The organism is Corynebacterium sp. HMSC074C05, from assembly GCF_001838325.1.
Taxonomy (GTDB): Bacteria; Actinomycetota; Actinomycetes; order Mycobacteriales; family Mycobacteriaceae; genus Corynebacterium; species Corynebacterium amycolatum.
In genome coordinates this window covers 1-41,900 of record NZ_KV836277.1, presented here as the reverse complement: position 1 = coordinate 41,900, position 41,900 = coordinate 1, and the positions used below count along the sequence as shown (strand labels likewise).

General features: G+C 56.4%; 34 protein-coding genes and 1 pseudogene. 8 read left to right on the top strand and 27 right to left on the bottom strand.

Annotated features, from left to right (window positions below):
- Positions 1–125: 125 nt before the first annotated feature.
- The 7 genes from HMPREF3042_RS00180 to HMPREF3042_RS00150 form a co-directional block, all read right to left on the bottom strand.
- Complete coding sequence (locus HMPREF3042_RS00180) at positions 126–1,259, bottom strand: PDDEXK family nuclease (RefSeq protein WP_070855746.1); 1,134 nt, start codon at positions 1,257–1,259, stop codon at positions 126–128.
- A gap of 434 nt (positions 1,260–1,693) precedes the next feature.
- The gene (gene scpB, locus HMPREF3042_RS00175) at positions 1,694–2,308 is read right to left on the bottom strand and encodes an SMC-Scp complex subunit ScpB (RefSeq protein WP_070767213.1); all 615 of its coding nucleotides are present in this window, start codon (positions 2,306–2,308) and stop codon (positions 1,694–1,696) included.
- A gap of 157 nt (positions 2,309–2,465) precedes the next feature.
- A complete protein-coding gene (locus tag HMPREF3042_RS00170) occupies positions 2,466–3,308 on the bottom strand; it encodes a segregation and condensation protein A (protein ID WP_210403418.1) in 843 nt (280 codons plus the stop codon).
- Positions 3,309–3,311: 3 nt separating this feature from the next.
- Positions 3,312–4,187 (bottom strand): ParA family protein, encoded by an 876-nt coding sequence (locus HMPREF3042_RS00165; RefSeq protein ID WP_048758465.1) that lies wholly within the window; start codon positions 4,185–4,187, stop codon positions 3,312–3,314.
- A 113-nt stretch (positions 4,188–4,300) separates the two neighbouring features.
- Entirely contained in the window at positions 4,301–5,239 is a 939-nt protein-coding gene (locus HMPREF3042_RS00160; RefSeq protein ID WP_070855744.1) for a site-specific tyrosine recombinase XerD, read from the bottom strand.
- Positions 5,236–5,889, bottom strand: coding sequence for an NUDIX domain-containing protein (locus tag HMPREF3042_RS00155; RefSeq protein WP_070855743.1), 654 nt, complete (start codon positions 5,887–5,889; stop codon positions 5,236–5,238). The genes HMPREF3042_RS00160 and HMPREF3042_RS00155 overlap by 4 nt, the downstream gene beginning before the upstream one ends.
- A 48-nt stretch (positions 5,890–5,937) precedes the next feature.
- A complete protein-coding gene (locus HMPREF3042_RS00150) occupies positions 5,938–7,569 on the bottom strand; it encodes a CTP synthase (RefSeq protein WP_070855742.1) in 1,632 nt (543 codons plus the stop codon).
- 266 nt (positions 7,570–7,835) lie between these two features.
- Here HMPREF3042_RS00150 and HMPREF3042_RS00145 point away from each other — a divergent pair, with 266 nt between their 5' ends.
- Together HMPREF3042_RS00145 and HMPREF3042_RS00140 are read left to right on the top strand one after the other, a co-directional pair.
- The gene (locus HMPREF3042_RS00145) at positions 7,836–8,354 is read left to right on the top strand and encodes a type 1 glutamine amidotransferase domain-containing protein (protein WP_070855741.1); all 519 of its coding nucleotides are present in this window, start codon (positions 7,836–7,838) and stop codon (positions 8,352–8,354) included.
- 40 nt (positions 8,355–8,394) lie between these two features.
- Entirely contained in the window at positions 8,395–9,189 is a 795-nt protein-coding gene (locus tag HMPREF3042_RS00140; protein WP_070855740.1) for an LURP-one-related/scramblase family protein, read from the top strand.
- Positions 9,190–9,244: 55 nt separating this feature from the next.
- Here the strand turns inward: HMPREF3042_RS00140 and HMPREF3042_RS00135 are convergent, their stop codons facing one another.
- A complete protein-coding gene (locus HMPREF3042_RS00135) occupies positions 9,245–10,360 on the bottom strand; it encodes an esterase/lipase family protein (protein WP_070855739.1) in 1,116 nt (371 codons plus the stop codon).
- A 588-nt stretch (positions 10,361–10,948) separates the two neighbouring features.
- On the opposite strand from HMPREF3042_RS00135, the gene HMPREF3042_RS00130 reads away from it, so the two are divergent.
- A complete protein-coding gene (locus HMPREF3042_RS00130; RefSeq protein WP_141764769.1) occupies positions 10,949–11,644 on the top strand; it encodes a hypothetical protein in 696 nt (231 codons plus the stop codon).
- Positions 11,645–11,685: 41 nt separating this feature from the next.
- On the opposite strand, the gene HMPREF3042_RS10545 is transcribed toward HMPREF3042_RS00130, so the two are convergent.
- Positions 11,686–12,729: an SMP-30/gluconolactonase/LRE family protein gene (locus HMPREF3042_RS10545; RefSeq protein ID WP_083327383.1), complete on the bottom strand. Its 1,044-nt coding sequence runs from the start codon at positions 12,727–12,729 to the stop codon at positions 11,686–11,688.
- Between the two features lie 337 nt (positions 12,730–13,066).
- Positions 13,067–14,851 carry a GmrSD restriction endonuclease domain-containing protein gene (locus HMPREF3042_RS00120; RefSeq protein WP_070855736.1) on the bottom strand — a complete coding sequence of 595 codons (1,785 nt, stop codon included), beginning with the start codon at positions 14,849–14,851 and terminating at the stop codon, positions 13,067–13,069.
- 66 nt (positions 14,852–14,917) lie between these two features.
- Between HMPREF3042_RS00120 and HMPREF3042_RS00115 the strand changes: the two genes are divergently transcribed.
- The 3 genes and pseudogenes from HMPREF3042_RS00115 (at position 14,918) to HMPREF3042_RS00110 (ending at position 16,526) form a co-directional block, all read left to right on the top strand.
- A complete protein-coding gene (locus HMPREF3042_RS00115; RefSeq protein WP_246822273.1) occupies positions 14,918–15,382 on the top strand; it encodes an HAD hydrolase-like protein in 465 nt (154 codons plus the stop codon).
- 41 nt (positions 15,383–15,423) lie between these two features.
- A pseudogene (locus tag HMPREF3042_RS11080) lies at positions 15,424–15,732 on the top strand (alcohol dehydrogenase catalytic domain-containing protein); the annotation flags it as partial.
- A 23-nt stretch (positions 15,733–15,755) separates the two neighbouring features.
- On the top strand, positions 15,756–16,526 hold the full coding sequence (locus HMPREF3042_RS00110; protein WP_371440715.1) for a zinc-binding dehydrogenase: 771 nt from the start codon (positions 15,756–15,758) through the stop codon (positions 16,524–16,526).
- Positions 16,527–16,839: 313 nt separating this feature from the next.
- Here the strand turns inward: HMPREF3042_RS00110 and HMPREF3042_RS00105 are convergent, their stop codons facing one another.
- Both HMPREF3042_RS00105 and HMPREF3042_RS00100 read right to left on the bottom strand, forming a co-directional pair.
- Positions 16,840–18,003 (bottom strand): hypothetical protein, encoded by a 1,164-nt coding sequence (locus HMPREF3042_RS00105; RefSeq protein ID WP_070855735.1) that lies wholly within the window; start codon positions 18,001–18,003, stop codon positions 16,840–16,842.
- A gap of 13 nt (positions 18,004–18,016) precedes the next feature.
- Positions 18,017–23,035: a DEAD/DEAH box helicase gene (locus tag HMPREF3042_RS00100; protein WP_070855734.1), complete on the bottom strand. Its 5,019-nt coding sequence runs from the start codon at positions 23,033–23,035 to the stop codon at positions 18,017–18,019.
- 160 nt (positions 23,036–23,195) lie between these two features.
- Between HMPREF3042_RS00100 and HMPREF3042_RS10730 the strand changes: the two genes are divergently transcribed.
- The gene (locus HMPREF3042_RS10730) at positions 23,196–23,702 is read left to right on the top strand and encodes a hypothetical protein (RefSeq protein WP_141764767.1); all 507 of its coding nucleotides are present in this window, start codon (positions 23,196–23,198) and stop codon (positions 23,700–23,702) included.
- Positions 23,703–25,091: 1,389 nt separating this feature from the next.
- On the opposite strand, the gene HMPREF3042_RS10540 is transcribed toward HMPREF3042_RS10730, so the two are convergent.
- The 15 genes from HMPREF3042_RS10540 to HMPREF3042_RS00020 all read right to left on the bottom strand — a co-directional run bounded on the left by HMPREF3042_RS10540 (position 25,092) and on the right by HMPREF3042_RS00020 (position 40,489).
- Entirely contained in the window at positions 25,092–26,024 is a 933-nt protein-coding gene (locus HMPREF3042_RS10540) for an SIR2 family NAD-dependent protein deacylase (RefSeq protein WP_083327382.1), read from the bottom strand.
- Positions 26,021–27,061 (bottom strand): ParA family protein, encoded by a 1,041-nt coding sequence (locus tag HMPREF3042_RS00085; protein ID WP_070855731.1) that lies wholly within the window; start codon positions 27,059–27,061, stop codon positions 26,021–26,023. Before HMPREF3042_RS00085 ends, HMPREF3042_RS10540 begins: the two co-directional genes overlap by 4 nt.
- A gap of 72 nt (positions 27,062–27,133) precedes the next feature.
- Positions 27,134–28,045 (bottom strand): copper transporter, encoded by a 912-nt coding sequence (locus HMPREF3042_RS00080; protein ID WP_070855730.1) that lies wholly within the window; start codon positions 28,043–28,045, stop codon positions 27,134–27,136.
- A gap of 88 nt (positions 28,046–28,133) precedes the next feature.
- Positions 28,134–29,318, bottom strand: a complete 1,185-nt coding sequence (gene steA / locus HMPREF3042_RS00075) for a putative cytokinetic ring protein SteA (RefSeq protein ID WP_070855729.1) — start codon at positions 29,316–29,318, stop codon at positions 28,134–28,136.
- Between the two features lie 25 nt (positions 29,319–29,343).
- A complete protein-coding gene (gene recN, locus HMPREF3042_RS00070) occupies positions 29,344–31,083 on the bottom strand; it encodes a DNA repair protein RecN (RefSeq protein WP_070855728.1) in 1,740 nt (579 codons plus the stop codon).
- Positions 31,084–31,158: 75 nt separating this feature from the next.
- Entirely contained in the window at positions 31,159–32,157 is a 999-nt protein-coding gene (locus HMPREF3042_RS00065; protein ID WP_070429669.1) for an NAD kinase, read from the bottom strand.
- A complete protein-coding gene (locus tag HMPREF3042_RS00060; protein WP_070855791.1) occupies positions 32,150–32,989 on the bottom strand; it encodes a TlyA family RNA methyltransferase in 840 nt (279 codons plus the stop codon). The genes HMPREF3042_RS00065 and HMPREF3042_RS00060 overlap by 8 nt, the downstream gene beginning before the upstream one ends.
- Before the next feature lie 5 nt (positions 32,990–32,994).
- On the bottom strand, positions 32,995–33,246 hold the full coding sequence (locus HMPREF3042_RS00055) for a hypothetical protein (protein ID WP_042388740.1): 252 nt from the start codon (positions 33,244–33,246) through the stop codon (positions 32,995–32,997).
- A 6-nt stretch (positions 33,247–33,252) separates the two neighbouring features.
- Positions 33,253–34,293, bottom strand: coding sequence for an HAD-IIA family hydrolase (locus HMPREF3042_RS00050; protein WP_070855790.1), 1,041 nt, complete (start codon positions 34,291–34,293; stop codon positions 33,253–33,255).
- 109 nt (positions 34,294–34,402) lie between these two features.
- Positions 34,403–35,635: a tetratricopeptide repeat protein gene (locus tag HMPREF3042_RS00045; protein ID WP_070855727.1), complete on the bottom strand. Its 1,233-nt coding sequence runs from the start codon at positions 35,633–35,635 to the stop codon at positions 34,403–34,405.
- A gap of 112 nt (positions 35,636–35,747) precedes the next feature.
- Positions 35,748–36,659, bottom strand: coding sequence for an RNase H family protein (locus HMPREF3042_RS00040; protein ID WP_070855726.1), 912 nt, complete (start codon positions 36,657–36,659; stop codon positions 35,748–35,750).
- A 44-nt stretch (positions 36,660–36,703) separates the two neighbouring features.
- Complete coding sequence (locus tag HMPREF3042_RS00035; protein ID WP_070855725.1) at positions 36,704–37,462, bottom strand: iron ABC transporter ATP-binding protein; 759 nt, start codon at positions 37,460–37,462, stop codon at positions 36,704–36,706.
- Positions 37,459–38,502: an iron chelate uptake ABC transporter family permease subunit gene (locus HMPREF3042_RS00030; RefSeq protein ID WP_070855724.1), complete on the bottom strand. Its 1,044-nt coding sequence runs from the start codon at positions 38,500–38,502 to the stop codon at positions 37,459–37,461. The genes HMPREF3042_RS00035 and HMPREF3042_RS00030 overlap by 4 nt, the downstream gene beginning before the upstream one ends.
- Positions 38,495–39,442: an ABC transporter permease gene (locus tag HMPREF3042_RS00025; protein ID WP_070855723.1), complete on the bottom strand. Its 948-nt coding sequence runs from the start codon at positions 39,440–39,442 to the stop codon at positions 38,495–38,497. The genes HMPREF3042_RS00030 and HMPREF3042_RS00025 overlap by 8 nt, the downstream gene beginning before the upstream one ends.
- Before the next feature lie 39 nt (positions 39,443–39,481).
- On the bottom strand, positions 39,482–40,489 hold the full coding sequence (locus tag HMPREF3042_RS00020; protein ID WP_070855722.1) for a siderophore ABC transporter substrate-binding protein: 1,008 nt from the start codon (positions 40,487–40,489) through the stop codon (positions 39,482–39,484).
- Positions 40,490–40,836: 347 nt separating this feature from the next.
- Between HMPREF3042_RS00020 and HMPREF3042_RS00015 the strand changes: the two genes are divergently transcribed.
- Positions 40,837–41,841 (top strand): tyrosine-protein phosphatase, encoded by a 1,005-nt coding sequence (locus tag HMPREF3042_RS00015; protein WP_083327381.1) that lies wholly within the window; start codon positions 40,837–40,839, stop codon positions 41,839–41,841.
- Positions 41,842–41,900 lie beyond the last annotated feature (59 nt).

Genomic DNA, 41,900 nt, shown 5'->3' with positions numbered 1-41,900 from the left:
CTGTGGAGGTGGCATGAGGTGACACCCGTGTCGTGAAGTGGAGTTTGGGATGGAGTTTGGGGGGGGCGGCAGCGGCAGCGGGCAGCGGGCACCGGCAGCGGGGCTAAGCCCGATAAGCCAGCCAGCTAGTACAGCCGCCCCGCCTGGCTCCACACTCGTCGGCGACGCATGGCCAACTCGGCCGCCTTCCCCGTGATTGTGAGGGGCGGTCGTGCGAAGGCGTAGTTACCGCGATAGCAACTGCCACCATTTGCCAGGTGACGTCGGATTTCCGCGGCCGCTTGCCGCAAGGTGGCTACGGCGGTGCCGTCGAAAAGCTGTGACCAGACAATCCGGATGACATTCAGTCCGAGATTCTTCAGGCGCTTTTCGCGCTCCAGCTCCTTTGCGATTGCCACCTGCGTGTCCGCAACCCCGCCGTCGGTGTATTTCATACGGCCATCGAACTCGACGACCAGCCCAAGTTCGGGCAGGTAGAAGTCCACGCGTGCGATGAAGCCACGATCATCCCGAAAGGAAACCTGCTGAAGCAACGGAGCCTGAGAATCGTCGACAGAAGCTAGCCCCGCTTGGACGATTGCTTCTTTAGTGAGCGATTCCCCAATGCTTTCCGACGACGCTGTCGCTTGCCGCAACAACCTCCTGGCCTGTGCATTTCCCGGAGCACGGGGATAGGCAGCCAACGTGGCCAACAGTTCCTCGGTGTCGGTGTGGCGCTGGAGGGCGGCGTCGGCAAGCACTAGTGCATTATGCGGGGTGCGAGAACGGCAGACATCGATGACGGACTTTGGGACATCGGTGACGAGGCGGCCATCGACTTCTACGACGTCCTCGGGGTGAATCCGGCCGGAGACGCGGATGAGGCGTTTCTGCGGCTGGTACGGGCCATTCGGTGTGCTTCGCGATTGCCCGCGCGTGCGGCCGGAGTTGGCTATCGCGATGGGAGTGCCATGCGTGAGCAGAGGTAAACCGTGGAGGGCAGCGGCAGCATCGCGGGTGATTACGGTGGCGGTGCCGCGATGAATGAGCGCTTTGACCTCCAGAACGTAGCGTTCGGTGCTGTTTAAGGCGAGCCACCTGTCGACTGGCACGTACGCGCCATGCGCGAGCCACAAAAGGCTGCCGCTTTTGGCGCGCCGGTGGAGATCACGGTCGGAGTGCTGGCCGATTCGGGAAATTGCGAAAGTGCTGGGGCGGGCGCATTCGCGCTGCTGGCCGGTACGGATGATGTCGTCGGCGTCGTAGATCCACTGCGGCATCGGATTGCGCTCCTGAGGTCCAGGCAACTGCTGGTTGGTGGGTGGTGTGTGCTGGGCGGTGCGAGTGTTTGCGTGTTTGTATGTTTGCGAGTGCTACGTTCTCATTTTTGGGCTCACACGGAGATTCAGGAGGCGTCGATTTGGCGTCGACTGTGGATAGTTTGCAGTTTTCGGGAGTTATCCACAGGGCGTGGTGGGCGTGGTGCGCGTGGTGGGCGCAGCAGGGGGGGCAAAGACCCGCAGTGCGCAGCGAGTGGCAGTGAGCAGCCCCTAAACGCGACTTCACGACACCCATGTCACCTCGTGGCAGCTGTGGAGGTGGCATGAGGTGACACGCGTGTCGTGAAGTGGATCAATAACCGTGAAGTGGATCTAAAAACGGAGTGGCTCGCCTAGCCACCACCCCAAGCCCCACACCCCACCCCAAGCCCCGCCTAGTCCAACGGCTCGTCGATCAGGTCGACCTCTGGCAGCAGCGGAGCCAAGTCAGGCAGCTGGTCTAGCGAATCAATCCCCAAAAGCTCCAGGAACAGCGTCGTCGTAACGTACAAATGCGCACCGGTTGCCGGGTCCTCTCCGGACTCCGCAATCAGACCACGCGCGACCAGCGTGCGCATCACACCATCAACATTGACACCGCGCACACCGGAGACCTGCGCACGCGTGGCAGGCTGTCGGTACGCCACCACTGCCAGCGTCTCCATAGCTGCCCGTGAGAGCTTCGACTGCGAGCCATCCAGCAAGAATCGCTCCACCGCGCTGGCATGCGCGGGAGCCGTGTAGAAGCGCCAGCCCTCATCCGTCTCCCGCAGCTCAATGCCGCTGCGACGTGCACGGTATTCGTACTCGATTTCGCGAAGCACGTCACGGATATCGCTTGCGGAAACATCCAGCGCCCGCGCCATATCCTCCGCCGCCACCGGTGTATCGACCACAAGCAGAATCGACTCCACGCCTGCTCGCAACGGGTCAATGGGCGGCAACTGCGCCGAAGAAGCAGACGCAGACTCCGTGGCCTGCTCGGATGGTGCGGAACTGGTTTCGCTCATGCGCGTCAGATTACGCAACCTCCCGCGCCGGGCGCTAATCAGCTGGGCGCTAATTGGCTGTTAGCCCCAGCCCAACCAAGCCCGACCAAGCCCGCACCGAGCAGGGGCCCAACAGCCGGGCTAGCCCGAAGCCAGCCCCAACGCCAATCCCAGCCACCTACTCCCAGTTCGCCGCCGCCACGACGGCCGGGTCCACGTCGAGCCCGGTCCAGGCCACGTGGATTTCCTCCAGCGCCTCCTCCTGCTCCACCCCGATCGCCTTGGCTCGGTAGAGCTCCAGCAGCGCGAGGAACCGCCCAACAATCTCCATGGACACGCGACACTCCGATGTCAGCTGCGTAAACGTCAGCCAGGTCCCCTCGCCTGCCAGCCGCAGCGAGTCCAGGATTTTGCCCGCCTGCTCCGGCACTGACACGGGCACGCCGTGGATGTGCCCGACACCGACTTCCTCCGGCGGCTTCGGCCGCATTACGACGGCCGCAAACTCGGCAAACTCCCCGAGTGTCATGCCCAGGCGCACGGGCGGCAGCAGCTCTTCGAACTGTTTGTCCGGCCCCACAGCTCGTGGATAGCGCCGCGGCGCGGTCTTCTGCCACTCCTCGAATTGGTCGGCCACCTTGCCATAGGCCTGGTACTGCAGCAGTCGGGCGAATAGCAGGTCGCGCGCTTCTAGCAGTTCGAGGTCTTCTTCGCTGTCGACGTCGCCACGCGGCAAAAGCCGTGCGGTCTTGAGGTCGAGCAGCGTCGCTGCCACGACGAGGAATTCGGTGATTTCGTCGAGGTCACTGACTGCGTCGAGGCTGCGTGTGTATGCGATGAACTCGTCTGTGACCGCCGCCAGCGCGACTTCGGTGACGTCCATCTTTTTGCTGCTGATCAGCTGCAGTAGCAGGTCGAAGGGGCCGTTGAAGTTCGCGAGTGCGACGCGGAAGCCGGTGATCTCTTCCTGCACGCCCTCGCTTGACGACGGTTCGGGAGTGTAACTATCCGGGGAAGTCACCTATTATTTGCGGCCTTTGCGCTCGATGACCTCGCGGGCCAAGTTGCGGTACTGTGCCGCAGCTGGGGTATTCGGTGCCCAGGTGGTGATGGGCTCGCCAGCGACGGAGGTTTCCGGGAAGCGGACGGTTCGGGTGATGACCGTGTCGAAAACCTTGTCCCCGAAGACCTCGATGAGGCGTTCCATGACTTCCTTGGCGTGGCGGGTGCGGCGGTCGAACATGGTGACCAGAATGCCGGAGACTTCCAGGTTGAAGTTCAGGCGGTCGCGGACCTTGGCCACTGTGTCGGTGAGCAGTGCCAGGCCGCGCAACGAGAAGTACTCCGCCACCATTGGGATGATGACGCCCTCGGCGATGGTCAGGGCGTTGACGGTCAGCAGGCCCAGCGATGGCTGGCAGTCAATGATGATGAAGTCGTAGTCATTCATCACTGGGCGCAGTGCGCGTCCAAGGGCCTGCTCGCGGCCGACTTCGTTGACAAGCTGGATCTCTGCTGCCGACAGGTCAATATTGGCCGGGACGAGGTCCAGGCCGGAAACCTTGGTGTGGTGGATAGCGTCGCGGACGTCGGTGGTGTCGTCGACGATGAGGTTGTAGACGGTCAGGTCGAGTTCCTCATGAGGGACCCCCAGACCAGCGGATAGTGCACCTTGTGGATCTAAGTCAACGAGCAGGACTTTACGGCCAAACTCCGCCAGTGCTGCGCCCAGATTGATGGTCGAGGTGGTCTTACCCACGCCACCCTTCTGGTTACACATTGCCAGGATGACCGCGGGGCCGTGACTGGTCAGGGGTGCGGGTTCCGGCAGCTCACGTGCCGGGCGACCGGTGAGACCGAGTTCAACTCGATCGGCCTCAAACAACCCTTCTTCAGCCACAGTCAATCCCTCTTCCTTGAAGATTTCTCATCAATTCTACTGCGCCACGTAATACTGCGTAATACCGCCATATATTACCGCCGCGTAGTAGCGCTACATACTACCGCCGCATATTACCGCGAGTATTCAGCCCGTGGGTGAGCCCCCGCCCAGACTCGTCGCATATTCTCCGCGGTAATCATGGTGTAAATCTGGGTCGTCGTCACCGAGGCGTGCCCCAGCAGTTCTTGGACCACGCGCACATCGGCCCCGCCCTCAATGAGGTGTGTGCCAAAACTGTGGCGCAGGGTGTGCGGGGAAATTTTCACTTTCAGCCCGGCGCACTCGCCCAGTTCCGCCAGCGTATTTCCCGCCGACTGCCGCGACAGCCTGCGCCCCAGCGAGTTAATAAACAACGCCGGCCCGGAGTTTGCTCGCACCCAGCTCGGCCGCCCGCGCGTGAGCCAGGCATCCAGCGCCGCCATGGCCGGCGACCCCACGGGCACGATGCGCTCCTTGCCGCCCTTGCCGCGCAGCAGCACGAGGTTGGTTTCGCGGTCCACGTCATCGATATCCAGGCCAGTAACCTCCGAAACACGCGCACCGGTCGAGTACAGAAACTCCACCAGCGCGCGGTTGCGCAAATCCGTCACGTCTGCCGTGCCGTCGTTGGGGATGGACTCGATTAGCCGGGTGACCTCATCAATGCTGAGTGCCTTCGGATACCGCGAGGGTTGCTTCGGTGGCGCTACCCGCTTGGCGACATCCACATCCAACGCGCCCTCACCCACCGCGAACTTGTGGAAGCTTCGCACGGCCGACAGCGACCGCGTCACCGAGGTCGGGGCCAGCGCCGGCCTGCCCGCCGACTTATCTCCCCGCGCGAGATACGCCAGGAATTCCGTCACATCCTGCTCGGTGACCTGCGCCAATTCCGCGCGGCCAATGTCCCGCAGATAGGCGCGGTACTTCTCCAAATCGCGCTTATAACTGGCGAGCGTATTCGCCGACAGCCCCTTTTCCACCGCGAGGTGGGTGACGAAGGCGTCGACAAGCGAATCAATTGAACTCATCGGATACGTTTCAGGTCCGCGCCGGCGCCGAGCTGCTCCGTCCGGCGTTTCGCCAGGGCCGTCGGTCGAATGTTGAACGGCTCCGTGGCCGCGCGCGGCGTCGCACCCCTCAGCAGCACCTCCGCCGCCAGCAGAATGCCGGACAGCGCGATGCCGTTAAGGATCTCTCCGCGCAGAGACATCGTCACCGCCTCCTCCACGTCGATCCACGACGCAGTCATGTCCGCTTCCTCATCGTGGGCTTCGGGCTTATCGACGGCACGGAGACCCCGGGCCAGATAGATCCGGACCGCTTCCTCTGCGAAGCCGGGCGAGCTGAACATATCGGTAAGCAGGGACCAGGACTCGGCCTCCAGCCCGGCTTCCTCCACCAACTCGCGTTTGGCGGCCTCCAGCGGGTCTTCGTCCGCGACATCGAGAAGCCCAGCGGGGAGTTCCACCAGGCGCCGTCCCGCCGCCTGCCGCCACTGATTCAGCAGGTAGAGACGGTTATTCTCATCTGCGGCAACAATCGCGACAGCGCCAAAATGCTCCACGATCTCGCGGGCGGACACCTTCCCGCCCGGCATTCGTACCTGGTCGCGGCGAACCGCGAGGATAGGTGCCTCGAGAACAATCTCGGAATCAACAACGTCAAATTGGTGCGCCATGAGCTTCACTCTAATAGGTAGGCCGGATTCGCCCTCTCGGAGCCAAGGCTAAGCGCGCTTGAAAGCTGCGGCGATGAGGCCGTCGAAAAGCGGATGGGCATGGGTGGGGCGTGACTTCAGCTCCGGATGCGCCTGCGTGGCCACGAGGTATGGGTGCACGTCCGTGGGGTACTCGACGAATTCGACGAGTTTGCCGTCCGGTGAGGTGCCCGAGATAACCAGGCCAGCTTCTTCGAGCTGATCTCGGTAGGCGTTATTGACCTCGTAGCGGTGGCGGTGGCGCTCGGCGACCTCGGTGCTGCCGTAAAGACCGGCGACGACGGAGTCTTCGGCAAGCTTCGCCGGGTAGGAGCCCAGGCGCATGGATCCGCCCAGGTCAGCCTCACCGGAGACGGCCTGGAGCTGTTCCTCCATCGTGGCGATCACTGGCTCAGCCGCGTTCTCGTCGAACTCAGTGGATGAAGCGCCGTCAACGCCTGCGGTGCGCGCCGCCTCGATGACGACACACTGCATGCCCAGGCAGATTCCCAGCAAGGGCGTGCCGGTTTCCTTGGCGTAGCGGATGGTCGCGATTTTGCCTTCAATGCCGCGCCCGCCGAAGCCGCCGGGGATGACAATCGCGTCAACGCCGGCCATGTTTTTCTTCAGCCCCTCGGGGGTTTCGCAGTCATCGGAGGCAACCCAGCGGATGTTCGCCTTCACGCGGTGGGCAAAACCGGCGGCCCGCACAGCTTCCGCGACGGACAGGTAGGCATCCGGCAGGTCAATGTACTTGCCGACGAGCGCCACCGTGACCTCGCCCTTCGGGTTGTGGACGCGCTCGAGCAGGTCTCCCCACACGGCCCAATCCATGTCGCGGAACGGCAGGTTGAGGCGGCGAATGATGAAGGTGTCCAGGTGCTCGTCGTAGAGGACCTTCGGGATGTCGTAGATACTCGGCGCATCCGGGCAGGACACCACGCCCTCGCGGTCGATGTCGCACATCAGCGCAATCTTGTTTTTGAGCGAGTCGGGGACGTCGCGGTCGCATCGCAAAACGACGGCATCGGGAACCAGGCCAATCGAGCGAAGTTCGGCCACCGAGTGCTGGGTGGGCTTGGTTTTCAGCTCTTTGGAGGGGCCGAGGTACGGAACCAGTGACACGTGCAGGTAGAAGACGTTCTCGCGGCCGACGTCGTGACGCACTTGCCGCGCGGCTTCCAGGAAGGGCTGCGATTCGATATCGCCGACAGTGCCGCCGATTTCGGTGATGACCACGTCGGGCTTTTCGCCGTTCGCGTCCGCGTTGCCCATGGCGACGATGCGGGATTTGATCTCGTCGGTGATGTGCGGAATGACCTGGACGGTCTGGCCGAGGAATTCGCCGCGGCGCTCTTTGGCGATGACCGAGGAATAGACCTTGCCGGTGGTGACGTTGCCGCCGGCGGAGAGGTTGCGGTCAAGGAAGCGCTCGTAATGCCCCAGGTCCAGGTCGGTTTCCGCGCCGTCTTCGGTGACGAAGACCTCGCCGTGCTGGAAGGGGTTCATGGTGCCCGGATCCACGTTGAGGTAGGGATCGAGCTTCTGCATAGTCACTTTCAGACCACGCGAGGTAAGCAGGCGGCCGAGCGATGCCGCGGTTAAGCCTTTGCCGAGGGAGGAGGCAACGCCTCCCGTAACGATGATGTATTTCGTAACCACGGGACTTCAGAATATCGCCTGCGCGGGTGCAAGCGCAAGCGACTTTTCATAATGGCGGATATTTGTTTCATATTTGAGTAACTTTTTCGGGTTTTCCACAAGGCTTGACGACGGCCATAGCTGCAGCCACGATTGCGGCATGTAAAGGCAATCAAGACTTCGGCCACGGTTGCGGTGCATGGCCGGAATCGTGGCTACACCTCGGACCGAACCCCACCTGCAGTGCATCAATGCATAAACGCGATCACGTCGTTACCCTCGGGGCTATGACTGATCTAACGAATAAGACCATTGCAGTATTGGCCACTAACGGATTTGAGGACTCCGAGCTGATTAGCCCGGCTGAGGCCGTGAAGGATGCCGGTGCGACCGTGCACGTTATCTCCACCGAAGATGGCTCCATTGAGGGCAAGAATGGCACGAAGGTGGACGTCGATAAGCTGACCAGCAGCGTTTCTGCTGATGATTACGATGCCCTGATTCTGCCGGGCGGCACCGTGAATGCCGACCAGATTCGCATCGATAAGGATGCCGTGGCTTTGGTGAAGGGATTCGCCGCAGCTAACAAGCCAATCGGCGTGATTTGCCACGGCGGTTGGATTCTCACCGATGCGGATGTGCTGAAGGGCCGCACTATTACCTCCTACATCAGCGTCAAGACTGACCTGATTAACGCTGGCGCCAACTGGGTCGATGAGGAAGTTGTCGTTGACGGCAACCTGATTTCCTCCCGCACCCCGGCCGACCTTGAGGCTTTCAACAAGGCACTCGTAGAGAACTTCTAAGCCACTCGGCTTTTAGCACCACCAAAGGACGGCTGTTGTCATGAGTTCATATTGGGATAACCCAAAGTCGCTGTGGGATCAGATTCCACAGCACGATCAGGAAGATGCTTCCGGGCAGCAGCCTCCCGCACCGGAGCAACCTTCCGCGGCCACACAGCCTGCCGCGCCTGAGCAACCTTCCGCGCCCGAGCAGCCTCCCGCACCGCAGCAGCTTCCGCCACAGCAAGGGCGCTATCAGGGATTGCTCTCGCACAACAGCATCGTTATCCAGCAGATTCGAAACTTCATGGCGGATGATTTCGACATCCTGGATACCGAGGGCGACTGCATCGGAAAGATCGAAACTACGGGCAGCACGCTGAGCCGAATGTTTATGGGCTCTCGTCGTCTGACAGTTTCCGAGCCAGACGGCACTCCGGTATTCGTTATTACCGATCCGACCGATCTTGCCCTTGACCGTTACGAGGTCTACTACCCTGGCTCACAGGCGACAGCCCCTGAAGGCCAGCAGCAAGATGGAGCAGAGTCATCGCGCCTTTTGGCAACTATTCAGCAGAAGTTTGCGTTCTTTAAGCGGCGGCTGGAGATTTCCATCCCCGGTTTTGCCAATTGCGAGGTCGACGGCGACGTCTGGCATTACGACGCCACTTTTATGATCAACGACGTCAGAGTCGCCCAGATGTCACGAAAGTGGTCGGGGTTTACAAATTTCCTATCCGGCAATGAGCGTTACATGCTCCAGCTCAAAGATGATTTGCCGCCACAATTGCGCGCGGCGATCATTGGTGCCGCCATTGCCCTAGATTTGATGGCGAAAAAGGCGCAATCCGACTAGCTAAAATCGCTGTCGGCTCGCGCCCTTTATCAAGAGCTACTGCTCACGAATATCGCTACCGCGCCCCTGCAGCCTGGGCAATGCGTCCGTCTATTTCCGTGATGCCATCAGAAACGGCATTGACGTGTTCTGGGCGAACATTGGCATTGTCGTTGATGCCGCCTTCAACAACGGCGGTCACCGGCACGCACGGAACCTCAACATTACGTCCGAGCGCATTCGCTACCAGTGCAATTGCCCGCGGTGAGAAAGTCAGCCCGATGTGACCCGATAGATCTGCAGAGCACCCATCCTGCAGCAGAATGTTGTTGGAAGTCGGTGCGTTCCACTGGCTTGCAGCCATTGGCGTGACGGCTTCATCAACCTGGGTAGTGATTGCAACATAGTTGACACCCGGCTGCTCCAAGCCGCCCTCATTCATCTTGGCCATGAACTCGCTGTGCTGCAGCAGATCCACCAGGCTCGGGCTGACAATGTACCCCGCAGCCTTGTCACCGGCATTGTCGAACTGGTTGAGCTCCTCCAAACCATAGGAGATACCGAGCAGCGATGTGCCGTGCAGCACGCCCGCCAGGGACACTACGGTTCCAATTCCCCGGCCCTGCTCCTGCTTGGCGTAAGCGGCAGCCAAGGTGCCACCTGCAGAGTGACCAACAATGTCAACTTCGGTCGCTCCGGTTTCCGCCTTGAGGGTTTCAATCTTCGCAGTCAGCTCTGCCAAAGCGGTATCCAACGGGGTCATGTTACGCATGGTTGGAATAGATCCCAGCACCGAAAACTCATCAGGGCCTAGCTTGCCGACGTTAAATGCGTACAGACACTTCCCCATTGCCTTTAGCTCCGGTGCCATGCGGGCATAGGTCTGGTAGGCGTTCGAGTTCATGCCGTGGATCATGACGACCGGATTCTCACCAGGAGCAGGAACACACTGCACATTTGTGCCCTCTGGACTGATGTTTTCCGTCATCCCCTGATTGACCATGACGGTGGGGAAATCATTTGCCTTTGAGCCCCACTCGCCCATTTCGGTCCAGGACAGGACCTGATCATTACCAGTTACCGAAGCCGGTGCGGCAGCCGCGATGGGAGCCACCGCCAGAGCGACACCAGCTGCAGCCAACAGTGCTGTGGCGGAGCGTGCCAGTTTTGCAAATGCTCGTTGAGTGCCCATGATTACTCCTTGCGTAGAGCAGTGAATAGTAAAACGGTTCCAATAAGAACTACGGCATGGGCAAGAGCAAAAAACAGGCTATGAATCGCAATCGTACCCTGAAAAGCGGCCAACTAAAGCCCCTCAAAGGGGTTAATAAAATGTAATCTAAATATAACTATAACGCGATTCACCTACAGCTCCGTAGGTTATTAGAGTGATTTCGGTTACAGTCCGAAACACGAGTGACTTCCGCTCCATCCCGTGCATACAGCGCCGACAGCAACTGCAAAATAGCTCGAGACCTGCAGGGCCAGGAACTTGCTCAAGTACCGATTCAGGACCCAACTGAGGGAAAGCAGGGAAAATGCGATTCCAGCACCTGAATACTCCGGCACTAACGGATCATGAATGCCCGCATGCTTAAACATTATGAACAGCAATGAGTTCGCGGCCACAATGACCACTAGCACCGACATACTGGCGAGTAAATGCAGGCTGCGACGCAGCCAAGTCCTGGGAAACTGCTGGCTTCCCAAGGACGAAAACGAGAACAGTCGTTCTAATAGACCTAATTCCCAATCCGGCCTTCTTACTACCGTTCAGTGCATGACCACGTTTGATTCGCCAATTATTAGGGCGTTTTTCACAGAAGATGTCATCGAGTCGGCACAGAAGCTTTCAGCGCAATCCCCGTTGGTCGAGGTTGCAGCTGGTGTCTACCGCATCACCGTCGATGATTTTGAGGTCCAGGTTGATGGGTTCACTTTTCCCGGCTGCACTTCATGTCAATGCGATGGCTTCCGTACAAGGAAGTCATGTGCACACGTCTGCTTCGGTGTCGCAACAATGCTGGCCGAACACCCCAGTATCAAAGAAGTCCTGTGGCCAGATACTAATGCGGCTATGAACCCGGATTTGTTGGAACCGGATTGCTACTACGAGCTCAAAATGCTCCCCATGACATACTCCCCTTCGTGCCAGGGAGGCCGCACATTGGCGGAGTCAATATTGGATAAGGCGAGCCAATGCCACGGAGTCGTTGACGATGCCCGAATCACCGATGAGGTAAAACGCCTGTTCCAGGATTACTTCGAACTGCCAGGATCATGGGATCCCGATATTCGTAGGAAGGAAATTGAGGCGTTGATAGCCGAACTTCACGACCTCGGTGTTGACGACAAGGAGATTCGAACTCTCGTGTCAGAACACCCCGGGTATTCAGACGTAATTCCTCGCCGCTGGTGGCCACGGAGTTGGTGGATAACTCGGTTCTTTCCATCTAATTGGCGACTACAAACATAGAGGCCGCGCAGGCGGCAGAAATAGCGTCAGGCATTCAACGATTAGAGAACCTTAGTTAAATCAATCGCTAACAATGATGACTGGTCCTTACTGGCGACAATCAGGTCATCTCCCATGCGCGCGGCGGCAGTCGGAGTATGGAAATCCGGATGTGTACCTCGAATTTGATAGCTCCTCTCCCACATTTCTGTGCTACTAGGATTTTGTGTTCCTCCGTTAAACTTCCACATATTTAGCCAAACTTCATGCGGCGCATCTGGCCGAATAGCGTCTGGCATATTCCACACAATGTGGCTGAAGAAATTTGGAACTTTCGCCAGCAGATCAAGAGGTAGCGAACGCGGATGAGCGTAAGCAATCCAAGTCTCGTTGCGCTCGCCGAGAGGCGACATATTGTCTGGAAAACCAGGTAAGTTACCCGCTACGGTTTGCACTTCCTGAGTTACGCAGTCATAACGTCGTAAAGCGTAGTCGGTAGTTTCGCAGAAAAATACGCCAGCACCATCAGGCTCAACGATTACCCCATTAGCAAAATACAGATTATCTAGCATACGTGTCACGGTGCCGTCCGGATGCCAGCAGTTCAGACTTCCACGCGGTGCATGCTCGAGAATTGCACCCATGAATTCAGGGAAATGAAACCGACTTGTAGATTCGGTAAACCAGATTGAACCGTCAGGCGCTTCGGAAGCGTTACTACAGAAGCGCAGCCCCTGACCGTTGACGCTCGTCGCTAGCACTTCAGGAGTCGAATTGAACGCGCAATCAGTCCCGGGCCGAAAGCGCAATAATCCTTTGAACGAGTCGCAAACGATAAGACTTCCATCAGCGCAAAGTTCCAGACCAAGCGGTCTCCCTCCAGTGTTTAGGAGCGCCTTGTGTTCGTTGGTCTCGCAATTAACTCGAATAATCTGACCATCTTCGGTTCCACAGAGCACATCGCTAGCACCGAAGGCGATGACATCCTCAGCACCATGCACAGGCAACGGTATAACACGAGAAACCCCACGGAGGTCGATAGATTCTGGGCCGCTTTCATGCTTCAAAGACACACGGTGCTTACCAGGCTTAAGTTGAGTCTTCATAGTTACTATTTAGCATGACAATACTATTTTGTGCATGAATGTTTACACGTAGAGCATCCAGAATCAGTTCGCAAACGCACTGAGAATTTTCATCCTTGGGCCTTGACCTAGACAAAGAGAAACTCTCTGGCTCGAGCAGTGTAACTGAGGATGTGTGCAAACTAAGCTCAAATCCCCGCGCACCATCGGTTGCTTGCAGGTCTGCATTTGGTGCATGGCAGTCCTGAGTGTTCGCCAGCATGAAGCTGGTGAAAGACGCGTTCCCCAAAAACTTACCTGTCGTGGCAGGTCACCAACTGTAGCGGCAGGTCACCAAAAGCCTTCCGCTAAAGAAGCACTACAAATCCCCGTAGTATTCGCGGAGCTTCGCGGCCATCAAAGAGCGACGCTTCTGCAGGAACTCGTGGTAGTTCTCGACAGTTGTGTCAACCAGTGACTCGGGAATGGCATTGACTTCGAAGTTACGGTTAAGGTCCTCGCGTGACGTAATCTCGCCGAGCGTCGGCTCACCGAAGGCAATTTGGGAGAACACCTCACCCAAATATTCAGAGGGCATGCGGTTGCCGATTCGAATATTTACTGCAGTCTCTGCAAACGCGTAGTTGGCCACCTGGTTGTAGTCGCGCTTGTCGTTGACCCCGTTTTTGCGAAGATAGTCTTTCGGAACCAGGTGATGAATATCGCCTTGGACTTCAATCATCGAGCTAACTAGCGCATGCTTACTTAAGAACGCCGTTGCCTGTGCCTTCACCTGCGAAGCCATAAAGGTTCGGAATTGCGGATTATTCACGCTCGAAGAATCGAAGCGCTGTGGGAGCGTTACTGTCCAGAAACTTTCTCCCAACTCGCCTTCTTCAAGTTCCTTCAACGCCGCGGCCGCCCCAACTCGGTCAATCGCACGCAAATCTCGTTCAAAAGTCGACTCGAAACTACCTGACGCTCTACCCGTCAACTGCGCCATTACAAACCATCGCCTGACGACGCTGCTAACCTCCGGATCCGGACGGCCGTCTGCACGCATTATTAGGAACAAAGCATATGCAAAGTTGACCGCGTTGCTGGAGGTAATCATGTTTTTCTTGATAAAGCCTGTCGACCGCAAAATTACCAAGAACTTCTTGAACTCATATTTGTTAACGACGCGGAGTAGCGCTTGCTCGAACTTGTTGTACGCTTCCGGAATTCTCTCGGGGTAAAACTTTCTGGTTTCAGGATCGAGTCCGCTGAGTTCACGAACAACGAATGAAACCCGACCACGCCGGAAAGCGACCATCGAGGCGACACGGATGAGGTCTACGTACGACGGATCGTAGAGATCCTCAGTATCATCTTTAAGCCACTCGATTTCCTTCCAGTATTGAGTCTGCACAAACTCTTCATCATTACGGAGCTCGCCGTAATCGTGCGGGCTTACTGCTAGATGCGCGAAATAGTCAATGAGCTTCCGCAGGTTGCGACCTTGATCACCGTAGGAACTGATCTTGCTCATGACGAAGTCTGCGCTAGACAGTGCTACTCCCTTGGAGTTGATGCGCACAAAGATCTCGGCAACTGTCTCGATGTCGAGCTCATCACTCAGTGCGATAATTCCGATTGGGGCTTTCTTGATTCCCATCAGCTTTTCCAGAGCAGTCGCAACTGCTTCGTCGTCGGCTTCGGGGTTATTCGCCATGTACTCCCCCATTGGCCGATAAACATTGTTCGACCGCAGGAATTCAGAGATGTCGTAGATCCACTCGGGTTGCTTCTTCAGCACTGGTGTCGCAGTCGCAAATTCCTCAGTTTGCGGATTAAAGCAGATAACGATCCGCTTGGTCTTGAAGTCCTTACCCATCACCGGCTGCCCAGCAACGGCAGCGCGCAAAGCAGTAATACGCTGTTGGCCATCAATCAGAATCTGCTGATACCCGGCATGTCCGCCGCCTTTAACCGGTACTTGTTGACTTTGCCAAGTAATAAGGAACCCCACCGGGAACCCGCGATACAGCGAGTCCATCAAATCTCGAACCTTCGTACTGTTCCATACAAATGGTCGCTGCATTTCCGGAATAGCGATAGTATCGCTCTCAATCCATCCAAGCAGCGTTTCGACTGTGTGCTGGTTCACGGTGTACATGCTCATGCTGATGATTGTTCCACAGGTTCACAATTACTCGTGAGCTTTAGGGGAACACATTCCCTCAGCTGATTGCACCACGCCTGGGAGCTCTTCCGCGCCGAACTTGCTCGCACGTACAAGGAAAACCCGCTGACCCCACTGCCGGGCGTCGAAGACATGCTGAAGGCACTGCACGACAAGGGCATCAAAGTCGGCTTGACGACGGGCTTTGCGCGCGAAATCGTCGATATCATTGTCTCCGCTATGGGGTGGGACAACGGAATCATCGACACCGTTGTCGCCGGTGACGAAGTCGAGCACGGCCGCCCCGAGCCCGACCAGATCCTGGCTGTCATGGAGAAACTCGGTGTGACCGACAAGTCTGCCGTCATTAGCTCCGGTGACACCGAGGCCGATGTTCGTTCCGCCCAGGCCGCTGGCATCACCAGCGTCGGTGTCCTCACCGGCCACCTGACTCGCGAACAGTTCGAGGCCCTCGATGTTGACCACATTCTGGATTCCTCCGCGAATCTGTTGGACATTGTCGGAAAGTAGGCCCTGGACTGCAGATCTGACCAAGTAAGTACCCAACGCTAATGACGACTCCGAATTCCTCAACGATCTCCCCTTCAGCTGCGCCGACGGAAATGGCCCAGGCGCTTGTCTGGCACGGTGGTAGCGACTTTCGCATGCAGGAAGTTCCTATTCCTGCTTTGCAAGTAGGCGAAACCCTGGTGGAAACCACCACCGCCACCATCTGTGGCTCTGACCGTCACACTGTGCTCGGTCGCCGCAGCACGCCTTGCCCTAGCGTTCTCGGCCACGAGGGAGTCGGCATCGTCCGCGCCACCCGCAACCCAGATCTACAGCCTGGTCAACGCGTCGTGTTCTCTGTCACCGCACCGTGCATGAAATGCGACCGCTGTGAATGCGACATGACCGCCAAGTGCCGAAGTCTGAAAAGACTGGTCACGAGACTTTCGATAGCGACTGGCCGCTTTCCGGAACCTATGCTTCCCACATTGTGCTGCGCAACCATCAACCAGTGGTAGTAGTCCCCGACTCGCTTCCCGATGTAGCCGCCTCCATCGCCACCTGCGCCGGTGCCACTGTGATGACTTGTATGGAGAAGGCTGGCTCTGTAGCCGGCAAACAGATCCTGGTTATGGGCATCGGCATGCTTGGCCTCATCGCCGTCGAGGCGGCTGTTCGTGGTGGCGCAGCTGAGGTTGTGGTTATTGACCGCAATCAAACGCGCCTTGAATGGGCGCAGGAGCTCGGTGCAGTTGTCCCTGACTCTTTGGCGACTGGTGACGATCCCGAACCAGAGCTTTTCGATGTCACCCTCGAATTCTCCGGCAGCGAGTTCGCGGTCACCACGTGCATCGACAGCCTCGACATCGGTGGCCGAGCGGTGCTGGCCGGAAGCGTTGCCGCCTCCCCGCGCTTTGCTCTCAACCCGGAGTGGCTCGTCCGTGGTTGGCGCACCATCACCGGTGTCCATAACTATGAACCGCGACACCTGGAACAGGCTGTGAAGTTCCTTGCTCATTCCCAGATTGATTGGGAGGCGGTTGTGTCGGCACCAATTGCGTTGGAGGATGTGCCGGCAGAAATGGAAGAAACACATAATCACCTTAGAACATTGCTGAAAGTTAACACTATCGAAGGCCATTCGTGCACCAATCAACTAATATAGTCTAATCCTACTTACAGAATTATTTATACAAGGTATGACTAATTCCACCGGGCCACTTTCGGGGTTGTTGTTAAAATGAAATAGGATTACCACCCCCACTTGATAAGAGCAAAATAGCGTTCAATTAAAAGCCAGCACAGCAATACCGGAAATACGGGCGAAAAACCACTACTACCCTAAAGTCAGCAGTGAATCACATCAAAAGACTTTCAAGCAACTTAACTATTGACAACCGAGGGTTTCAAAAGACGAATTAGTCCATATTTAATCCAAACATAGCAACAAGTTCAAGCTATAAAATAGTGCAAGTTACTCAATCCACCTCAACAAATTGCAACAATTCACTTTCATTATTGGCAGATTCTTTTTGAAGCTCGGTTAGCGCATGAATAAAAACTATAATTTCAAATTTTCTAAAGAAACAACTACTTTTACCAATAGAAACCGAGATTAACGTTAAAGACACTAATAGAAAAACACCAATTATAGAGATAAGCATAAACCTTACCGGCAAATATCCACCAGAAGATGCTATTCTAGTCAAGGATAAAATAGCGAATACAGGATATACTAAAGAGGAAACGAGTAACACAATGAAAAATTCGATACCATTAACGAATCTAACATATCTGAAATAAATTGCCGAGTGGGTAATATAATAACAATATCCCACCAATGAAACGATCAGTACACCAACAGAAGTGAATAAATTATCAAAAAATAATAACACTCCAACAATAATTACACTAGATAAAAAATGCCATAATACTCCAAAATGAGGCTCAGGCACTATTACGGCACTATTCCTATATCTCCTGTACACCTTTTTGACATTTTTATCTTTAAAATTGGGGTCTTTCAACGATGAATTCTTCTCATTATTTAAGGGATTAACCTTGAACGAATTAAGATCCTTATATTTTTGGTTGATTCTCTCTCGTTGATTTTCTAAAAATAGCTGTTCCTCTTGAGCTTCAAAGTCATATCGTTCTCGAGCGTTCATCAATATATCGGTAACTCCACACAAAACCAATATTGACGTTAGATTAAGAATAAAAGGAAGGTTTATCGAAAACCCCTTCAGTAGCACTAAAATTAATTCGTATCCGCTCGCTGCACGGAGATTTTCATCCGCCAAATTGAAACGACTCCGTAGTTCGAAAAACAGAGACAGAAAATAGAGAACAGGCCACATCTGTATCGCAAATCTAAGTATTCGATAAACACTTGTTTTCTCTGTTGTACCTTTGAGACCTTTTTGAACTGTTATTATAATTCCAAAACCAGTGATTATAGTTACTAAGTTACCTAATCCCAGTGGATTTTGGTCATAAAATAATTTTTCGAGCCCCTCAGATTCAAATATTTCATTTGCTACAGTAATCTCTATAAAAAGGGTTAAGAATGCGACCAAGAACGCAAATACTACCAAATATAAATAAGCCCCCCACCGAAATTGATAACTATTAGGATGCATTCTTTCTACTTCCTTACTTAACGTCAATATTTTCCTTAAAATGAGTCAGGTGAACTGTCTCCATAGCCACCCGCACCACGCGCCCAATGAGGTCCACGATGTAACGCGGGTTCCCCACCGCGTCAACCCAGTCGTTCGGGTCGTTAACGATGCCGGAGGCTTTGTCCTTCTTGACCTGATACCGATCAATCAGCCATGCCACCGCTGAACGCGAGCCCAGCATGTAGCCATCGGCTTCTTCCGGAATGCCGGCAATGGTCACGCGCTTGTTGTAAATCAGCTTCGTCACGTCATTAACGTTCTTACCGGTCTCCGGATTCTTGCGCTTGGCCCACCTCATCTTGAGCACACGCCAGGTCTCACGGTCAGACTCATCACCCTTAACCTGGATATCCAACGGCCACGGCTCCACAGACTCATAACCCACATGCAGGTCCATCAGCTCCTTGCCCGCAGCAGCAAACTTATCGAACTCCGAACGCGATGAAGGCGTCTCAATATGCGGCAGCATCTTCTTCAAGTCAGCCGCATACTTCGTGCGGTAAGCGGGGTCATGCAACTTGCCGTAGACAAAGTGGAAAATGTCATCGCCTGTAATGTCCGCACCCAGCGCATCACGGTAAATCTTTTTGATTTCGTCGGTGATGTTGTCCAGGCGCACATAGCCGTCAACAATCTCACCAATCTCGCCGTAGACACTAGTTTCGCTTTGCTTTACGACGCTGTTCTCACCAAATAGCGCACCATCATCGGCCTCTACAGCGACCCAAGTAAAGCGGGGGAAGAATTGGCCAGTATATGTAAAGAAAGATAGATCGGGCATGAGCTCAGTCGCAAGCACCGCAAAGTTTGCCGCGTCTCTGGGAGCCATCACAACAAAACCAATATTTTGATGCACTGGGGTCGGGAACATTGATGGGAGTTGATACCGTGAATGATTTAATAGTGCGCTGAAATTCGAATACTGGGAGCAAAACGGTCTATAAATCCCAACGCGGTAATCTTTATCCAAAGCTTCGGATTCACGTCCCGCAGCGGCAGCCGTTTCAAGACTAACGGACCATTTGATTTTTGCCGGATCAGCAAGCTCTGAGGCGTTCTTTCGTAGGAAATCTACGAACACACTTCGGTTTCCACCCGACGGAACTTCATCGATAAAGCGTCCTCTTGCTTTCTCATAGCCAAACAACAACGATTCACATTGGCGCGCAAGCTTAGCCTCTGAAAAACTGTAATTCCAGGAATCTCTGCCTGTTGCGAGTCCGCCCGATCCACTCTTGAAGTAGGTTTCTTTACCCGAATTCTTGGCGCTCAGCACCGGCCAGGTCGCGAACTCCGCCGTCCGCTGGTTCAACCAATCACCTTCCTTATTTGGAATAACGTCCTGCCAGCGCATTTGCTCCATTGCAGAATTTGCTACGATATCGAGTTTCTGTGCAGTCGTGAGATAATCGCCGATATCCCGGTAGTGCAATTTAAAGGCAGACTTAGTTGGGTCCTTTACTCCGATCGTGATGGCTACAGTGTTTCGCGAACCAGAACCGAAGACTTTGCCACCTTCCTTCCGTGACTGTTCACCTGCAGTCCGCTGGTTGCCACGGAGATTGAACACATATAAATCAGTAAAATCATCTGACATAGACAAACGCACGCCGTCTCCAGTGTTGCTTTCCAGCCAACCACCATTAGAGACGAATGCAACTACCCCTCGGTCACTTATCCGATCAGTAGCCCACCTGAAGGCTCGAAGGTACGAATCATAGAGGGTATGGTTAACCCGTGCACTGCTGCGCGAGACATAGGTTTCCGCAATCCTAGAATCTAGGCTCGGATACTTCAGATTGGCATTAAAATCGTTTGCATTATTCTGACCAACTGAATATGGGGGGTTACCAATTACCACGTTGATTGGTGCATTCTTTTGCCGCTCGATAGTGGCGTTGTTCTCGCGGAAGATATTGAGGTCCGGGATGTCTCCTTCCTCATGAATCTGGAAAGTATCAGCCAGCGCAATGTTGGCGAAGGGAACATACTCCGGTACTGGTTCACCATTGCGCAGTGCCGCTTCTTCACGCAGTGCGTTATAGGTGGACTCAATGTTGACAGCAGAAACGTAGTAAGCCAGCAGCATGATCTCGGTGGCGAAGAGCTCGTTGGCGTACTTGCGGGCAAGGTCCTCCGGCTTAATGAGGCCAGACTGCAGAAGGCGAACTGTAAAGGTAGAGGTGCCGGCGAAGGGATCGAGGATACAGACGCCTTCGTCGCTAAGCCCCTTGCCGAAGTGCTTCTTTGACACGTCATCCGCAGCGCGCAGGATGAAGTCCACGATTTCGACTGGGGTGTAGACGATGCCCAAAGACTCAGCCTGCTTCTTGAAGGCTTTTTGGAAGAAGCGCTCGTAAAGCTCCTTGATGACCTGCTGCTTACCGGAAGCGGAGCTCACCTCGGAGGCTCGAACACGTACGGACTCGTAGAACTTCTCGAGGGAGTCGGTTTCGGTATCAAGATTGGCTTCGGAGAGGGCCCCAACCATTTTTTCCATAACCTGAGCCACGGGGTTATGGGTGATGAAGTCGTGGTTCTCGAAAAGAGCGTTGAAGACCGGAGCTGTAATGAGGTGCTGCGAGAGCATTGAAATAGCATCATCTTCGCTGATGCCATCATTTAGGTTGTTGCGCAGACCCTCGACGAAGCTATCGAATTCTGTTCGGAGGTTGGCATCGGCGCCGTCGACAAGCGCTTTGATGCGCGTAATTTGGTTTCCCGCGATGGTGGCGACATCGTCCGCCCAATCCTCCCAGTATGTGCGGGTGCCGACCTTGTCCACGAGCTTGGTGTAAATGGCTTCCTGCCACTTATCCAACGAGAACAGTACGAGCTGTTGAGTTAGCTCATCATTATCGGACAGCGGCTGCGGATTCTTCACCGAGTCGGCTTCGGCCTCGTTAATGGCATCGGTGGGAGAAGCGCTCTCGGAATCGGTGTCGGAGCCCGTTTTCTGGGAATCCTTTTTGCCGATGTGGTCGACTTCGATTGGCAACTCTTCAGCAGGATTCGATTCGTTCAGCGCGATGGAATTGACCTTGGCATTGAACCGGTCATCATGCGCTCGAAGCGCATTCAGGATTTGCCAGACAACCTTGAAACGTACGTTGTCATTGAGTGCCTGCGCCGGCGAAACGTCCGGGGCGACTGCGACTGGAAGGATAATGTAGCCGTAATCCTTTCCTTCGGACTTGCGCATGACGCGACCGACAGACTGCACCACGTCGACCATGGAATTACGCGGATTGAAGAAGATGACAGCGTCCAGCGCCGGGACATCGACGCCCTCGGACAAGCAACGGGCATTTGTGAGCACGCGAGTGTGCTGCTCAATGGCTGGAGACTCCAACCAGGAAAGCTTGGTGCCACGCTCAAGAGCGTTCATACTGCCGTCGACATGCTGCGCAGAGATAGAAACGTCCACGTTGTGCAGCGAGACATTATTGAGAACTGCCTTCTCTTCGAGCAGTTCTCGATGCATGTTCACCAGTTGCGGATAGGAATCAGCAATTGCCTGCGATGTCTTGATGTCACGAGCGAATGCCACAGCACGCTGCATAGGTGCGGCATCTTCATCGAAGCCGCCCTTCTTACCCTGCAGAGAACCGGAGCGCTTTGCTAGGCCATTCCATGCACCAATCATTGCCGAAGCCAGAGTGAGATTGATCTGGCTGTTCTGGCTGCGAGCCATGGCATCGGCGGCTACGGACTCGTCAACAGTCATGACGAGAACCGTGTAGTCGGTGAGCAGGCCTTTTTCTACGGCTTCGCCGAATCCGAGACGATAGAACTCTGGGCCGTAGATTGCTTCGTCATCCATGGAGGCGAGTTCAGCTGAGTGGTCCTGGGCCTTGCCCTTGACAGAATCGTCATACAGACGCGGCGTGGCCGTCATATAGAGTCGCTTCGAGGCCTTGATGTAACCGGCGTCGTGGATACGGACGAAGTTGCTGGCATCTTCCCCAGCGAGAGTAATGCCGGTGGTGCGATGTGCCTCATCGCAAATGACTAGGTCGAAGTCGTCGAGCCCTTGCTGCTGGGCTTCATGAACAGCCGGCAGCGACTGGTAAGTGGAGAAGACAATGTGGAGCCCCTTGGCCCGCTTGCCGGATTCAAATCGCTCAGCAATTTGAATGCCGTTGGTTGAGACGGGGACTTCTAGGTCGTAGGTCGCAATATCCTCGGCTTTACGGGAGACCTTCGAGTCAGAACACACCGCGAAGGTGCGCATATCCAGGCGTCCCTGTGCTGTCCATTCCTTGAGAGTTTGCGACAGCAGGGAAATGGATGGCACCAGGAAGAGGATGCGAGCCTTGCCACCGTTCTCCTCAGCTACACGTTCAGCGAGGCGGAGAGCGGTGAAGGTTTTACCAGTGCCGCAAGCCATGATGAGCTTGCCACGGTCGTGGGTAGCAAACCCAGCCATGGCGCTATCAATAGCTTCTTGCTGGTGCGGGCGGGGCTCGAAGGTTTCGCGCTGCGAGAGATTGATCTGGATTTCGGAGCCGGGGAAAGCGACATCCCAGTTAATCGGAGATTCGGCGATTGCTGCCGTGCCGATGCGGCTGGTTGGAATCAGCTGATTAGCAAGAGCTTCTTCTGCGTGCGAGGACCAATGGTCAGTCGTCGAAATAATGATGCGGCTGCCGAAGTGTTCCGGGCCAGACTCGGTAGTAAAGGATCGCCCAGACGCTTCAAAGAATGAATCGAGGTTGGCCTTGGCCAAGCGAGTTGTTGGCATATAGAACTTGCACTGGATGGCTACCCACGTGCCGTCGTCTATGCGACGTGCGACCAAGTCGATGCCGGTATCAGGCGCTCCCCCGTTGTATTTCCAGTCCGACCAGCGATAGACCTCGTCAAACTGCGCTTTCAGAGTTGGGTCAGTGCGGAAATAGTTGACCATGAGCTTCTCGAAAGCGATTCCATACTTCGCCTTCGGCTGATTCTCGCGTAGCTGCTCAAGGACCTCTGAAAACTTGGACATGAAGATATTATGCCGGAAGAAAGCTGTGAGATAATCCAAGACATACGGTTCAATTAATTACACCCCACCACTGATGGATGCAGAGCTAATTGACATATTTCTGCCTCCAAAACTTCCCAAACAACGCAATCATTTCATTTACCATTGCTAAACTTTCACTATGAAGAGAATTCTGAGTTCACTGGCGGTTTTAGCAGTTTTCGCAGCTACTGCATGTTCCCCCAGCGAATCAGCAGATGAAAGTCCGATTAAAACTACTGAAACATCTGCCCAGCGCACGAGTGCAAAGCCGAATCCTACTCAGTCATGGGTTGAAGTTTTTAGCACAACAGCAACTGAAAACGATCGCCCTGAAGTAACAACGGAAAAATTCGAGCTCAATGGGCATGCACGGCTACACTACGTTGTCACTGGGGCCCTAGTCGACGAAAATGAGCCGAATAGCAAAGCTGCAACGATTATGTTTCAGGATGAGAAGCTGAACACTGAATCTAGCAGAATAGACACCACGATTGATGTCGAAAACCCAGGTGAAAAAATCATTGACCTGGGGGAGCGGCGCGGCACGTACTTCCTAATGATACGACCTGCGAACGGTCTTTTCGGCGACAACTGGCACGATTTGACGGTCTCCGTGGTAATAGAGCAAGTCCCAAGCGCAAACTAGAGATTTCCACGACGTAGTCACCCATCACAAACGTGTTTTTGATGGTGATGCCCCTTCCCCTTAAGCAGCATTCTTTAGAGCGACACGACTAGTAGTCTCCAAACAAACTTTCCCCTCGACCAGTATCTAAAAAAGGACTACCTGCCCGTTTCCCGTCAGGGACGACGATACCCCGCTCAACCAAGCCGAACGCAAAAAGTGTGGACCAGCTGCTGTTTGTTCTTGCGTTCGTGTGAGTTTGAAGAGCAGCTCCCCTCGCCGTCATCGGCGGCGAAATATCTGAGCACCGCAGCATCCCGATGCTCGGACATACGCTTATCGAAAAAGTCCTGAGCTTCCAGACAGAGCAAAGGCGTTTCCGTCAAGCAGCGGTAGCCACGAGGCCAGATGACATCTTCATCGCAGCCGCGGTCAAACAATAGCTCGGCTCTATCCCCCCCATCGATGCAGGTCGTTATTCTTACCCGAACTAACCGACAGTCGGTTGAGCTAAGGGGATCCCTAGGCGAGAAGGAGATATCAATATCGGAGTCGTTTCGGAGCCGTCACATTGAAGAACGAAGTGTCCCTCCTGAACATGCACGACGCGCAGGTCGAGAAATTTACCGACGCCATTCCCGCAGATGTTTCCTCGGACAATATGCCGAAGTCTTCGGATTCAATTCCCACGCCGAGTCCGAACGAAACGATGTGATACAGCGTGAGCGGACCTTACTATACGTTACAGCGTAACGTGTACGTGAACAGCTAATGCTAACAAGTTTGACCATTATTCAAAGATTCAGCTTTGAGTTGCTTGAAGTGGAGATATCGCTACCTACGCCACAAGAAATGTTCAACAACTTAAGACGATGCCGGGCACAGCAGTCCTGCAAGGATAGCTATGCACCAATCCGAAAGCTTTGAACCCTACATATACCATACATTAAATAACGTTCCCTATTCCAAAAGATAATGAACAGGATTTGAAGCACAAGCGAGCTCGCGACTATAAGTTTCGCAAGAAATCAGCGATATGCGCTAGCCAAAGATACCGATTTAAATTATCCGATGGGGCCTCGAAGATTAAAATTCTCGATAACCAGAAAAACCCTTAATTAGAACCACAACTGAAACCGGCGACAACGGCATCGACAATGCATCCTCACAAGCTAGAAACTAAGAGATGCGCTATCGCACCAGATATATCCAGAATAACAATTAAAGAACCCTCAGAGCGAACAGCATAAACGACTATCGCATTTAAACATTTCAATCCTAAGGTTATCTCATCCGCTCTACACCGTAAAAAAGCAAATCAATACAACCACTGAACAAGCACAAGAAAACTAATAGTTTTATGGAATGTGCCTCGCATTACGATATTCAGTTACAGAATCCGCCAGGTCATTAATAACCTTCAACATGTTGGAATGCCCCCCCGCCCGCATCAGCACTATACTCAAGGATGACGATATTAGCGGTATTTTTAAGATGTTCCTTTTTAACCGGTGAAACCGGTCCCTTCATCAGCGCATAGTGCGGAAGAGTCGAGCTGCCTACAAAAGCGGCATCTTGAAGCAGCAATTCAATATCCGGATCACCATCCAATCCTGAGCCAATAAAAACTATTGTACGAGTTAGCATAAGCGAACTTACAATCTGAAAAAACTGTGAATGCCTCTGCCTGGCGAAATTATAATCACTTTTACTGAGGATGATTTTATCAGGAAGGTTTACACACCCGTGAAGCTTAAGATAAACGCGCGAACGCGGTTCTCTAAGCGGTGCTACAATATCACTATCCAAGTATGAACGGACACAAAAGTCTTCGAGCTTCGCAAAGTTTTCCGAAAATTTGTCCCAGTATTTTTCATACATCTGATCATAATTTGTAGTCATTACAACAGGTTGATCAATTAGCGCAACTTTTTCGTAAAGTTCTTCGTTCAAAGTACGGTTTCCACCGAACTCCCGTTTAATAACAGCTCTTATAACACTTGGTTCGAGCACAGTGGAAATTATTTCCGCAGCATGAGTGAGATGATTGTGTTCGATTGACTCATTCAATTCACATAATAATGAATCATCGCAGTTATGTAAATTCTTATACTTATCACCTAGAGTTTCTAATAGACCGCGCCAAGTAGGCATTGGTGTATATGTCTTGGGCAGTGCACTACAATTTGGGTTAACAGAAGAATACTCATCTTCATTGACAGTATTTGTATCCCCTTTAGCGCCTCCGGTAGTAGCACTTATGCTGGCCCCTGCTCCAAGGAATACAATCCCCCTTCGCTCACCCAATATTTCGATTAATTGTTCGGGCCAGAATTCACTCATTCAACTCTCTCCAAATTTGCATTAAGCCGACGTGCGACCTCTTCAATAAATTCAGTATACTGTCGTTGTTGAGCAAACTGCCCACCAGCCAATCCATCTTTTCCAGTGAGAGAAGGAAGCGGTGAATGCACAGACTGAGCAAGTGGCACAAGACTTTGAAGGTTCGGTATATCGCCGAGTTTCAATTGTTCGGCATCAAGTCGGTGATCTGCCAACGAACTCAAATGAGTCGAAACTTGTTCCGGGACTTTCCGAATAATGTCCTCAAACGCCTTCGTAGCTCGACGTTCCCCTCTAATTGTCACAGTTGAATACTGTTGCACCGTATAGCCGATATATCCAGAAAATATATCGAGGGTAGAATCACTAATACTAAATTCCGTACTTAGACTAGGGTGGTTCTCGAGGCAGAGCTTAATCCCAGTTTCATATCGCTTTTTCCAGTCAGCTATCCATTCGCCGATATTCCTTAGCGCAATCACGCTAAAGATATCTGCACCCAATGGAGTTAGGAAGTTATTCGAGGCCATAAGTGTCGACCTATTTAGTGCGCCCAACGAAGGCCCCAGGTCAATCAACGCCAAATCATAATCATCTGAATAATTCTGTAATAAGTTCTTTAACCAGTGCGTTTTTCTCACTGCACCCAGGTCTCCAGATAACAGCTCACTGAACCATTTCCCTAGTAGATCTTCGAACATCGCCAATCGTGGATGCCCAGGAATTAAATCAACTTTAAATCGGTTCTCGTTAGAATCTACTGGTACTACCTTGTGAGGAAGAACTTCTCCAGCCATCATCGGATTAACCGCGGTGAATATATGATCTGTAACTGAATCTTCTAGCGATTCTTCTGGCCAATACATCGACGCGTAAAGGTCTTCCTTCAAAAGCAACTGCGTCGTATTACATTGGGGATCCAAATCAATCATTAAGATCCTCTTATTGTTCTTAGTTGCCAAAATATGGGCGATATTACACGCCAATGTGGTCTTTCCCACTCCGCCCTTATTATTAAAAAAAGCTACCGTTCGCATAAAAATCCTTCTCCTCTGTGTTTACCCTTGTGGCCTTAGTGCATTTATAAGCAGTGATATCATCATGAATCTTTATTTTTTACTCGCCGCTTCAACAACCCCAACCTGCCCCGCCGCATCAGACACAGCCTCCACACGCTTCACGGCAGGGTCAGCACCCCAGCGCTCGTCTGGCAAGGCGCCTACGCCTTCACGTCCGAAGCCATCAGTCCCCACCACAACGTGACCAGCCACGTCGTCGCCAGCACCAAAGCCCTCAGCCAGTGCCACCGCCAGATCCGCGACCAAGCCAGCGCCGAACTCCGGGTCCTCGCCCTTATCAATCGCAGCGCGCGAGACAGTACCGTGATTACCAACAATCACAATGCCAGCAGCAGGGCGTAGAGTCCCCTCCTCATACTCAACGAAGCCGCCGCCCTTCAGGGCCTCCAGCAGTAGCTTTCGGTCGGCAGCGGAAGCTCGCTCTCCCCCACCCTTATCCAGCTCCAACACCGGAGCCAACGCCTGGCCAGCCTGACGGCCCGGCTCACGGCGCTCCGGATCCAGCTGCACATCAGCCGGCAGCGAGGTAGAAACCGTGTCCTTCAACTCATCCGCGCCAGCAGAAGAGAGGAACTTATCGGTCAACTTCAACACGCCGGCATCCGGGGCACCAGCAGCGCGCAGGGTCTCGGAAACCCCTGCAAGCTGCTCATCGGTGGCATCGGGAGTCGCGATAACCAGGACGGGCACGTCCTTCAGAGAGTCCTTGACAATCTCCCCGACGATGGGCTCGATGATGCGGTTGGCTTCATCGGCACGCGCTTGCTGAGCATCAGCGCGAGCAACAGCGGCATCGCGCTCAGAGGCGGCACCAGTGCCGAAATCAATGCCAGCACCAGCGGGGTTCAGCACATAAGCACCCAGCGCAGCACCTGCCGCGACACCGAGGGCAGCACCTGTCACACCGGCTGTAAACTTCCCGCTCCTGCGCTTCTTCCCCATCGCCCGTCCCTTTTCCTTTCGCCGACGCCTCAATCAGCTCTGACAGCTGAAAATTCAGGCGCTCACAATGCTCAAGATACCGCTAAAACTACTTAAACAGCCCCTGGAACCACAGTGCAATGGAGTTCCAGGTATCAATCAGATTCTCGCTGACAGAACCATCACCGGAAGTACCAGCGATAGCGAAGATCACCGCAACGGCGACAAAGATAGCCAGGATTGCCCAGGCCACACCGAAACCACGGCTATTGACCTGGTAGAGGTCGGCGACCATGCGACCGTCGACAAGCTTCTCCCCGACCTTCAAACGCGACAGCAAGGCCGACGGCACGCCGCTTTGGTTCTCAGCGTGGTAGATGCTGCCGATGTTCTGCGGGGCGCCTACGGAGACGACCATGTCGGCGTCGTGATGCGCGGCGAAGACCAGCGCCAGGTCAGTGGCGGAATCGGACAGCGCCGGGAAGGTCATGGCGCCAATGCCGAGGTCCTGAATGCGCTCAAGGCCCACCGCGTGACCGTCCGGATCAGCGGGCAGGATCACGCAACCGGCAGACCGCAGCGCCTCGGAGTTGATGTTCTCCGGGTCGCCGATGATGTAGTCCGGCTCGTACTTCAGGTCGAAGAGCGTGTCGGCACCGGTGTCGACGCCGATGAGCAGCGGCTCGTACTCGCGGATGAAGTTCTTTAAGTCTTCCAGCGTCTTGCGGTGTCCCTCACCAGGGCTGACTACAACCACCTTGCGGCCACGCAGCGGCTCCGTCTCGTCCGGAATGCCCAGGCCATCGATGTAGAGCGGGGACTCAGTCTTGGCGAACTCCACCAAGTTGCCGGAAAGCGCCTCCAGGCGGTCGACCATGCTGGTGCGGCCCTCGTCGAAGGCGCGCTCGAGCTCGTCCTGGTCGACCTCGTCGCCCTGACCAATCAGGCGGTCACCGTGGTAGAGCTTGCCGTCGTCAAGCCTGCCGTTTTTGCCGTCCTTGAGCTTCTCAAAGACCTCGTCGCCGACGTTCTGCACCATTTCGATGTCGGCGTCGCGCATCATCTGCGGGCCGTAATTCGGCACAAAACCCGTGGTAAACGCGCCGGTGTTCACCACTGCGGCGACCTTGGCATCAATCAACTGCTGTGCCAGTGGACGCGAGATATCCGGCGCATCGATCACCACGATGTCGCCTTCGCCCATGCGCTTCAGCGCACGCTCCAGGCGGGAACCGTCCCGCACGGTCCCCGAAATGCCAGGAAGATCTTTTTCGTTCCGAGAGAACAGACTCATGGCACTTAGTGAAACATAAGTGCAGCTACTTGGCCGAGAAGGCGCGCCGAGCTTGATCCAGAAGATCTTGCGCATGCGCGCGTCCGGAGTCCGAATCGTCCAAGCCCGCCATCATCCGCGCGAGCTCGTCAATCCGCTCCTCGTCGCCCAGGCTCGTCACCTTCGACGACACCGCACCCGAGCGGGCATCCTTACTGACCACCAAGTGGGTATCCGCAAACGCCGCCACCTGAGGCAAGTGCGTGACGACGATCACCTGGTTATTCACCGCCAACTGCTTCAGGCGCTTGCCAATCTCCACAGCCGCGCGCCCACCAACACCGGCATCGACCTCATCGAAAACCATCGTGTGTCCGGCTTGTCCTTCGGCGAGGACAACTTCCAATGCCAGCATGATGCGGGAGAGCTCACCGCCGGATGCGGATGAGGCCAGCGGGCGTGGCTCGGCACCTTCGTGGGCTCGGAGCTTGAACTCGATGTTGTCCACGCCAGCGGGGCCAAAGGTGTCGGCCTTGGCGATCTCCACCACCAGCGAGGTGTGCGGCATGGCCAGGCCCTTGAGTTCCTTGGTCACGGCCTGTTCCAGGTGCTTCGCGGCTTTTGCGCGGGCCTTAGAGAGCTTCCGCGCGGTGTTACCGAGCTTCTTCTCCGCGGTCTTGATCTCCGCGGTCAGCTTGTCCAGGGCCTCGCCGGAAACGTCCAGCGTGGCGAGCTTGCGCTCCGCCTTGTCCCGCCAAGCCAGGACACCGGCGATGTCCGGGGCGTACTTACGGGTGAGATTCTTGATCTCCACCTGGCGCTGCATGAGCTTGTCCAGGGATTCGGTTTCCTCCGGCAGGCCGGAGAGAAACGCGCCGAGGCCAGCGGAGATCTCGGAGAGCTGGCTGGTCAGCTCATTGAGCTGATTGGAAAACTCGGTGAGTTCCTCGTCGTCTGCGGCGGCGAGCTCGTTAGCGGCGGCACCGAGGAGTTCGGCGGCACCGGATTCCTCGGTGGCCGCATCCATGCCGGTCGTGCTCACGGCGGCCGCACCGTCAATGGCGGCAAGCGCCACGGCTGCCGCGTCGCGGAGACCGTCCAGGTCCTGCATGCGCCGGATCTGGGAGGCCAGGTCCTGGTCCTCGTCCGGCTCCGGCGAGACCGCGTCGATCTCTTCGATGGCGAAGTTGAGCTGGTCGGCACGCATGGCCAACTCGCGTCGCTTGGAGGTCTTCTCTTCCAGTTCCTTGACCATGGTGCGCCAGTGTGCGCGCTGCTGACGGTAGGTTTCCAGGGTTGGTGCGATGGCCTCGGCATCCATTCGGTCGATGGCCGCACGCTGCTCATCGGCGCTTTGCAGGCGCAACTGATCATTCTGGCCGTGAATGGCAATCAGGCGCGTGGAGACATCCGCCAATGCCGCAGCCGACGCACTGCGCCCGCCAACCCACGCCCGGGAGCGGCCCTTCGCGGAGACCTGTCGAGCAAGCAGGTACTCGTCATTCTCATCGCGCTCGCCGCCGAGCTCAGAAACCACAGCATCGATGGTGGCTGACTCTTCCTCCGAGAGGTGTTCGGTGGAAACGCGGCCTTCCACCAAGGCTTTGTCGGCGCCGGTGCGCACGCGGCCGGCGTCGGCACGCGCGCCACAGAGCAACTTGAGGCTGGTGACCACCATGGTCTTACCCGCACCGGTTTCGCCTGTGAGTACGGTCAGGCCTGGGCTGAATTCAAGCGTCGCGTCGGGGATAACGCCGAGGTCGCGGATGGAAATCTCAGTCAGCATGGCGCCTGCAATCAGTCCTTCCCTTGAAGTGTCGGGTCTTGTCTGCCGTTGGGTGAAAGGCTCCGTGTTTGGAGGCTATTGCGCCTCGGCGGGGCCGCGCCACCCGGACGTCGGCAAGCGGAACTTGTGCACCAGACGATCGGCGAACGGCTGATCGTCCAGACGCACCCAGCGCACCGGCTGCGCGCCGCGCTCGATTTCGATGCGGCTGCCCGGCGGCATGGTGATGTTGCGGAAGCCGTCGAGCACCGCGACCGCCTCGGCGGTGTCGTGGTTGGTCTCAATAGCGATGGTCGAATGCGGAGAGATCACCAGCGGGCGGGAGAACAGCGCGTGGGCGTTGTTAGGCACGACCAGCATGGCATCGAGCTCAGGCCAGAGTACGGGCCCACCTGCGGAAAAGGCGTAGGCGGTGGAGCCGGTCGGCGTGGAAATCAGCACGCCATCGCAGCCGTAGGAACTCACCGGGCGGCCATCGACTTCCAGGATGACGTCCAGCACACCGCGACGGTTGACATTTTCGATGCTGACTTCGTTCAGCGCCCAGCCCGAACCAATCACGCGGCCGGTGGTGTCACGGACGGTGGCGCGGATGGTCATGCGATCTTCGATACGCCAGGAACGCTTGATGACGCGACTAATCGCCTCCGTCATGGACTCCTGCTCCCACTCGGCGAGGAAGCCCACGTGCCCCATGTTGATACCGAGCACCGGCAGGTCAGCCGAATGCGCGATGTCTGCGGCGCGCAGGAAGGTGCCGTCGCCGCCGAGGACGAGGACGAGTTCGCATCCCGACGCCGCCTGCGGGGAGTGCCAGTAGCGCGGGTACTTGCCGAGCGTTGGGTGCGCGGCCAGCGCCTCCGGGTTCTTACCGGCCAGCACGCGGATATCAATCCCAGCGGCCTCAAGCAGCTCGGCCGCCTCCGCGGCCATTTCCAGGTTGGCGCTACGGCCGGTGTGCGGGACCAGCAGAATCTCGCGCTTGCCGGCGCTGGTCTTGGGCTTGCTAATCCCTGAGCTGCTCCTCGTGCTAGTCGGTGAGCCGGTCGGTGATTCGGTCGGTGAGCTAGTCATTGTGCGGCCCCTCCTCGACGGCCTTAGCGATGGCCGCAGCCATAGCCTCATCACCAATATCGCTGGTGCCGCCGTCTTTCACCAGCCACAGGAAGAACTCCACGTTGCCACTCGGACCCGGCAGTGGGCTGGCCACGGCCGCGCGGAAGGACAACCCCAGCGTGCGGGCGTACTCAGCGACTTCCTGGACAACTTCCTGACGCAGCGCATCGCTACGCACAACGCCACCGGAGCCAAGGCGCTCCTTACCCACCTCGAACTGCGGCTTAACCATCGGCAACAGGTCAGCGCCCTCGTCCAGGCAGGAAACAATCGCTGGCAGCACCAGCTTCAAAGAAATAAACGACAGGTCGCCGACCATGACATCGGCTGTGCCGCCGAGAATCTCGGGGGTCAGCGTGCGGACATTAGTTCGGTCGAGCACAACCACCCGCGAATCATCCTGCAAGCGCCAAATCAGCTGACCGTAGCCGACATCGACGGCGTAGACGGTATCGACATCGCGGCGCAGGCACACATCGGTGAAACCTCCAGTGGAGGCACCGGCATCCAGCACCTTCCGGCCCTTCAAGTCCAGGCCCTGCGGCTCAAAAGCTTCCAGCGCGCCGAGCAGCTTGTGCGCCCCGCGCGATGCCCAGTTCTCGTCCTCTTCCAGGCCGCTGACGCGAATGGACACGTCCCCTGTCACCGCAGTCGCGGGCTTAGAGGCAACGAAGCCACCGACCTCGACTCGACCGGCTTTAATCATGTCTACTGCTGCCTCACGGGAGCGAGCAATCTTCCTTCGCACCAGCTCAGCATCGAGCCTGCGCTTAGGAGCTTTCTTTGCCACCGCGTTCACTTTCCTTCCCTGCGTGACGAGCCCAGGGCCTCATACAAAATCTCATGCGCCCGCTCGAACTGTGCGACTCTCTCCTGCGGAGTCGGTGCGGGTGCGGACAGTGCGGCCGCAACCTGCTCCCGGACGGCCTCCGGAGTTACCTCGCGCGCACCGGGCATTGCCGCCGGGCTAGGTACAGGGCCGGGTTTCGGCCCCGGCACGGGACCAGACTCCTGCCCCTGCCCTGGCTTCGGTGCGACCTCACTCATCGGCTATCACATCCGCCAGGCAGCCAGCGCCGCCTCAGCAGCCGGGCCCTCTGCGCGGACCTGCGTGACCTCGACCGCGCCAGCACGACCAGCCTCAGAGTTCCACACCACATCCACGACCGTCAGCAGAGCCGCCACCGCGGCCTCCGCCGGGTTCGCCAACCGAGGATCCTCCGTGTCACCGCCAGAAAGAACGATGACACCGGCCTCCGCGTCGTCGTAACGCGCGGTGAAACCAGCCTGCGGAGCCGGACGTGCCTGATCCAGCTCACGGTTCAGCGCGGTCATATCAGCGCCGATGAGCGTCGGGCGGTGCTCAGGTGGCGCCGCGACGACATCCATATGCGTGGAAACACCCGTGACCACCATAAACGTGTCCATCTTCGCAGCGTTTCCGCCCGCGATGTCGGTATCCAGGCGATCCCCAATCGCCAGCGGATTCTTCGCGCCCACACGCTCCGCCGCCTTAATGAACATCGGCGGCTTCGGCTTACCCGCCGACAGCGGCGCCACGCCCGTGGTCGTCGAAATCGCCGCAGCGACCGAACCATTGCCGACCAGGAAACCGCGCTCCGACGGCAGCGTCGTATCCAAATTCGACACCAGGTAACGCGCACCTCGCGACACCGCCAGCGCCGCCTCCGACATCTGCTTCCACGTCATCTCACGGTTGAGCCCCTGGAACACCGCCGCAGGGTAGTCATCAGCGGAATCCACGAGGTTGTACCCCGCCTCACGAGCCAACTGCTTAAACGACTCCGCACCCAACACAAAAACGTTCGAGCCCGGCTCAATGACCTCCGCCGCCATCTCGATGGCCGCCTGTGCCGACGTCATCACATCGTCCGCGTGAACGTCATAGCCCAGCCCGTTGAGCTGATCCGCCACGGTCTGCGGCGCGCGCGAGGCGTTGTTCGTAATGAACACCATCGGCAGCGCTGCCTCGGTCAGCCCCTCCAGCGCGTTCGGAATCGCCGCGCCGCCCTCGTAAATCGTGCCATCCAGATCTAACAGAGCGGCATCATAGGAAGAAGCGACAGAAGCCATGAGGTGCATTTCTCCTTTTACGAAATAGGAACGCTTTACGACGAATTGTAGATGCGCAGCCGCATCGCGCCAGCGGTGGCTGGTTGTGCGAGCCGGACGGCGAGGCCGGTTACTTGCTCAGCTCTTCGATGCGCTCGCGAGCATCGAGCATCTGGTCGACATCAATCTTGGCGCAGCGGGTAAACCACACCTTGGCATTGTCTTTACGGCCGGCCTCCACCAGCGCATCAGCGTAGGCGTAGAACAGACGAGCGGCCTCGAAGTCCTCGCGATCCGGGTTCAGATCCTGGGTCTCCAGCTCAACCAGAGCCTCATCGATCTGGCCCATATCGCGGCGGGCACCTGCGGCGACGATAGCCAGCTCAGTCTTGGACTCGTTGTCCAGCTGCTTGGCTTCCTCGGAGCGAGCCAGCTCGATGGCCTTCTCCGGGCGGCCGAGGCCGCGCTCACAGTCCGCCATGACCGCGAGCATGCCCGGGCCACCGGAGATGCGGCGAGCCGCACGCAGCTCCGCCAGGGCTTCCTTCCACTCACCTGCGTGATAGGCGGCAACACCAGCGGTCTCACGAACGACACCGACGCGACCTGCGCGGTCCTTCGCTGCGCGGGCGTGCTCCAGGGCACGCTGCGGGTCTTCAGCCATCAGGATTGCAGCCATAATCATATGACGAGCGACCTTGTCGGCGTTGTCCTTAGCCAGGCTCTTCAGATCCTGGCGCACGCTCGGATCAAGCTCATCTGCACGAATGTCATCCGGCAGCTTCGGCTCGTTCTTGCGGGCCTCAATGCGCTCCTCGCGGAAACCTGGGCGCTGCGGGCCGGTGCGGTGCGTACGCTTCTCATCCTGGAAGCGGCCACCGCGGTTGGAGCGACGTGGCTTGCCACCACGACGGTCGAAGTTGCGACCTCCCTGGCCGCCACGTCCGCCCGGGCCGCGACGATCATTGCGCTCGCCGCGCTCATTACGATCATCCCGGTCGAACCCGCGTCCACCGCGACCACCACGGTCATCGCGGTTAAAACGCTCATTACGATCATCGCGATTGTTGCGGTTGTAACCACGACCGCCACGGCCACCGCGCTCATTGCGGTCACCGCGGTTAAAGTCACGATCGTCACGATCATCACGACGGAAGCCCCGCGAACCACGGGAACCGCGGTTACCACCATGACCACCGTGACCACCACGGCCGCGACCACCTGGGCCACCGCCCTGTCCACGACGATCGTTGCGGTTGCGCCCGTTAAAGCCGCCCTCGCCACGACCATGGGAACGGTTAGACCCGCGGTTTCCGCGATTTCCTCGGCCTTCGCCGGAACGAGGACCTTCGTGCTCAGCCATGAAGTCGGAGCTCCTTATATGTAATGAGTAAAAGAATTTATGTGTTTTCAGGCTACCAGTAACCCCGGATTGCCTGGTGGTCTACCTAAAAGACCAAACTTTCATACTACTGCTAAGACCTGCCTACATTCCAGCCCAACAAACGCGCAGAACCTGTGGCTTTCCCCACTGCCTGGGACAAATCCCAGACAGCCAGGCCAACCCAGTCGTCTGTAGTGAACTGCGCAGTAGCGGTGGTTCCCTCGACGCGGAGCTCATGCTCGGCATCCGAAAGCCCGTCTGGCACGGCGAGGTTGGCGCCCAGGGCGTCGTTAAGCAATGCCTTGAGGGCGCGGGCATTACCCTGCTCAGCGCGATGTGCGGCGCGGCGAAAAACAGTGAGCGCTTCCTTGGCTGCGTCCTCGGGTGCCACGGTGGTGTCGGCAGCGAGGTCAAAGAGACCCTCCTGCTCGAAGGTTGCGGTCTTGGGTGCCTTGGAGTCGGAAGAAGGCGTGGCGGGCGTGGTTTTTGTCGGCGCTGCATTCGCCTGTGCTGCATTCGTCTGCCCGCGACTCCCCGCGCCGGCGAAACCTGGTCCTTCGGGCACTGCGGTGCCCTTCTGATACGCGGTGGCGGCGGCTCGGGCGTGCTGATCAGCGGCCTCGTTCATGTCATGGCCGGAGTGGCCCTTAACCCACTCGAGGTGGATATTGCGGCCGACGAGGAGCTGGTCGATGTCCTGCAAGATGTCCACGTTGAGGACGGGCTTGCCGTCGCGCTTCTTCCATCCCTTGCGCTTCCACCCCGGCATCCACTTGGTGACGGAGTTGATCACGTACTGCGAATCACACAGTACGAAAAGTGGCTCGTCGGGGATGTGAGCGGTGGCGCGGAGCAGCTCGGCAAGAGCAGTGAGTTCCCCGCGGTTGTTGGTTCCCTCTTTCCATCCGCCGGCGGCCCAGCAGCTGTCGTCGATATACCAGCACCACCCGGCAGGTCCGGGGTTGTGCAAGGCGGAACCGTCAACGGCAGCAGTAATAGTCATGAGGCTAGATTGTATCGGCTGCGTGGGGCCGGCCAGGAATTGCCTTAAGAGCCGTAGCAGGCGACCGGGCCGTGCGGGCCCTCGACGATGTCAATCTGAGTGTTGAAGATTGGGCTCAGCACCTCCGAACGCATCAGCTCCGCGGTTGGGCCGTGCTCAACAATCTGGCCGTCTTTCACCGCACAGATGTAATCGGCGTAGCGAGCCGCGAAATTGATGTCATGCAACACCACCACCATCGTGCGCCCCAACTCGCGCACTGCAGTGCGCAGGTACGACATGATGTCGACCGAATGAGAAATGTCCAGGTTGTTCAACGGCTCGTCGAGAAGCACGTAATCCGTCTCCTGACAGAGCACCATTGCGACATACGCGCGCTGACGCTGACCGCCCGAGAGCTCGTCCAAGTAGCGGCCCTGGAGCGACTCGAGGTTGAGGAACTCGATGTACTGAGAGATGATGCGCTCATCCTCGGCGGTCAGGCGCCCCTGGCTGTACGGGAAGCGGCCGAAGCTGACCAGCTGGCGCACGGTGAGACGCGTGACGAAGTGGTTGTCCTGGCGCAGAATCGACAGCACCTTCGCCAGATCCTTCGACTTGGTCTTGCCCACGTTGTACGGGCCGACGTTGATGTCGCCGGAGTCGACGGCCAGAAGGCGGCCAATCATAGTCAAGAGCGTGGACTTGCCCGCACCGTTCGGTCCGATCAGCGCCGTGATCGCGTTGTTTGGAATTTCCAGGTCAACGGGGCCAATCGACACCTCGCTGGTATAGCTCTTGCTTACACTGTCGAGGAGAATCATAGCCGTCCCTTCTTCAAAACGACGTAGAGGAAGATCGAACCGCCAACCAGCTCGATAATGATGGACACCACGCCCTGGGCATAGAAAACGTGATTGAGAATGAAATACGCACCGGCCAGCGTGACGTAGCCGATCAGCGCCGCCATCGGCAGCACAAAGCGATGGTCATAGGTATCCGCAGCCTGGTACGCAATGGTCGCGACCAGGAAGCCAAGGAAGGTCATCGGGCCGACCATGGCCGTCGATACGGCCATCAGCACCGACACTGCAACCAGCACGGTGATGGACCGAACCTGGTAGTTCACGCCCAGATTCGTCGCGACTTCACGGCCCAGCGACATCACGTTCAGCGCCCGCGAATGCAGCGCAATCACAACGATTGCCGCTATCACTAGCGGAATTGCCACCGGGAAAAACTCCGGATCAGCGTTGTTGACCGAACCGAACAGCCGCGCCGTCAAAAGGTCAAAATCCGACGGTGTCAGCATGCGCTGCATGAACGTCGATACCGAGGCCAACCCGCCACCGATGACAATGCCAACCAGCAGCATGCTGTGCATATCCGCACCCTGCCCAGTCAGCAGCCACGCGTACAGCACCAGCGACAGCCCCACCATCAGCGCGAGCTGCATAACAAACGCCCCAACCGAGCCAGCATTCATCAGACCCGTCGCGCCGAGGAAGTAGACCGCGGCGGTACTGATAGCCACGTACAGCGCTTCAAAGCCCATAATCGACGGCGTAATAATTCGGTTATTCGCAATCGACTGGAACGCCACCGTCGCAATTGCATGACAGCAGGCAACCACAATCATGGCAATCACGGCATCAAGGCGCCGACGCGCGATCAGCCAAAAGCCCTCCGTGCCGAACGGCAACGGGTTGTCCCATGCGAGCAGACCCGCGGTAAACAACGTCGCCAAGCCCACCAGCACAGCAATGATGATCCAGTACCTGCGCGCCGCGGCGCCCGTGCTAAACGACGTCGTTTGCGGCCCAACCTGGTTGGCCACCGTGTGAGTTGAACTGAGATTAAGCACGACGTCGCTCCACGATCAGATAGACGAAAATGGCAGCACCCAGGATGCCGAGAATCACCGATACCGGAATCTCGAACGGGGCGATAATGACGCGGCCAATTATGTCCGCGACCGTCACGATGGCAATGCCCACCAGGCACACCCACGGCAAGTTGGAGCGCAGGTCATCGCCACGAAACATGGAGACGATATTCGGGACGACGAGCCCCAGGAAAGGCAGGTTGCCCACCACGACGGTGACTAGACCTGTTGCAATCGCAATTAGTCCCGTGCCCAGGAACACGATTCGCTTGTAGTTCAGGCCAACGTTGGTCGCGATATCCTCACCAAGCCCCGCGACCGTCAGCCGATCACTGAATACGAAGACGATTGCGACCACAATGACGACCAGCCACAGGAATTCGTACTGCCCTTTATAAATATCAGTGAAGGAGCCTGCGAACCAGACGCTCAGTGACTGCAGCATGTCTGTCTGCAACGCAAAGAAAGTCGAAATCGAACTGACTACCGCGCCCAGCATGATGCCCACAATGGGCACGACCAGGCTCGACTTCAAACTCACTCGGCGCAAGAACAGGAAGAACACTGCTGTGCCGATGAAAGCGAAGATAATCGCGCCGCTCATCCGGCCGAGCAACGACGCCGAGGGGAAGAAATACATTACGAAAATTAGGCCAAGACCAGCCCATTCCGTGGTTCCCGTGGTGGTGGGTTCGACGAACTTGTTGTGTGTAAGCAGCTGCATGACCAGGCCACACATCGCCATCGCGGCACCCGAGAGCACTAGTGCAATGGTGCGCGGAATACGCGTAGTGGCGAACATCTCCCAGCCGTCGTCGGCGCCCAGGATGTCGTATTGGCCTACAAACAGCGACATAGCCACCAGGACTGCCACAACGGCAATCCCAATGGCTAATCGGGGTTCCAGTAACTTCTGCATAGAGTTGGTGAGGTACTCCTGTGACTGGTCAGAGAACTATTAGGCCTGCTCGAAGGCGTCGGCAAGCTCGTTCAAAATCTCCGTGTAGGTGATGATGGACTCGTTGGTGTAAGTGTCCTCTGGGGCGTAGTAGATCTTGCCCTCCTTGACGGCCTTCACGTTCTTCAGCGGAGCAGCTTCCTCGACCACAGACTGCGCCGAACGGTACTCATCGGTACCGCGCACCGAGGTGCCAGCATCGCGGTCGAGAACCATGATGAAGTCCGGGTTCGCCTTAGCGATGGACTCGGCGGAAATCTCATCACCCTGGTGATCATCGCTGGCCTTGTCGACCTCCAGTGCCGGCTTCATGCCAATCAGATCAAACAGCGGGCCGAAGGTGCGACCAACGGTCGGAGCAATGTAGCCGAGGGTGCCTCCCGACGAGTTCAGCGCCATAACCTTCACGTCCGGGTTGTAAGCCTTGCGAGCGCGCTCCAGGGCCTTATCGAAATCCGCGATGAGCTGATCGGCTTCCTTCTCCTTACCGAAGATGGTGCCCAGGCCCTTAGCGTGGCGCTTGAGCTCCTCGTCCAGCGGCTGGCCCTCGCGCGGCTCGAAGTCCACGATTGCGGAGTTTGGAGCGAGCTTCTTGAGGTCGTCGTAGTACTTGTCGAAACGCTGACCGGTGACAATCAGATCCGGGTCGGCGGCTGCAACAATCTCGAGGTTCGGCTCGCGGTGATTACCGATGTCCTGAACATCGGGATTGTCCTTGTAGTCGGAAACCGTAAACGGGATAATCGCCTTCGGAGCTGCAGCCAGCTTAATGCCCCACTGATCGAGCATCTCGAAGGAACGGTTGTCCGTGGCCACAACAGTGTCAATTTCGGCCGGCACGGTCTGCTCACCGTGATTATCAGTAACGGTAACAGTTGCCTCGTTACCTGCAGCTGCAGACTTATCCTCGTTGCCGGCATCGGCAGAACATGCGCCAAGAACAAGTCCAAGGCTGGCAACAGATGCGGCTACGATATTGCGAATACGGCCGGAGTTTGAACGCGCCACTGAAAGGCATCCCTTCGGTCACAGTAGGATTGTTGAGCAAACGTCACTTAGACGCCATTACCCAATCACTTACTTAGGTAATCATTACCTGCGCAACCTTAGCTTAGGATTCCCTATTTAACAAGTAAATACGTTATGAAATTGCGCAATATTTAGGGCATGTTTCAGATTTTGATTAGCGTTGGCTAATTTGCGCTGGTAGAGAGCCTTTTCTGAGTAATGCAGTCAGGTACCCCTGTTACGTTCTTACCGCGTTTCAGAGCGGCCTGTTGTACGGGCATGGCTATGCGCGAAAGAGCTTTTCTTATAAGTTGCCGAAAACCTGAGGCACGCTAACCTCAACACCCGTGAATACAACTAACCTGAGCCGCGCAAACTATCGCGCTAAAGCCGCTGCCCTAACCACGGCCCTTCTTCTACCACTCGGCACTATTTCCCCATCGGCCGCATCGGCTAGCCCTGATGCCTCGTTGTTGAAGGCAGCCACATTAGGAATTAGTGCGACCGAGACACAGGTCACCGGGCAGACTACAACCGCCACGGCGCCAACCGGATCCCCAGCCCCTATCGAATCCGGCTCACTTTCCTCGCTCAGTAACTTCCGCGATGTAGCGGGCAGTAGCGCCAACCCAATCATGACCGAGGATGGTCGCCACATCCGCCGCGGCCTGGGATACAGGTCAAACGCCTTACGAGAACCTAGTGACGAAGACCTTGCCCGGATGACGCAGGCAGGCGTGACACGCGTCGTCGATTTGCGAAACATTAAAGAGCGCAACGAAGCCCCAGACATCTTGCCCGACAGCGTGACTTACCAAGTAGCGGACATCATCGATGTTCGCAATGGCTTGGGCTTCGTGAAAAGTCCTGTCGCAACAACTGGCGAGCAGCTTTACGGCCATGCACCGGAGTTCTACGAAGCGGCGGGAGAAAGCATCAAGGCGCACGATGCAGAGATTTTCGACGATGAAGTGAAGTACTTCGGCCAACTGCTCGGCTATGAGTTGATGATTACCGGAGAAGCACCGCGAACCGCTTGGAAGGATCTTCTCCAAGCACTCGCATATGAAGACGGCGCCGTCGTTTTCCACTGCAGTGCTGGCAAAGACCGAACCGGCCTCGGTGCCGCGTTCCTCTTGGCCATCTTGGGAGTTAGTTACGAAGCAATCGAGCAGGACTTCCTTGCCAGCAACGCTTACCTCAATCGCAAGAACGCGGTAGACAAAGAGTGGCTCAAGATGTCGTGGGGCGCTATCGAAGAGAACTACGGTACTTTCGACAACTTCGTACGACAGGGCATCGGGCTTTCCGACGCCGACATCAACCAATTGCGCCAGAAGTATTTGGTATAGCGCCACGCATTACCCAATAATTGAACTCCGTTTACTTGTGGGTAAAACAAAAGCGGGCC

Excerpts from the sequence above, each read along its gene's own strand:
- HMPREF3042_RS00065 (WP_070429669.1), bottom strand. The coding sequence starts at position 32,157 with ATGACTAGCTCACCGACCGAATCACCGACCGGCTCACCGACTAGCACG.
- HMPREF3042_RS10730 (WP_141764767.1), top strand. The coding sequence starts at position 23,196 with ATGAAGAGAATTCTGAGTTCACTGGCGGTTTTAGCAGTTTTCGCAGCT.
- HMPREF3042_RS00080 (WP_070855730.1), bottom strand. The coding sequence starts at position 28,045 with ATGGGGAAGAAGCGCAGGAGCGGGAAGTTTACAGCCGGTGTGACAGGT.
- HMPREF3042_RS00035 (WP_070855725.1), bottom strand. The coding sequence starts at position 37,462 with ATGATTCTCCTCGACAGTGTAAGCAAGAGCTATACCAGCGAGGTGTCG.
- HMPREF3042_RS00025 (WP_070855723.1), bottom strand. The coding sequence starts at position 39,442 with ATGCAGAAGTTACTGGAACCCCGATTAGCCATTGGGATTGCCGTTGTG.
- HMPREF3042_RS00135 (WP_070855739.1), bottom strand. The coding sequence starts at position 10,360 with ATGGGCACTCAACGAGCATTTGCAAAACTGGCACGCTCCGCCACAGCA.
- HMPREF3042_RS00085 (WP_070855731.1), bottom strand. The coding sequence starts at position 27,061 with ATGCGAACGGTAGCTTTTTTTAATAATAAGGGCGGAGTGGGAAAGACC.
- scpB (WP_070767213.1), bottom strand. The coding sequence starts at position 2,308 with ATGAGCGAAACCAGTTCCGCACCATCCGAGCAGGCCACGGAGTCTGCG.
- HMPREF3042_RS00110 (WP_371440715.1), top strand. The coding sequence starts at position 15,756 with ATGCGACATGACCGCCAAGTGCCGAAGTCTGAAAAGACTGGTCACGAG.
- HMPREF3042_RS10545 (WP_083327383.1), bottom strand. The coding sequence starts at position 12,729 with ATGAAGACTCAACTTAAGCCTGGTAAGCACCGTGTGTCTTTGAAGCAT.
- HMPREF3042_RS00145 (WP_070855741.1), top strand. The coding sequence starts at position 7,836 with ATGACTGATCTAACGAATAAGACCATTGCAGTATTGGCCACTAACGGA.
- HMPREF3042_RS00055 (WP_042388740.1), bottom strand. The coding sequence starts at position 33,246 with ATGAGTGAGGTCGCACCGAAGCCAGGGCAGGGGCAGGAGTCTGGTCCC.
- HMPREF3042_RS00120 (WP_070855736.1), bottom strand. The coding sequence starts at position 14,851 with ATGAGCATGTACACCGTGAACCAGCACACAGTCGAAACGCTGCTTGGA.
- HMPREF3042_RS00050 (WP_070855790.1), bottom strand. The coding sequence starts at position 34,293 with ATGGCTTCTGTCGCTTCTTCCTATGATGCCGCTCTGTTAGATCTGGAT.
- HMPREF3042_RS00105 (WP_070855735.1), bottom strand. The coding sequence starts at position 18,003 with ATGCATCCTAATAGTTATCAATTTCGGTGGGGGGCTTATTTATATTTG.
- HMPREF3042_RS00155 (WP_070855743.1), bottom strand. The coding sequence starts at position 5,889 with ATGGCGCACCAATTTGACGTTGTTGATTCCGAGATTGTTCTCGAGGCA.
- HMPREF3042_RS00100 (WP_070855734.1), bottom strand. The coding sequence starts at position 23,035 with ATGTCCAAGTTTTCAGAGGTCCTTGAGCAGCTACGCGAGAATCAGCCG.
- HMPREF3042_RS00180 (WP_070855746.1), bottom strand. The coding sequence starts at position 1,259 with ATGCCGCAGTGGATCTACGACGCCGACGACATCATCCGTACCGGCCAG.
- recN (WP_070855728.1), bottom strand. The coding sequence starts at position 31,083 with ATGCTGACTGAGATTTCCATCCGCGACCTCGGCGTTATCCCCGACGCG.
- HMPREF3042_RS00130 (WP_141764769.1), top strand. The coding sequence starts at position 10,949 with ATGACCACGTTTGATTCGCCAATTATTAGGGCGTTTTTCACAGAAGAT.
- HMPREF3042_RS00040 (WP_070855726.1), bottom strand. The coding sequence starts at position 36,659 with ATGACTATTACTGCTGCCGTTGACGGTTCCGCCTTGCACAACCCCGGA.
- HMPREF3042_RS00045 (WP_070855727.1), bottom strand. The coding sequence starts at position 35,635 with ATGGCTGAGCACGAAGGTCCTCGTTCCGGCGAAGGCCGAGGAAATCGC.
- HMPREF3042_RS00160 (WP_070855744.1), bottom strand. The coding sequence starts at position 5,239 with ATGAGTTCAATTGATTCGCTTGTCGACGCCTTCGTCACCCACCTCGCG.
- HMPREF3042_RS00140 (WP_070855740.1), top strand. The coding sequence starts at position 8,395 with ATGAGTTCATATTGGGATAACCCAAAGTCGCTGTGGGATCAGATTCCA.
- HMPREF3042_RS10540 (WP_083327382.1), bottom strand. The coding sequence starts at position 26,024 with ATGAGTGAATTCTGGCCCGAACAATTAATCGAAATATTGGGTGAGCGA.
- steA (WP_070855729.1), bottom strand. The coding sequence starts at position 29,318 with ATGAGTCTGTTCTCTCGGAACGAAAAAGATCTTCCTGGCATTTCGGGG.